At 55.6% G+C, this 55234-nt stretch carries 60 protein-coding genes and 1 tRNA gene (1 of these 61 cut by a window edge); 24 read left to right on the forward strand and 37 right to left on the reverse strand.

Annotation, left to right across the window (positions count from 1 at the left end; all coding sequences use genetic code 11):
• Positions 1-66: 66 nt before the first annotated feature.
• Positions 67-1296: an acyl-CoA dehydrogenase gene (locus tag ACR0B7_RS15845; protein ID WP_170389309.1), complete on the forward strand. Its 1230-nt coding sequence runs from the start codon at positions 67-69 to the stop codon at positions 1294-1296.
• 118 nt (positions 1297-1414) lie between these two features.
• Positions 1415-2182, forward strand: a complete 768-nt coding sequence (locus ACR0B7_RS15850) for an SDR family oxidoreductase (RefSeq protein ID WP_170576875.1) — start codon at positions 1415-1417, stop codon at positions 2180-2182.
• Here ACR0B7_RS15850 and ACR0B7_RS15855 read toward each other — a convergent pair.
• Both ACR0B7_RS15855 and ACR0B7_RS15860 read right to left on the reverse strand, forming a co-directional pair.
• Positions 2179-3048 carry an acyl-CoA thioesterase gene (locus ACR0B7_RS15855; RefSeq protein WP_170571061.1) on the reverse strand — a complete coding sequence of 290 codons (870 nt, stop codon included), beginning with the start codon at positions 3046-3048 and terminating at the stop codon, positions 2179-2181. The genes ACR0B7_RS15850 and ACR0B7_RS15855 overlap by 4 nt on opposite strands.
• A gap of 49 nt (positions 3049-3097) precedes the next feature.
• Positions 3098-4315, reverse strand: a complete 1218-nt coding sequence (locus ACR0B7_RS15860; protein WP_170485418.1) for a serine hydrolase domain-containing protein — start codon at positions 4313-4315, stop codon at positions 3098-3100.
• A gap of 197 nt (positions 4316-4512) precedes the next feature.
• On the opposite strand from ACR0B7_RS15860, the gene ACR0B7_RS15865 reads away from it, so the two are divergent.
• A complete protein-coding gene (locus tag ACR0B7_RS15865; RefSeq protein WP_170485421.1) occupies positions 4513-5118 on the forward strand; it encodes a 2-hydroxychromene-2-carboxylate isomerase in 606 nt (201 codons plus the stop codon).
• Here ACR0B7_RS15865 and ACR0B7_RS15870 read toward each other — a convergent pair whose 3' ends face one another.
• The gene (locus ACR0B7_RS15870; RefSeq protein ID WP_170485423.1) at positions 5119-6156 is read right to left on the reverse strand and encodes a phosphotransferase family protein; all 1038 of its coding nucleotides are present in this window, start codon (positions 6154-6156) and stop codon (positions 5119-5121) included.
• A gap of 24 nt (positions 6157-6180) precedes the next feature.
• The gene (locus tag ACR0B7_RS15875) at positions 6181-6999 is read right to left on the reverse strand and encodes an SDR family oxidoreductase (protein ID WP_170485426.1); all 819 of its coding nucleotides are present in this window, start codon (positions 6997-6999) and stop codon (positions 6181-6183) included.
• 156 nt (positions 7000-7155) lie between these two features.
• Between ACR0B7_RS15875 and ACR0B7_RS15880 the strand changes: the two genes are divergently transcribed.
• The 3 genes from ACR0B7_RS15880 to ACR0B7_RS15890 all read left to right on the forward strand — a co-directional run bounded on the left by ACR0B7_RS15880 (position 7156) and on the right by ACR0B7_RS15890 (position 9486).
• Entirely contained in the window at positions 7156-8160 is a 1005-nt protein-coding gene (locus tag ACR0B7_RS15880; RefSeq protein ID WP_170485428.1) for an NADPH:quinone oxidoreductase family protein, read from the forward strand.
• A gap of 124 nt (positions 8161-8284) precedes the next feature.
• Positions 8285-8734, forward strand: coding sequence for a type II 3-dehydroquinate dehydratase (gene aroQ, locus ACR0B7_RS15885; RefSeq protein ID WP_170485430.1), 450 nt, complete (start codon positions 8285-8287; stop codon positions 8732-8734).
• Positions 8731-9486 carry a LuxR family transcriptional regulator gene (locus ACR0B7_RS15890; protein ID WP_170388350.1) on the forward strand — a complete coding sequence of 252 codons (756 nt, stop codon included), beginning with the start codon at positions 8731-8733 and terminating at the stop codon, positions 9484-9486. Before aroQ ends, ACR0B7_RS15890 begins: the two co-directional genes overlap by 4 nt.
• A 375-nt stretch (positions 9487-9861) precedes the next feature.
• On the opposite strand, the gene tsf is transcribed toward ACR0B7_RS15890, so the two are convergent.
• The 5 genes from tsf to ACR0B7_RS15915 all read right to left on the reverse strand — a co-directional run bounded on the left by tsf (position 9862) and on the right by ACR0B7_RS15915 (position 13650).
• Positions 9862-10737, reverse strand: coding sequence for a translation elongation factor Ts (tsf, locus tag ACR0B7_RS15895; protein ID WP_170388352.1), 876 nt, complete (start codon positions 10735-10737; stop codon positions 9862-9864).
• A 77-nt stretch (positions 10738-10814) separates the two neighbouring features.
• A complete protein-coding gene (gene rpsB, locus ACR0B7_RS15900) occupies positions 10815-11606 on the reverse strand; it encodes a 30S ribosomal protein S2 (RefSeq protein WP_170576876.1) in 792 nt (263 codons plus the stop codon).
• A gap of 166 nt (positions 11607-11772) precedes the next feature.
• Positions 11773-12609, reverse strand: a complete 837-nt coding sequence (gene olsA, locus ACR0B7_RS15905) for a lyso-ornithine lipid O-acyltransferase (RefSeq protein ID WP_170576877.1) — start codon at positions 12607-12609, stop codon at positions 11773-11775.
• Positions 12610-12613: 4 nt separating this feature from the next.
• On the reverse strand, positions 12614-13369 hold the full coding sequence (olsB, locus tag ACR0B7_RS15910; protein ID WP_170485432.1) for an L-ornithine N(alpha)-acyltransferase: 756 nt from the start codon (positions 13367-13369) through the stop codon (positions 12614-12616).
• A gap of 98 nt (positions 13370-13467) precedes the next feature.
• Positions 13468-13650: a DUF3553 domain-containing protein gene (locus tag ACR0B7_RS15915; protein ID WP_170388360.1), complete on the reverse strand. Its 183-nt coding sequence runs from the start codon at positions 13648-13650 to the stop codon at positions 13468-13470.
• Between the two features lie 43 nt (positions 13651-13693).
• Between ACR0B7_RS15915 and ACR0B7_RS15920 the strand changes: the two genes are divergently transcribed.
• On the forward strand, positions 13694-14290 hold the full coding sequence (locus ACR0B7_RS15920; protein ID WP_170485433.1) for a histidine phosphotransferase family protein: 597 nt from the start codon (positions 13694-13696) through the stop codon (positions 14288-14290).
• Here ACR0B7_RS15920 and ACR0B7_RS15925 read toward each other — a convergent pair.
• From ACR0B7_RS15925 to ACR0B7_RS15960, 8 genes are all read right to left on the reverse strand, one after another.
• Entirely contained in the window at positions 14287-15549 is a 1263-nt protein-coding gene (locus ACR0B7_RS15925; RefSeq protein ID WP_170576878.1) for a glutamate-5-semialdehyde dehydrogenase, read from the reverse strand. The two genes, ACR0B7_RS15920 and ACR0B7_RS15925, sit on opposite strands and share 4 nt — an antisense overlap.
• Before the next feature lie 19 nt (positions 15550-15568).
• Entirely contained in the window at positions 15569-16675 is a 1107-nt protein-coding gene (gene proB, locus ACR0B7_RS15930; protein ID WP_170485435.1) for a glutamate 5-kinase, read from the reverse strand.
• Complete coding sequence (obgE, locus tag ACR0B7_RS15935) at positions 16663-17697, reverse strand: GTPase ObgE (RefSeq protein WP_170388368.1); 1035 nt, start codon at positions 17695-17697, stop codon at positions 16663-16665. Before obgE ends, proB begins: the two co-directional genes overlap by 13 nt.
• 37 nt (positions 17698-17734) lie before the next feature.
• Positions 17735-18271 carry a GNAT family N-acetyltransferase gene (locus tag ACR0B7_RS15940; protein ID WP_170388370.1) on the reverse strand — a complete coding sequence of 179 codons (537 nt, stop codon included), beginning with the start codon at positions 18269-18271 and terminating at the stop codon, positions 17735-17737.
• 248 nt (positions 18272-18519) lie between these two features.
• Entirely contained in the window at positions 18520-18789 is a 270-nt protein-coding gene (rpmA, locus tag ACR0B7_RS15945) for a 50S ribosomal protein L27 (protein ID WP_010440093.1), read from the reverse strand.
• An 11-nt stretch (positions 18790-18800) separates the two neighbouring features.
• Entirely contained in the window at positions 18801-19418 is a 618-nt protein-coding gene (locus ACR0B7_RS15950) for a 50S ribosomal protein L21 (protein ID WP_170388373.1), read from the reverse strand.
• A 208-nt stretch (positions 19419-19626) separates the two neighbouring features.
• Positions 19627-20427, reverse strand: a complete 801-nt coding sequence (locus ACR0B7_RS15955; RefSeq protein ID WP_480681973.1) for a DUF2059 domain-containing protein — start codon at positions 20425-20427, stop codon at positions 19627-19629.
• On the reverse strand, positions 20427-21269 hold the full coding sequence (locus ACR0B7_RS15960; RefSeq protein ID WP_170576879.1) for a DUF2059 domain-containing protein: 843 nt from the start codon (positions 21267-21269) through the stop codon (positions 20427-20429). Before ACR0B7_RS15960 ends, ACR0B7_RS15955 begins: the two co-directional genes overlap by 1 nt.
• 124 nt (positions 21270-21393) lie before the next feature.
• On the opposite strand from ACR0B7_RS15960, the gene ACR0B7_RS15965 reads away from it, so the two are divergent.
• The 9 genes from ACR0B7_RS15965 to ACR0B7_RS16005 all read left to right on the forward strand — a co-directional run bounded on the left by ACR0B7_RS15965 (position 21394) and on the right by ACR0B7_RS16005 (position 30017).
• Positions 21394-21483: transfer RNA gene (locus ACR0B7_RS15965), tRNA-Ser, on the forward strand.
• A gap of 176 nt (positions 21484-21659) precedes the next feature.
• Positions 21660-22118 carry a hypothetical protein gene (locus tag ACR0B7_RS15970; RefSeq protein WP_170416613.1) on the forward strand — a complete coding sequence of 153 codons (459 nt, stop codon included), beginning with the start codon at positions 21660-21662 and terminating at the stop codon, positions 22116-22118.
• Positions 22119-22322: 204 nt separating this feature from the next.
• The gene (locus tag ACR0B7_RS15975; protein WP_170485439.1) at positions 22323-23351 is read left to right on the forward strand and encodes a zinc-binding dehydrogenase; all 1029 of its coding nucleotides are present in this window, start codon (positions 22323-22325) and stop codon (positions 23349-23351) included.
• A 75-nt stretch (positions 23352-23426) separates the two neighbouring features.
• Positions 23427-24302, forward strand: coding sequence for a branched-chain amino acid ABC transporter permease (locus tag ACR0B7_RS15980; RefSeq protein ID WP_170388382.1), 876 nt, complete (start codon positions 23427-23429; stop codon positions 24300-24302).
• 4 nt (positions 24303-24306) lie between these two features.
• A complete protein-coding gene (locus tag ACR0B7_RS15985; RefSeq protein ID WP_170485441.1) occupies positions 24307-25404 on the forward strand; it encodes a branched-chain amino acid ABC transporter permease in 1098 nt (365 codons plus the stop codon).
• Positions 25401-26165 (forward strand): ABC transporter ATP-binding protein, encoded by a 765-nt coding sequence (locus ACR0B7_RS15990; RefSeq protein ID WP_170388386.1) that lies wholly within the window; start codon positions 25401-25403, stop codon positions 26163-26165. Before ACR0B7_RS15985 ends, ACR0B7_RS15990 begins: the two co-directional genes overlap by 4 nt.
• Positions 26162-26935 carry an ABC transporter ATP-binding protein gene (locus ACR0B7_RS15995; RefSeq protein WP_170388388.1) on the forward strand — a complete coding sequence of 258 codons (774 nt, stop codon included), beginning with the start codon at positions 26162-26164 and terminating at the stop codon, positions 26933-26935. Before ACR0B7_RS15990 ends, ACR0B7_RS15995 begins: the two co-directional genes overlap by 4 nt.
• A 5-nt stretch (positions 26936-26940) precedes the next feature.
• Positions 26941-28827, forward strand: coding sequence for an AMP-dependent synthetase/ligase (locus tag ACR0B7_RS16000; protein ID WP_170485445.1), 1887 nt, complete (start codon positions 26941-26943; stop codon positions 28825-28827).
• Between the two features lie 29 nt (positions 28828-28856).
• Positions 28857-30017 carry an ABC transporter substrate-binding protein gene (locus tag ACR0B7_RS16005; protein ID WP_170485447.1) on the forward strand — a complete coding sequence of 387 codons (1161 nt, stop codon included), beginning with the start codon at positions 28857-28859 and terminating at the stop codon, positions 30015-30017.
• A gap of 61 nt (positions 30018-30078) precedes the next feature.
• Here ACR0B7_RS16005 and rpsI read toward each other — a convergent pair whose 3' ends face one another.
• From rpsI to ACR0B7_RS16020, 3 genes are all read right to left on the reverse strand, one after another.
• A complete protein-coding gene (rpsI, locus tag ACR0B7_RS16010) occupies positions 30079-30564 on the reverse strand; it encodes a 30S ribosomal protein S9 (RefSeq protein ID WP_170388395.1) in 486 nt (161 codons plus the stop codon).
• A gap of 6 nt (positions 30565-30570) precedes the next feature.
• A complete protein-coding gene (gene rplM, locus ACR0B7_RS16015; RefSeq protein WP_039536983.1) occupies positions 30571-31029 on the reverse strand; it encodes a 50S ribosomal protein L13 in 459 nt (152 codons plus the stop codon).
• A gap of 163 nt (positions 31030-31192) precedes the next feature.
• On the reverse strand, positions 31193-32596 hold the full coding sequence (locus tag ACR0B7_RS16020; protein ID WP_170485449.1) for an aminotransferase-like domain-containing protein: 1404 nt from the start codon (positions 32594-32596) through the stop codon (positions 31193-31195).
• A 99-nt stretch (positions 32597-32695) separates the two neighbouring features.
• On the opposite strand from ACR0B7_RS16020, the gene ACR0B7_RS16025 reads away from it, so the two are divergent.
• A complete protein-coding gene (locus ACR0B7_RS16025; RefSeq protein WP_170485451.1) occupies positions 32696-32923 on the forward strand; it encodes a YjiS-like domain-containing protein in 228 nt (75 codons plus the stop codon).
• A gap of 56 nt (positions 32924-32979) precedes the next feature.
• Here ACR0B7_RS16025 and ACR0B7_RS16030 read toward each other — a convergent pair whose 3' ends face one another.
• Positions 32980-33423 (reverse strand): PaaI family thioesterase, encoded by a 444-nt coding sequence (locus ACR0B7_RS16030; protein WP_170485452.1) that lies wholly within the window; start codon positions 33421-33423, stop codon positions 32980-32982.
• A gap of 58 nt (positions 33424-33481) precedes the next feature.
• Between ACR0B7_RS16030 and ACR0B7_RS16035 the strand changes: the two genes are divergently transcribed.
• The 4 genes from ACR0B7_RS16035 (at position 33482) to gluQRS (ending at position 37416) form a co-directional block, all read left to right on the forward strand.
• The gene (locus ACR0B7_RS16035) at positions 33482-34267 is read left to right on the forward strand and encodes an enoyl-CoA hydratase (protein ID WP_170576880.1); all 786 of its coding nucleotides are present in this window, start codon (positions 33482-33484) and stop codon (positions 34265-34267) included.
• 254 nt (positions 34268-34521) lie between these two features.
• A complete protein-coding gene (trmFO, locus tag ACR0B7_RS16040; RefSeq protein ID WP_170485454.1) occupies positions 34522-35862 on the forward strand; it encodes a methylenetetrahydrofolate--tRNA-(uracil(54)-C(5))-methyltransferase (FADH(2)-oxidizing) TrmFO in 1341 nt (446 codons plus the stop codon).
• 37 nt (positions 35863-35899) lie between these two features.
• Positions 35900-36514, forward strand: coding sequence for a methyltransferase domain-containing protein (locus tag ACR0B7_RS16045; RefSeq protein ID WP_170485455.1), 615 nt, complete (start codon positions 35900-35902; stop codon positions 36512-36514).
• Positions 36511-37416 (forward strand): tRNA glutamyl-Q(34) synthetase GluQRS, encoded by a 906-nt coding sequence (gene gluQRS, locus ACR0B7_RS16050; RefSeq protein ID WP_170485456.1) that lies wholly within the window; start codon positions 36511-36513, stop codon positions 37414-37416. Before ACR0B7_RS16045 ends, gluQRS begins: the two co-directional genes overlap by 4 nt.
• On the opposite strand, the gene hisI is transcribed toward gluQRS, so the two are convergent.
• Positions 37402-37791, reverse strand: coding sequence for a phosphoribosyl-AMP cyclohydrolase (hisI, locus tag ACR0B7_RS16055; protein WP_170576882.1), 390 nt, complete (start codon positions 37789-37791; stop codon positions 37402-37404). The genes gluQRS and hisI overlap by 15 nt on opposite strands.
• 48 nt (positions 37792-37839) lie before the next feature.
• Here hisI and ACR0B7_RS16060 point away from each other — a divergent pair, with 48 nt between their 5' ends.
• Positions 37840-38292 carry an iron-sulfur cluster assembly scaffold protein gene (locus tag ACR0B7_RS16060; protein WP_170485458.1) on the forward strand — a complete coding sequence of 151 codons (453 nt, stop codon included), beginning with the start codon at positions 37840-37842 and terminating at the stop codon, positions 38290-38292.
• A gap of 59 nt (positions 38293-38351) precedes the next feature.
• Positions 38352-38990 (forward strand): MarC family protein, encoded by a 639-nt coding sequence (locus ACR0B7_RS16065; RefSeq protein ID WP_170485459.1) that lies wholly within the window; start codon positions 38352-38354, stop codon positions 38988-38990.
• Positions 38991-39176: 186 nt separating this feature from the next.
• On the opposite strand, the gene ACR0B7_RS16070 is transcribed toward ACR0B7_RS16065, so the two are convergent.
• The 5 genes from ACR0B7_RS16070 to sciP all read right to left on the reverse strand — a co-directional run bounded on the left by ACR0B7_RS16070 (position 39177) and on the right by sciP (position 44828).
• On the reverse strand, positions 39177-39299 hold the full coding sequence (locus tag ACR0B7_RS16070; protein ID WP_480681982.1) for a hypothetical protein: 123 nt from the start codon (positions 39297-39299) through the stop codon (positions 39177-39179).
• A 101-nt stretch (positions 39300-39400) separates the two neighbouring features.
• Positions 39401-41491, reverse strand: coding sequence for an ATP-dependent DNA helicase RecG (gene recG / locus ACR0B7_RS16075; protein WP_170571080.1), 2091 nt, complete (start codon positions 41489-41491; stop codon positions 39401-39403).
• The gene (gene ligA, locus ACR0B7_RS16080; protein WP_170571083.1) at positions 41488-43614 is read right to left on the reverse strand and encodes an NAD-dependent DNA ligase LigA; all 2127 of its coding nucleotides are present in this window, start codon (positions 43612-43614) and stop codon (positions 41488-41490) included. Before ligA ends, recG begins: the two co-directional genes overlap by 4 nt.
• A gap of 122 nt (positions 43615-43736) precedes the next feature.
• A complete protein-coding gene (gene ctrA, locus ACR0B7_RS16085) occupies positions 43737-44453 on the reverse strand; it encodes a response regulator transcription factor CtrA (RefSeq protein WP_170485462.1) in 717 nt (238 codons plus the stop codon).
• 81 nt (positions 44454-44534) lie between these two features.
• Complete coding sequence (sciP, locus tag ACR0B7_RS16090; RefSeq protein ID WP_170485463.1) at positions 44535-44828, reverse strand: CtrA inhibitor SciP; 294 nt, start codon at positions 44826-44828, stop codon at positions 44535-44537.
• Positions 44829-44957: 129 nt separating this feature from the next.
• Here sciP and mnmA point away from each other — a divergent pair, with 129 nt between their 5' ends.
• Positions 44958-46103 carry a tRNA 2-thiouridine(34) synthase MnmA gene (mnmA, locus tag ACR0B7_RS16095; RefSeq protein WP_170485464.1) on the forward strand — a complete coding sequence of 382 codons (1146 nt, stop codon included), beginning with the start codon at positions 44958-44960 and terminating at the stop codon, positions 46101-46103.
• 10 nt (positions 46104-46113) lie between these two features.
• Here mnmA and ACR0B7_RS16100 read toward each other — a convergent pair whose 3' ends face one another.
• The 10 genes from ACR0B7_RS16100 to dxr all read right to left on the reverse strand — a co-directional run.
• A complete protein-coding gene (locus tag ACR0B7_RS16100) occupies positions 46114-46689 on the reverse strand; it encodes a hypothetical protein (protein ID WP_170485465.1) in 576 nt (191 codons plus the stop codon).
• Positions 46686-47849, reverse strand: coding sequence for a lipid-A-disaccharide synthase (gene lpxB / locus ACR0B7_RS16105; RefSeq protein ID WP_170571089.1), 1164 nt, complete (start codon positions 47847-47849; stop codon positions 46686-46688). Before lpxB ends, ACR0B7_RS16100 begins: the two co-directional genes overlap by 4 nt.
• Positions 47849-48643 (reverse strand): UDP-2,3-diacylglucosamine diphosphatase LpxI domain-containing protein, encoded by a 795-nt coding sequence (locus tag ACR0B7_RS16110; RefSeq protein ID WP_170485467.1) that lies wholly within the window; start codon positions 48641-48643, stop codon positions 47849-47851. The genes lpxB and ACR0B7_RS16110 overlap by 1 nt, the downstream gene beginning before the upstream one ends.
• A 4-nt stretch (positions 48644-48647) precedes the next feature.
• Positions 48648-49433 carry an acyl-ACP--UDP-N-acetylglucosamine O-acyltransferase gene (gene lpxA, locus ACR0B7_RS16115; protein ID WP_170485468.1) on the reverse strand — a complete coding sequence of 262 codons (786 nt, stop codon included), beginning with the start codon at positions 49431-49433 and terminating at the stop codon, positions 48648-48650.
• On the reverse strand, positions 49430-49903 hold the full coding sequence (fabZ, locus tag ACR0B7_RS16120) for a 3-hydroxyacyl-ACP dehydratase FabZ (protein WP_170388431.1): 474 nt from the start codon (positions 49901-49903) through the stop codon (positions 49430-49432). Before fabZ ends, lpxA begins: the two co-directional genes overlap by 4 nt.
• Before the next feature lie 72 nt (positions 49904-49975).
• Positions 49976-50545: an OmpH/Skp family outer membrane protein gene (locus ACR0B7_RS16125; protein WP_480681986.1), complete on the reverse strand. Its 570-nt coding sequence runs from the start codon at positions 50543-50545 to the stop codon at positions 49976-49978.
• A 22-nt stretch (positions 50546-50567) separates the two neighbouring features.
• Entirely contained in the window at positions 50568-52928 is a 2361-nt protein-coding gene (bamA, locus tag ACR0B7_RS16130) for an outer membrane protein assembly factor BamA (RefSeq protein ID WP_170485470.1), read from the reverse strand.
• 127 nt (positions 52929-53055) lie between these two features.
• Positions 53056-53184 carry a hypothetical protein gene (locus tag ACR0B7_RS16135; protein ID WP_480681988.1) on the reverse strand — a complete coding sequence of 43 codons (129 nt, stop codon included), beginning with the start codon at positions 53182-53184 and terminating at the stop codon, positions 53056-53058.
• Positions 53185-53273: 89 nt separating this feature from the next.
• Entirely contained in the window at positions 53274-54626 is a 1353-nt protein-coding gene (rseP, locus tag ACR0B7_RS16140; protein ID WP_170485471.1) for an RIP metalloprotease RseP, read from the reverse strand.
• Positions 54627-54630: 4 nt separating this feature from the next.
• Positions 54631-55234 carry the 3' portion of a 1-deoxy-D-xylulose-5-phosphate reductoisomerase gene (gene dxr / locus ACR0B7_RS16145; RefSeq protein ID WP_170576883.1) on the reverse strand. It continues 569 nt past the right edge of the window, so only the last 604 of its 1173 coding nucleotides appear in the window; its start codon lies off the right edge, out of view — the gene reads right to left on this strand; the stop codon is at positions 54631-54633.

Below are 55234 nucleotides of genomic sequence, written 5' to 3' on the forward strand. Positions count from 1 at the left end.
CTCTTACTGTCATTTCAGCGACCGACAGGTTAGTTTGCGCCCAAGAAAATTGAGCGGAGACAGACCATGAACGCCCCTGATACAAAGCCGACCCTGCGTGCCAAAGATGCTCCGGACTTGGGTCAATTCGCTTGGGACGATCCGTTCCGCCTATCTGATCAGTTGACAGAAGACGAGCGTATGATCGCGGCAAGTGCACAGGCATACGCACAAGAAAAGCTTCAACCAAGGGTTACAGACGCGTTTCAAAACGAAGAAACCGATCCTGAAATCTTTCGGGAAATGGGTGAAATGGGTCTTTTGGGAACCACTATCCCCGAAGAATACGGTGGATTGGGCGGCGGATACGTGTCGTATGGTTTGGTCGCCCGCGAGGTCGAGCGCGTGGATTCCGGTTATCGGTCGATGATGTCGGTCCAAAGCTCGTTGGTCATGTACCCGATCTATGCATATGGCAGCGAAGAACAGCGCCGGAAATATCTGCCCAAGCTTGCCAGCGGAGAATGGATTGGTTGTTTCGGGTTGACCGAACCGGACGCTGGTTCTGATCCGGCGGGCATGAAAACCCGAGCCGAGAAGATTGACGGCGGCTATCGGCTGACTGGCAGCAAAATGTGGATCTCGAACTCTCCGATTGCGGATGTCTTCGTGATCTGGGCCAAGTCCGATGCGCACGATGGTAAAATTCGTGGGTTCGTTCTGGACAAAGGTCTCAAGGGACTGAGCGCTCCGAAAATCCAAAACAAGATGAGTTTGCGTGCGTCGATCACTGGCGAGATCGTTTTGGATGGTGTCGAGGTGGGCGAGGGCGCGTTGCTCCCTCATGTTCAAGGTTTGAAAGGCCCGTTTGGGTGTCTGAACCGCGCTCGGTACGGGATTAGCTGGGGTGCCATGGGCGCGGCCGAAGCGTGCTGGCACGGAGCACGTCAATACGGGCTGGATCGGAAACAGTTCAACAAGCCTTTGGCGCAAACTCAACTGTTCCAGCGCAAGCTGGCTGATATGCAGACCGAGATTGCTTTGGGCTTGCAAGGAAGTTTGCGCGTTGGCCGTCTGATGGATCAGGCCGAAGCCGCGCCCGAGATGATCTCGATTGTCAAACGCAACAATTGCGGCAAGGCGCTTGAAATCGCGCGCATGGCCCGAGACATGCACGGCGGCAACGGTATCTCGCTGGAATTCCAAGTGATCCGGCACATGGTCAATCTTGAAACTGTGAACACCTATGAAGGCACGCATGACGTGCATGCGTTGATCCTGGGGCGGGCTCAGACAGGATTACAGGCGTTTTACTGATCCCATCAATAAGTCGTGTAACCGGTATTATGGTAAAAAACGTGATTGGCTAACTTTAGCTTTTCACGTTTGACCAGTGCTTTAGGATTACTTCCTGAACACAATGCCGAGGTGAAAAATGGAACTGCGCGGAAAAACGATAGTTGTCACTGGCGCCGCTGGAGGCATCGGCAAAAGTCTTGCAGAACGCTTTGCTCGTGAAAACGCGACTGTAGTTTGCGCGGACATTGATCAAGCCGGTGCAGACGCCATAGCCCAATCAATCGGCGGATACTCGTTTCGTTGCGATGTTTCGCTTGAAGACGATGTGAAGAACCTGATCGAAGACGTTGAAAAGAATATCGGTTCTATTGATTTGTTCTGCGCGAATGCCGGCATCCTTACGCTTGGCGGTCTGGATGTGCCTGACGAAGAATGGGACCGGATCTGGAAAATAAATGTCATGTCCCATGTTTGGGCGGCGCGTCATCTTGTGCCTCGCATGATTGCGCGCGGTGGCGGTTATTTTCTGACAACGGCTTCGGCTGCGGGGTTATTAAATCAGCCGGGTGCCGCGCCCTATGGGGTGACTAAGCACGCGGCCGTTGGGTTCGCAGAGTGGCTTTCTTTGACGTACGGCCACAAGGGGCTGTGTGTATCCGTACTATGTCCGCAGGCAGTTCGCTCGGAAATGACGCGCGGACACGAAGAGTCCGTCGCTTCGATCGACGGAATGCTTGAACCGGAAGACGTCGCCGAAGCGTGCGTCAAAGCAATTCAAGCGGAACAGTTTTTGATCCTTCCGCATCCCGAAGTTCTGAACTACATGCAGGTCAAAGCTGGCGACTACGAGCGCTGGCTAGGTGGGATGCGTGTGTTAAATCAGAAGTTTATCGAAGGAACTTAACCGGATTTCTGCGTTTTCCGCATCAACCCTTCCTGGGCGACCGATGCGACCAGAGTTCCGTCTTCCGAGTATATCGAGCCACGGTTAAAGTTGCGCCCTCGTCCGGTCCAGGGTGCATCCATCGCGTACATATGCCATTTCTCAAAACGTACCGGAGCATGAAACCATAGCGCATGATCCAGGCTCGCGCCGTTGACATCCCCCGAGAACCAGCTCAGCCCGTGTGGACGCAAGCCAGAGCTTAGCAAGTACATGTCAGAGGCATATGTCAAAAGCAATTGTTGTGTGACTTCATCGACTTGTGATGCGGCATTCATGCGAAACCAGATTTGATTGCGGTCATCTGATTGTTCGGGTGTCAACGGGTGTAAATGACTGGCTTCGCGAACTTCTATTGGTCGTTCTCGTTTCAGTTCGCCGTGCAGTTTGGCTGGGACTTCGTCAAGATACCTGTCGCGCAGCTCGTCTCGCGAAGGATATTGCTCGGGCTTTTCGAGGCTTGGCATAGCGTGCTGATGATCCCAGCCTTCATCCATCACATGAAACGAAGCGGACATGTTCAGTATTTGTTTTCCATGCTGTATCGCGACAACACGCCGGGTCGTAAAGGAACCTCCATCCCGTGCTCTATCAACTTGATAAATAACGGGAATAGATGGATCGCCGGGTCGAATAAAATACGCGTGCAAAGAGTGGCACAACCTGACGTCAACGGTACGGTACGCAGCCGCAAGTGCCTGAGCGACCACCTGCCCGCCAAAAATTCTCGTGGGGGTTTCACCGCCTGAACCGACACCGCGATACAGGTCAACTTCAAGCCTTTCGACGTTCAAAAGGTCAAGAAGGATGCGTTCTGCCTCAGTCATGCGGTGTCTCCGGCTGTGTGTTGGAAGGGGCCTATCAGCACAGTCCGGGTCATTCAATCATTGCCCCATGAACAAGAGCCTTCAATTCGGAACGCGATGGGTAAGAACTGGAAGGTGTCAGTTGGGTGAAAAATACGACGGTCAGGTCGTTTACCCGATCAATCCAAAAGAAAGTCGAGGCCATACCACCCCAACTGAAATCTCCGATGGACCCCGGAGTGCGCGTCCTGCCGGGGTTCAACACGACCGCTCCACCAAGACCGAAACCCGTCCCTTCCATTGGTTGTTCGGCAAAACTCTGCGGTCCCATGGATGCAATGTCTCCGGGCAAGTGGTTTTGCATCATGTAATCGACGGTCTTTGGCCCCAGTAAGCGGTGACCGTTGCCCTGCCCTCGATTGCGAAGCATTTCGGCAAACTTGGCGTAGTCGTCGATCGTTCCCACCAGCCCTCCACCGCCTGAAAAGGTCGTTGCATGCTCGAAAGGAGATTTTCCGAGGTGATCCACCAAGCGCAGGGTTTGGGCACCCTTCTCGGCCGAGTTCAGCGCCATCGCGTCCCCGCTCAGCGGCGTGTAAAGGGACGCAAACCGTTCCTCTGCCCCGACAGACACCGAAAAGTCTGTTTCCTGAATCCCCAACGGTTCAAATATCTGTGTGCGGAAGAACTGGTCGAGTGTCTGGCCGGAAACGACTTCGATAACGCGGCCCAATACGTCAATTCCAACGGAGTATTCCCAGCGGGTTCCGGGTTGAAACGCCAGTGGCAACTTTGCAAGATCGATGACGCGGTCCTTCAAAAGCCCCTGCCTTGGTCCGAAGATCATGTCCTGATCATCCATAGCCGCAGGCAGCACTCCGGGATTGAAAGGATAGCTGAAGCCGCTTGTGTGGGTCAGGATTTGATGCAGCGTCGGAGGTGTAGATGCCTCAGTCTGATCTATCCGCGACGCGCCTTTGATCAGGGCGCGTGCATTTTTTAATTCAGGAATAAAATCAGATACCTGCGCGTCCAAGTGAAACAAGCCACGCTCGGCCAGCATCATAAGGGCGACTGATGTCACAGGTTTTGTCATCGAGTAGATGCGGGCGATCGTATCGCGTTCAAATGGCAGTTTGTTTTCAACACTTCTGAGGCCCGCCGAGTGGAAGAACACCTCAGATCCACGATGCAGAACCAACAATGAACTACCCGCGTATTTTTCTTCGTCGACATAGCGCTGCATCCAATCACGGATACGGTCCAGCCGCGTTTCATCAAATTTCATCTGACTGCCCATCGGTTCTTGAAAACTTTGAATGTATCGAAGTGATTTTGCGTTCCCTTGAGTCAAAATGACAGAGAAAACGGCGTTTTCTCCCATTGTCGTACTTTGATCGCGCCCGCCTGCTACAATGTTAGAGAAAGAGAATCGGTTCGTCGTGGCGAGTGTGTGGTTGAAAACTGCCATTTGGGGAGAAGAAGATGCCGCAAGCCGTAGATTTCTTTTATGATTTTTGCAGTCCCAACGCGTTTCTGGCGCACAAGGTCTTGCCTGACGTTGCCGCTCGGCACGGGGTCGAGATCAATTATGTACCGGTGCTATTGGCTACGGTTTTCAAGGCAACGCATAATCAGAACCCGTTTCAGGCGTTTTCAGAAATCCGTCAAAAGTCTGCTTATCTGACCCATGACCTTCATCGGTATGCCAGACGCCGTGGGCTTAGCTTCCATATGAGTCCGCACTATCCGGTCAATACCAAGTTTGCAATGCGCGGCGCTATATTCGCGCGTGGAAAGGCGTGGGAAAACAATTATGTAGATGCCATATTTGATGCAATCTGGGTTCACGGTCAGAAAGTTGATGAGATCAATGTTCTAGCAGATATCCTGCAAGAGAACGAATTGCCGGTTCGTAAACTCCGAGAAGCTATGACCGGAGTTGAGGTGAAGCAGCGGCTCAAGGATCAGACGAAAGCCGCTGTTAGAAAAGGCGTGTTTGGCGTGCCTACCTTTTTCGCAGGTTCCGAGATGTTCTTTGGCAAAAACAGCCTTGGGAACTTGGAGCTTGAGCTGCCAAGTTCATCCTGATCAATCGTTGTTGGCCGAGTCCAGAGCGGCCAGGCCGTGCTGAGCGAACATTGGGACGAATGCCCCTAGCCTTTGCGCGCGCTTCGGATCAGAAGCATTTCCATCCAGCGACCGTTTAAAAACTCCCTGTAGGATGGCGGCCATGCGGAAGAAGTTGAAGGCCAGGTAGAACCCGAAATTGTCGATCCCGGAAATACCCCTTCTTTGACAATACTTGTCGATAAACTCCTGATCTGACGGCAAACCCAAGGAAGCCCGATCAATGCCTGCCAGCCCTCGCCCCTCCTTTCCCGGTGGCATCTGCCATTGCATTATGACGGCTGCCAGATCGGCGTAAGGGTGGCCGATGGTCGACAATTCCCAATCCAGAACACCAACGCAGCGGGTTCCGTTTTGTTCAAACATCATGTTGTCGATCCGATAGTCACCGTGAACCAGAGTTCGCTGACCGTCATCTGCGGGGATCGCGCTTTCCAACTTTGTGATTAGCGTGTCCATATCCTCAATGGTTCTGGTTTCCGAGGCCCGGTATTGTTTTGTCCACCGTGCGACCTGACGCTCAAAATAGTTCCCTGGCGGTCCGAAGTCCGAAAGCCCGACCGCGTTAACGTCAACCATATGCAGCTCTGCCAGCACGCGGTTCATCTCATCAAACACGTCAGTTCGGGTCTGATTTGTCTCACCGTCCATGGTCGGCTCAAGGAAACTGCGCCCTTCGAGTCGTTCCATTATGTAAAATGCAGAGCCGATGACGCTGTCATCCTCGCACAGAAGATACATCTTCGGCACGGGCACGTTGCTTTCGGCAAGCGCGCTTTGAACGCGAAACTCGCGGTCAACCGCGTGGGCCGATTTCAGCAGAACCCCTGGTGGCTTGCGGCGCAGAACGTATGACTTCGCCGGTGTCCGCAGCTCGAACGTTGGGTTAGACTGTCCGACGTCGAACTTTGTTGCGTCCAGCGGCCCTTGATAGCCCTCAAGATGAGCGTTCAGGTAGCTGTCCACCGCTGTCAGGTCCAGATTTGCTTTGTCCGTCATTCCTGTTCCCATTGCAGCGCGTTCCTATTGTGCCCCGGCAAAAATATTTCCAGCCGTCACGACATTTATGCCGCCCGAAACCGGTATGACAGCGCCGGTAACATAGCTTCCGCCGCGGCCGCACAGAAACAGCATGCAACCTGCAATATCTTCATCACAACCAACGCGGCCCAGAGGGACGGTTTTGCCTACTTTTTTGCGCAGCGTCTCATCCCCTGTCGCAAACGCCGTCATACGAGAGACAAACGGACCCGGTGCCAGCGCGTTTACGGTGATATTATAGGGAGACAGCTCTTTCGCCATGATTTTTGTCAGGTGCAGCACAGCCGCCTTTGAGGCCGCGTAACTGTAGGCGCCGTCACCCATCGGGACCTCACCCATCACAGACCCGACATTGACAACGCGCGCCGGATCGTCTGCGGAACCTGACTTCATAAGTATGGGCAAAAGTTTCTGAGTTAGATCGAAAATTCCGGCAACGTTGACGGACATCACCTTGTCCCAGGCTTCGTATGGAAACTGGCCCATCGGCGCGCCCCAGGATACACCAGCATTGTTCATCAGAATATCAAGGCGATCTGTCCGGTTATTAATCTCGGAAACCATGGCCTCTACGCCTTCTTTGGTTCCAACGTCCCCTCCGAAACCTTCGGCGCTGCCAGGAGCATCCAGTGCGTTCAACTCGTCGGCCACTGCTTCGCAGGCTTCGCTTTTACGAGAGGCAATCAGAACATGCGCGCCTGCCCTTACCAGAGCTTCAGCGGCCATTCGCCCTATTCCTGTTGCACCGCCAGTGACGAGTGCGGTTTTACCCTGCAGCGAAAATAACGTTTCGGGGGTCATGGTTTTTACCTCGGTGTTTTCAGTATGGCGCGCATAAGTCGAGATCCCCCCCCAGCCTTGCACCCTTCACTAAAGTGCGCGGAGTTGGTTTCTTGACAACAGTTTCTGCAGCGCCAAAGTTCCTCCTGACCGAATAACAGGGATAACGGAACCAACATGCAAGCATTACTCAGCGTCGCTCCTGGGGGACCAGAAACTTTGGAACTGACCACCCTGCCTGACCCGGAACCCAAGAAGGGTGAATTGCTGGTTGGGATTCGGGCCGCAGGCGTGAATTTTCCTGATACCCTGATGATCCGGGACCTGTATCAGATCAAACCACCCAGACCATTTGCACCGGGCGGAGAGATCGCGGGCGAAGTGCTGGCGGTCGGCGAAGGTGTTACCGGATTCGACGTTGGTGATCGTGTTTTGGCGCTGACTGGCCACGGAGGGTTTGCAACTCGTCTGCGGATCAAAGCTGCCACTGCGGTCAAATTCCCTGCGTCGATGCCTTTTGAGGACGCGGCGTGTTTCATTTTTACCTACGGCACGTCTTACCACGCGCTTAAGGACCGCGCGAACGTTCAGGCGGATGAAACCGTCCTGATACTGGGTGCTGCCGGTGGCGTCGGAACTGCCGCCATCGAATTGAGCAAGGCTATGGGTGCCAGGGTGATCGCCGCAGTTTCATCTGACGAAAAAGCAGAGTTCTGCCGCCAGATCGGAGCGGATGAAACCATCGTGTATTCGCACACGATGGACCGGGATGCGCAAAAGGCATTGTCTTCTGAAATCAAGACTTTGGCCGGACCTAACGGAGTCGATGTTGTCTACGACGCTGTGGGTGGAGACTATGCCGAACCTGCACTGCGCAGTATGGCGTGGAATGGCCGGTATCTGGTTGTTGGGTTCCCGGCAGGTATTCCCAAGATTCCGCTTAATCTGCCACTGCTCAAAGGCTGTCAGATTGTTGGCGTTTTCTGGGGCGCTTCGGTTTTTCGTGACCCGTCAGGGCACGCAGAAAATGTCAAAGAATTGTTCGACTTATACGGCAAAGGCGCGATCAGACCGCAGATCAGCGCAAAGTTTCCACTGGACCGTGCCGCCGAAGCGCTGACGATGTTGGCGGATCGAACAGCCCTGGGCAAAGTGGTGATTTCAATGCCGGAAAACTCGTGAGATCGAAATCTGAGCTGAACAAAGACGGCGTGCGGGGTGTTTCTCGTGCGCTTGAAATTTGCGCCGGTGGTAGACATCCCCACCTTTTCGCGTTTATGAACCTGTAAACGGGAACAGTGAGAAAATGCACAAAGCTCTGATTTTAAACGGCCCGAACCTCAATCTTCTGGGTACTCGGCAGCCAGAGGTTTACGGCAGCACGACACTGGAGATGGTCGAGCATTTGTGCGTGAAACACGGCAAATCTGTTGGTCTGGACGTGTCTCATTTTCAATCAAACCACGAAGGTCAGTTGATTGATGCAATTCACGTGGCCAAGGACACTCAACACGGGATCGTCCTGAACGCCGGGGCTTACACGCATACGTCTATCGCACTGATGGACGCCATTGCGTCGGTGGAGTTGCCCGTGGTGGAAGTACACTTGTCCAACATCCACGCGCGTGAGAGCTTTCGACACACCTCGTATATTGCGCGCGTGGCGATCGGGCAAATTTGCGGTTTCGGGGCGCAAAGCTATGTGTTGGCTCTGGATGCGTTGTCCGCTCACTTGAACGCAAGGGCTTCTGCATGAAGTTGCATGAGTATCTCCATTTCCTCAGTTACACCAAAACGCTCGAGGAACTTTGGGATGCTCATTGCAGGCAAATGGCCGAGTATGGTTTTCACCGGCTGCTCTACGGTTTCACACGCTTTAGAACTGAAACGTCGCTGGGCGATCCAGAGGACTTCGTAATTCTAACCAACCACGGCAAGGACTACTTGGATGGGTTCCTGCGGGACGGCCTGTATTTCAACGCTCCGATGTTGAAATGGGCGCTGCAGAACGAAGGTGCCGCTAGTTGGAAAATTACACAGGACATGATGGTGGACGGAACCCTTACGGAACACGAACGCAAAGTTGTCGAGTTCAATCGTTCCAAGGGTGTTGTGGCTGGGTATACCGTCAGTTTCAATTCGGTCTCTATGCGCTCGAAGGGCGCGATTTCACTGTCTGGCTGCGGTTCGCGCACTCAGGAAGAAGTTGACGAGGTGTGGGCCGAGCATGGCGAAGACATCCTGCTGATGAACAACGTCGCGCATCTCAAGATTTTGACCCTGCCCTACAATGCCCCTAACCGCGCACTGACCAAGCGGCAGCGCGAGGCGCTGGAATGGGTCGGCGACGGGAAGACGACACAGGACATTGCCCTGCTGATGGGGCTAACTGCAGCGACGGTTGAAAAACATCTGAGGCTCGCGCGAGAGTCGTTGGCGGTGGAAACGACGGCCCAGGCTGTGCTCAAGGCGTCATTGCAGAACCAGATGTTCATCATGGAAGCGTAACGCGCCAATTTTTGACGCTGCTCTGCGTCAATTTACCTTAGGTAAGGAAAACATGACTTCCCGAATCTGAGCATTTGGTTGCACAGTGTTAATGTTCCGTGAGTGGTGGCTTTAGCCTGGGAACGTTTGGTCGGATCTTTGCAATAACAAAGCTCTCTGATCGCTCTGGCACAGGGGCGTCTATTCGTCCACGTACCTATGTCGGAAATCATGGGGGGCCTCGACCATCCCCATCATGCGGGGCCCCTCATTCTATCCAATGAGCATTGGACACTTTGGTGTCCTTTTTTATTTGCGCAAACAAAAGGCCGGCTACGCAGTGCGTGGCCGGCCTTTGTGATGAACTCAGAACCCAAACGGGATCTGAGATCGAATTTAGCCCTGAGCGGCTTTGGCGACTTCGGCTGCGAAGTCTTCTTTTTCGACAACGATGCCTTCGCCAACTTCCAGACGGATAAAGCCGGTGATGGTTGCGCCTGCTTCCTTCGCGGCCGCTTCAACGGTCAGATCAGGGTTCACAACGAACTGCTGGTTCAGCAGGGTCGATTCCGCCACGAATTTCTTCATGCGGCCTTCGATCATCTTCTCGATCACCTGCTCCGGCTTGCCGGATTCGCGGGCGATGTCCATCTGAACCTGCTTTTCCTTTTCGACAACAGCCGAGTCCATGTCCGCCTCGGACAGAGCTGCCGGGTTCACAGCCGCGATATGCATCGCAATCTGCTTACCGATCGCTTCGTCACCACCGGTCAGAGCAACCAGAACGCCGATTTTACCCATGCCGTTGGTTGCAGCATTGTGGACGTAGGACACAACTGTGTCGCCCGACAGCTTGGCCATACGACGTACCGACATGTTTTCGCCGATGGTTGCGATCTTGTCGGTCAGAGTGTCCGCGACGTTCTTGCCGCCCAGATCAGCAGCCAGCAGAGCTTCGACATTGTCGACGCCTTCGGCTGCGTATGCGATCTTGCCGACCATTTCCTGGAATTCGGCGTTTTTCGCGACGAAATCAGTTTCCGAGTTTACTTCGACTGCAACACCGTTGCCGCCATCGACGTGGACTGCAACCAGACCTTCGGCTGCGGTACGACCCGATTTCTTGGCTGCTTTTGCAAGACCCTTGGTGCGCAGCCAGTCAACGGCTTCTTCCATGTTGCCGCCGGTTTCGGTCAGCGCTTTTTTCGCGTCCATCATGCCTGCGCCGGTCGAGTCGCGCAGTTCTTTTACCATTGCTGCTGTGATTGCCATCTGTTGGCTCTCCTCAATTCAAACGGAATTGGGGCAGGTCATACCCTGCCCCATATGTCATTTACGTGACGGGCAGCTTACGCTTCGGCAGGAGTTTCTGCGTCGGCGGGCGCTTCTTCTGCAACGGCTTCTTCAACCGGAGCTTCTTCAAACTCACCCAAGTCAACACCTGCGGCACCCAGCTGCGCGGTCATACCGTCCAGAGCGGCACGAGCGGCTAGGTCGCAGTACAGCGAGATCGCGCGGGCTGCGTCGTCGTTGCCGGGGATGATGTAGTCCACACCATCGGGCGAGCAGTTGGTGTCGACAATAGCCACAACCGGGATACCCAGCTTGTTGGCTTCGGCGATGGCCAGTGCTTCTTTTTTGACGTCGATGACGAACAGCAGGTCAGGAACGCCGCCCATCTCGCGGATACCGCCCAGCGACGCTTGCAGCTTTTGCTGGTCACGCTCCATGCCCAGACGCTCTTTCTTGGTCAGGCCTTCTGCGCCGGATTCCATGGCTTCGTCGATCTGGTTCAGACGGTTGATCGACTGGGAAACGGTTTTCCAGTTGGTCAGAGTGCCGCCCAGCCAGCGGTGGTTCATGTAGTACTGAGCCGACTTTTCAGCCGCTTCAGCGATCGGGCCAGCGGCCTGACGCTTGGTACCAACGAACAGAACGCGGCCACCCTTTGCGACGGTGTCACGAACGGCCTGCAGAGCCTGTTCCAGCATCGGAACAGTCTGGGTCAGGTCCATGATGTGGATGCCATTGCGCGAGCCGTAGATGAACGGGCCCATGCGGGGATTCCAACGCTGTGTCTGGTGACCAAAGTGAACGCCAGCTTCCAGCAGCTGACGCATGGTGAACTCGGGAAGAGCCATGCTATTTTCCTTTTCCGGTTTACGCCTGGGCGGGGGTGAAAGAAGCGGATGCTCCAACCGGCGGTCTTGATGAGGATGTCTCCCTCAAAAAGGCCAAACCCCGCCTGCGGGTTTTAATGGCGCGCGTATACGGCAGGTTTAGAAGCAGCGCAAGAGGCTTTTGCCCTTATTTTTCAAGCTGCGCCAGACTATGCGCATGACGGACCGCTGCTTCGCAATGAGCAGCCAGTTCCTTGCGGTTGGCAAAATCGCTGACCTTTGCCGGAGCGTGATAGATCAGCTCGATCGACCCCTGTCGCCGTGCCCCGAGTGTTTTCAGCAGATGCGGTCCAAAATCCATGTCGCCCCACCATCCGTAAAACCTGTTCGGCTCGCCTTGAGGTGCATGATAGACAACTGAAACCGGCTGCACGTACATGAAATCACGCAGTTCATTAGTGAAGAACGCGGCAAAGAGCGTTGTTTTGAAAGGCAAAACGCGCAGACCATCCGTCGAGGTTCCTTCCGGAAAGAACAGCAACTTGTGACCGGCGGTCAAACGTTCTTGAAACAGAAGGGTCTGTTCGCGCGCTTTCTTGCGATCCCGTTCTATGAAAACCGTACCGGTTGCGCGGGCGAGCCATCCGATACCGGGCCATTTTGCGACCTCTGCTTTCGACACGAAATACACTCTTTTGCGCGCATTCAGCGAAAAGATGTCCAACCAGGATGAGTGATTTGCCACAACCGCCCCGCGTTGCGTCATCAACTCACCTGATGTTTCAAAGCCAATGCCAAGAATACGCAGTGCATTTCGGCAGACGAACTGCGTGATGAACGGAGTCACCGGGCGGCGCAGTCCAAAGAAGGGAATTTCAATCAGACGAATGACAAGCAGGATGGTTAAACCACCAAGCAGCAACACGACCAAAGGTACACCACGCAGGATCGCAAGTGCCCAGCCTGAAATGCCGAGCTCGATTGGATCTGGGGCATCTTCGCTGTGCCAGGACGAGTCACTCAACGCTTTAAGCTCCGCTATAAATACGCCGTTGGCGTTCGTTCATGCGCGCCGTATCGAGGATCAGGCACACATCTGTAGTGTTAAAGGCGTGGTCAATGAACGCCCCCTCGCCCACGAACCCGCCCAGCCGCAGATATGCTTTGATCAAGGCGGGCACCTGAACCATAGCCGCGCGGCGGTCCAGCGCGTCCGGGGCGACCAGATCCATCGACTCAAACACTTCGGGCTGTGCCCGGACCCTTAAGTCTGGCGGGGCGAGATGGTTGTGATGCAGCATGGACAGAGGCTGCGCCAGAGCCTGCACATCGGTGCCGTGAAAACTGGCAACGCCGAACAGCACCTCGATCTGGCGTTCTGCCACATAGGTCGCCAGACCATTCCACAGATGATACATCGCCGTACCGCCGCGATAGTCGGGATGAAGGCAGGACCGCCCCAGTTCCAACAGCTTGCGCCCGCTTTGCTTTAGTACAGACAGGTCGTATTCGTCTTCGGAATAAAATTGCCCCAATTCTGCGGCACGTTCGCCCGGTAACAGCCTGTAAACGCCTACAGTTTCGCCTGTCTGGTCGTCGATCGCCAGCATGTGGTCGAAATAGGGGTCGAACTTGTCCCGCTCCAGCCCGGCCTCATGATCCACCATCTCTCCGCCGCCGCCCAGCTCGCGCACGAAAACGTCATAGCGAAGCCGTTGCGCTGCGTGCAGTTCGGCGTCGGTCTCGGCGAGTTTGACGGTGAAGGATGGGCCTGCGTCCGGCATCTGAGGTTCCGTGTTGTTTCAGGGCTGATACCGCAGGTGCCGGGGGGATGGCAACATAAGGCGCGAGCGACCGCGCGTTAACCTTTCCTAAACCAGTTTCACGGATCAAAGACAGGCATCAGGGCGATGCGCGATCCGTCAATCACCACTTTCCCCTGCTCGCGAAAGTTTACGGTGATCTTGCCGCCGATATTGGACTGCACCTGTCCAATGCCCCAATCGGGGAAATCAGGGTGGCGGACATACATGCCCGGTGCAAGAATAGCATTGAGGTCTGACATGACTGGGCTCCGGGTCCGGCGGCAGATACAGCAGGAGGTACGCATGAGCGCTACAGACGTCAACCTGGCCGAACTGATCGGCTCGCGCATCTGTCACGATCTTATCAGCCCAATCGGGGCGATCACCAACGGTCTGGAACTGCTTGAGATGGTTGGCGGCACCCAAGGTCCCGAGATGGAGCTGATTGCGGGCAGTGTCGGCAGCGCCGGAGCGCGGATACGCTTTTTTCGAGTGGCCTTCGGGTCCGCAGGTGAACAACCCCTTGGACGGGCTGAAGTGGCAGAGCTGCTGAAGGACGTGGAAAAAGCAGGCCGGGTGCGAGTCAACTGGAACCTGACCGAGGCAGTGCCACGAAATCAGGTCAAATTGGCGTTTTTGGCCTTGATGTGTTGTGAAAGCGCAATGCCATTTGGTGGAGACGTGACCATCTTGGGTGATGGCCGCAACTGGTCGGTAACTGGCATCGGCGACAAGTTGAACCTAGACAGCGATCTTTGGAAAAACCTGCCAACGGGTCGTTTCTCAAACAAAGTAACCCCGGCGCATGTGCAGTTCGCCCTTCTACCGGACGCAGCGGTCGCTTTGGGGCGGCGGGTTGCTGTGGATACCACCTCAACCCGCATCGTGATCCGGTTCTAGTCGCGGACAGTCCCGTTCCCGCGGACCAGATATTTGAAACTGGTTAGCTGAGCCGCTCCAACCGGACCACGTGCATGCATTTTGCCTGTGGCAATCCCGATTTCGGCGCCCATTCCGAACTCCCCACCATCGGCGAATTGGGTCGAGGCGTTGTGCATCAGGATTGCGCTGTCGAGACGTTCAAAGAACCGATCTGCAGCGGCCTGATCTTCGGTGATGATGCAATCCGTATGGTTCGAGCCGAATTCACGGATGTGAGCGATTGCAGCATCGATGCTCTGCACGGGTTTGGCGGCAATGATGCTGTCCAGGAACTCTTTGCCCCAATCCTCAGCGGTTGCGTCAATAGTGCCCGGGGTAGCCAGAGAACCCTCTGCGTGAACCTCGACACCTGCCGTCAGTAGTGCTTGGATAACGCTTTGACCCAGTGTCTTGGCGATATCTTCATGAACGAGCAGGCATTCTGCAGCACCGCAAATTCCAGTCCGTCGCGTCTTGGCGTTCAGGACAACATCCAGTGTTTTCTGCAAATCAGCAGCTTTGTCGACATAGATGTGCACGATCCCTTCGAGATGCGCAAAGACCGGTACGCGGGCTTCCCGTTGCACCAATCCCACCAGACCTTTACCGCCGCGCGGGACAATCACGTCGACATAGTCGGTCATCCGCAATAATTCCTGCACAGCCGCCCTATCCCTTGTGGGCACCAACTGAATGGCGTCTTCGGGCAGGTTTGCGGCCTTCAGCCCTTCGACCAGACAGGCATGGATTGCGCTCGAAGAGTGAAAGCTCTCGGACCCACCGCGCAGGATCACGGCATTCCCTGATTTCAGACACAGCGCACCGGCATCTGCCGTCACGTTCGGGCGGCTTTCATAGATCACTCCGATAACGCCAAGCGGTGTGCGCACGCGTTGAATGTTGAGGCCGGACGCCATGTCCCATTCGGAAAGAACCTCACCAACCGGATCAGTCTGATCAGCCACTGTGCGCAGCCCATCGACCATGCCCTGTACGCGGGCTTCGTCCAGCATCAGACGGTCCATCATGGCCGGGCTCAAACCCTTTTCGCGCCCGAACTCTAGGTCTTTTTTGTTGGCCTCGATGATGTCCGCACGACGCGACCATACCGCATCAGCCGCAGCGATCAGGGCGGCGTGTTTACGCTCGGCACTCGCAAAGGCCAGTTCGGACGACGCGGCTTTTGCCCGCGCACCGAGATCAGCCATCAGGGCGGGAATGCTGTCAAAATCCTTCATCTTTCGTGCCTTTCTTTTCTTACAGCGCCAGATCGTCCCGGTGGATCAGAACGGCGCGGCCCGGATAGCCTAGCGTCGCCTCGATCTCGGAAGACTTGCGCCCCTTGATTGCATCCGCCTCTTGCGCGGTATAGCGGCTGAGCCCTTGCGCCAAGCGTCGCGCCTGTGGGTCGATGATCGCCACTGGATCGCCGCGTCCAAAATCGCCGGTCACTTCGACAATACCCGCTGGCAGCAGGCTTTTGCCATTGCCAAGAGCCCGAGCCGCGCCCGCATCCACCACGATCTCACCGCGCGGTTTCATCGCCGAGATCCAGCGTTTGCGCGCCGCGTGCGGGTCAACCGTGGCCGTGAACCACGTGCAATTCGCCCCGCTTTCCAGCGTTTTCAACGGGTTCAAAGGTGATCCTTCGGTGATCGCCATATCACACCCCGCCGCCGTCGCCATCTTAGCGGCCAGCAGTTTGGTCTTCATACCACCTTTCGACAGTCCCGAGCCTGCATCACCCGCCATCTCCTCAATCTCAGGAGTGATTTCCTCGATCACGTCATAGCGCGTGGCCGAGGCATCCTGAACCGGGTTGCCGGTGTAGAACCCGTCAACGTCCGACAGCAGGATCAGTTGATCCGCACCGACCGTGACGGCGATCTGGGCGGCAAGGCGATCATTGTCTCCATACCGGATCTCATCCGTGGCGACTGTATCGTTTTCGTTGACAATCGGTACGACGCCCAGCCCCAGTAGGGTTTCAAGCGTGGCGCGAGAGTTCAGATAGCGGCGTCGATCTGCACTGTCCTCAAGGGTAACCAGAACCTGTGCAGTTGTAATCTTGTGCGGCGTCAGCGCCTCTTCATACGCGCGGGCAAGTCGAATTTGCCCTACCGCAGCGGCTGCCTGAGATTGCTCAAGCGGCAACGTATCCATCGGCAGGTCCAATACACCCCGACCTAAAGCGATGGACCCAGAGGACACCAAGATAACATCCGTCCCCTGCCCTTTGAGCCACGCAACATCCTGCGCCAGTGAGTGAAGCCAATCTGACCGCAGCAAACCAGTGGTGCGGTCCACCAGCAAAGCAGACCCGATTTTCACAACAAGACGTTTGGCGGCGCTTAGGGTTGCCAAGGCTGCGCCTCCTCAGCGGGTTTCTGGCGCACCCGATTGTCGTCAATCTGCGCACGCAACGCGCGGAGCACTTCGGTCACGCCCAGATGTGCGACACCCGACATGGTCATGACAGGACCACCGACAGCTTCTTCCAGCGCGGCCTTGGCCAACGCGCGTTCCTCATCATCCAGCGCGTCGACCTTGTTCAACACCGTGATCCGAGGTTTCTCGGCCAGTTCACCGCCGTATGCCTCAAGTTCATGAATGATGGTGCGGTAATCTTCGGCCACGGTTTCCGAGGTGCCGTCGACCAGATGCAGCAACACGGCGCAACGTTCGACATGGCCCAGAAAACGGTCGCCAATGCCGCGCCCTTCATGCGCACCTTCGATCAGGCCGGGGATATCAGCGACAACAAATTCGACGTTATCAACGCCCACAACGCCCAGATTGGGGTGCAGTGTGGTAAACGGGTAATCCGCAATCTTGGGGCGCGCGTTCGAGGTGGCCGCCAGAAAGGTTGACTTGCCCGCATTGGGCATCCCCAGCAGACCCACATCAGCGATCAGCTTCAGCCGCAGCCAGATGGTGCGGTCGATCCCCGCCTGCCCCGGATTGGCGCGGCGCGGTGCCTGGTTGGTGGCCGATTTGAAATGCAGGTTACCGAACCCGCCATTGCCGCCCTTGGCCAGCAACACGCGCTGCCCAACCTCGGTCAGGTCGCAGATGACGGTCTCTTCGTCCTCATCCAGAATCTCGGTGCCGACGGGCACGCGCAGGACGATGTCATCGCCATCTTTGCCCGTGCGCTGTTGACCACGACCCGGCTGACCGTTCTTGGCAAAGAAGTGCTGCTGATAGCGGAAGTCGATCAGGGTGTTCAGCCCATCCACAACCTCGGCCCAGACCGAGCCCCCTTTGCCGCCGTCCCCGCCATCGGGTCCGCCGTATTCAATGTACTTTTCACGCCGAAAGCTGACGCAGCCGCCACCTCCGGCCCCGGACCGGATGTAGACCTTTGCAAGATCGAGAAATTTCATGACTGTCCCCTAATGCAAAGGCCCCATCGACCACAAGTCAGAGTTTTTTACTGTACGTCCAGGTGGGCACGTTCGCATCACGCGCCACCGAATAGCTTTCTGCATCGCCAAGGTATTCAAACCCGCAATGCGTCAGTACCCGAGCCGACGCCGGGTTGTCCTGAAACACGCTTGCGAACATTGATGTGTTCTCCAACGGGTTGGCGTCGACCAGAGCTTCAACTGCAAGGGACGCGATTCCGGTGTTCCAGTAAATTGGTGCGACCCAATACCCGACTTCGGACTGGTTTCGATCCAAACGTTTTAGCGAGATCAGGCCGATCAGTTCAGGGCCGTCATCCTTGATGGCGTCCATGACCCAGACATCTTCCTCCCGATCGTCTGCCATGGAACGCGTCACAAACGCCTCGACCGAGCCGGGCGCCAGCGGGTGTGCGATACTGGTTGTCATCCGCGCCACGCGCTCATCACCTGCATAGTGTTCAATGAGACCCATATCCGACCGGCGCAGTGGGCGCAGGTCGAACCGCTCGGTTTCAATGACCGGCTGATTTATAATTGTCTCAAGCTTCATAAGTGCGTTCCTCCTCCGAACAACACGTAAACCACGGACGCGACAGCAAAACCGACGAACGTCCACTTCAGATATTTTCTGCCCAGACCAAGTTCAACCGCATGGGCAATCCGGCCTTGAGCAAGGCTTGGAATATTGCTTGTCGAGTTGGTCATCCGGGTCACTGGTCAAAACTTCGTTAAAACGAGAAAGGGGACCGGCATTTTCTGCCGGTCCCCCATTTATTTCTAAACCTTTAGGGTTTCGGCTTACTCTGCGGCCTCCGCCACTGGCAGGACCGAAATAAAGGTGCGGTTCTTGAGTCCCTTGTGGAACTTCACGGCGCCATCAACAGTTGCAAAGATGGTGTGATCTTTGCCCATGCCTACGCCTTCGCCCGGCCAGAACTTGGTGCCGCGCTGACGCACGATGATGTTGCCTGCGATGGCTGCTTGGCCACCATAGAGTTTCACGCCAAGGCGGCGACCCGCTGAGTCGCGACCGTTACGGGAGGAACCGCCAGCTTTTTTATGTGCCATTCTCTCTCTCCTTAGCCTTGAGCCAGCTCTTTGGCTTGCTCAACCCATTCGGGCTTCACTTTGATGGTGTCGATAGCAGCAATCTGCTCGTCCGACAAGGCGGCCAGAGCTGCAAAGCTCTCGATACCTGCGTCGTTCAGCTTTTTGGCAGCGGCGGGGCCGACACCGTTCAGCTTGGTCAGATCGTCAGCGGCAGCAGCAGCGGCGGGTGCCTCTGCTTTGGCTTCAGCTTTCTTGGCAGGCTTTTTCGCTGCAGGTGCAGCTTCGCCAGCCGGTGCCGAACCGGTTGCAGCTTTGATGCCCGACTTGTCAGCGCCCGACGACAGGATGTCGGTGATTTTGACCAGAGTCAGTTTCTGACGGTGGCCAACAGTACGCTTCGAGCTGTGCTTACGACGGCGCTTGACGAACTTGATGACCTTGTCACCTTTGATCTGTTCGATAACTTCGGCCTGTACGCCTGCGCCTTCAACGAAAGGTGCACCAACAACCGGAGCGTCGCCGCCCAGCATCAGAACATCGTTGAATTGGACTTTTTCACCTGCGTCGGCAGCCAGCTTTTCAACGCGGAGGATATCACCCGCCTGAACCTTGTACTGCTTGCCGCCAGTCTTGAGGACCGCAAACATTGCGTCTTTCCTTTGTCTAACCGCGTTCTGTGGTCCCCTTGCGGGTGTTTTGGCTTTCGCCACCTCGAACAGCGCGCCCTTTTCGGGCTGTGTGACGACCCTTGGGATCAGTCCCTTGGGTCAATAATAACGAGACCCGGCGCGGAAAATCCGGCCGGGATGCGCGCTTATCCATAGAATAGCTGTCAAAGTCAACATCAAATACGCATCAGAGGTCTGATCCGTTCAGAACCTGAAACGCAGCGCGACCAAGGCGATAATAAATCTCATCGTACATACGGTCAAAGCCAACAAAAAACGCTTCGTTCACGGCTCGGCCTGTTTCAGTTCTCGAGAACGCAATATTCTCACGCATCTGCGTTTCGGTAAGCGGCTGATAGGCCATGAGCAGGAAGGAATACAGCCAAGTCTCAGTTTCTCGACGCACGTTATCCTTCTCAGTCAAAAGTTGCGCCAAGAATTCGCCGTCATCCAGGCCGGTGTCTTCGCCAAGGCCGCGGAAAAAGTTGTAATCGGCGCTGAGTGTGCTTTGAACGTTCTTTGCGATCAGGTCATTAACCTCAATATACTCGTCTATCAGTCGATAAGATTGAGATGTCTTATCATCTGAGGAATAGCTGTCCTGCGCCATCTCTTTGATTGTTTCGTCCTGAAACGCCAACCGTGCCGAGTTTTCCAGAGCGACTATGGTTTGACCCAACTCACTCTCGAAAAACAAAATCGCGCGGTCAAGCTGGCTGTCTGTCAGGCTTTCTTTGAATGCCCCCGTTATTTGGTTTCGCATCCAGTCGGGATCGTAGATTTCGTCCAGCCGGGTTTCAAAATAGTCGCCTCCAGCACCGCCCAGGAACGTTTCGTTCAGCTCTCGTGCCTGCCCCCTACCTTCTTGCTGTAAAATTTCGACAACCTCAGTCAGCCGCAGCGCGTCCATCAGGCGATCTATCTTTTCGGCAGCGCATAGAGGAGCGGACCAAAACAACAAAGACAGACAAGCGGCAAGAAAACGCATCAGATATCCTGCGCAGGATGGAGGTCCGACATGCGTGCAGCCAGAATTTCAAATTTCATGGCCATTATTTCATATTGAATTGCGTTGAGCAGTTCATACACCTCTTGCATCAGAGGTTGCTCAAGCGCCTCGGCATAGGCGACGATTTCTGCGTCAGAAAACCCCTGGTATGTGTAAGCTGCGCCAGCCAATGCTGACAATTGCAGCGCCTGCCGCATGCCGGTTTCGTTCTGCTGCAGCATTAGCCTCAATTCATCGGCGTTTAGCTGCAAGTCGATGATGCCAGACGCGCTGGCCGCCAACAGAAACCTTAGTTGAATTTCCTGAAGCGCACGCAACGCTGTCCCGCTGGCGTCAATCGCTTTGTTCATGCGTTTGATGCTCTCAACCCGAGTCGACCCCTCCTGTATCAGACCGGCCACGATTTCCTGACCTTCAAGCTGTTTGGCGTCGTCATCGTCATTCATATGAGACGCGTTTTCCGCCTCGACCAGGCGTTGTCCAAGGTCAGAAGCGTAAAACTCGACAGCATGGTTCAGCGCGTCTTCGCTGAGCGTTTGTTCCAGTATCGAAACAGCGGTTTCATGCATGTCCTCGGTGTCGAACACTTCATCGGTTAGGCGCGTCCAGTCTGAGCCGAAACCGTCGGGGTCGATTCCCAGCATCTCGGGCGCAGAGGCCGAGGCCAATGCAATGCTTTCCAGCGCAACGTCAAAGCCGGTTGTGGTCAGAAAAGCCTCAATCCGGTCACGATCCGCGGCGGCTGCGGGTAAGGTCAGAGCGGACAGCGTCAGTAGCACTGCGGACACAGGCAGAATAAGAGAGCGAGCGATGTGTAACATGGTATCAGAGCCTAGGTGATTTACGCCGTCAGGCAATGGAAAATCCAGTCTTGGTGAATTTTGGGAATTTTCCGCTTGCACCCCCGGTCGTTCCTCACTAAATCCCCCCCTCACAGACCCCCGCGGAGAGGTGCCGGAGTGGTCGAACGGGGCGGTCTCGAAAACCGTTGTGGGTGCAAGCCCACCCAGGGTTCGAATCCCTGTCTCTCCGCCACTATCCTTCGGATTCAGTGATCTTGGACGTTGCGGTGGCGTGATGTCGCCGCCGGTTCAGTGCGGATAGGCGCAGCGCGGCTCAATCCGGCTTATTGCAGAGAACGCGCAGGATTTCCCCTTGGAAAATCAGTAGGGTTAGGCCATCTCGGTCCCACGTATTTAAAGGAGATTCCCATGTCGCGTACGATCTTGTTAGGTGCAGCTATCGCCGCTATTGGCGCAGGTGTTTATTTTTATCTAAACCAACCCGAACCTACGCCCGCAGAGCAGTTGCAGTCCGCCGCCAAGGACGCGGGCGATGCCGTCAGCGATGCCGTGCAGTCGGTTGCGGAACAGGCATCCGACGCGACTGAGCAAGCTGGCCAAGCCGCGGCGGACCTTGCCAATCAAGCTGGTGAAGAAGTGGCCGCCCTGGCCACTCAGGGGCAGGATTTGCTGAATTCCTGGATCGAAGAAGGCACTCTGACGGTTCAGAATTTCGACTATGACGCAATGGTCGCGTCAATCGAGGAAAGCGCGCTGGCTCAAGACTTGCAAACACAGGCAATCGCCATTCTGGACGAGATCAAGGCATCGCCTGACCTCATCGCGGAAAAACTTCAAGAGTTGCGGGCACTTTTGACCGCACAGTAAACCCATTAGGGCCGCCGATTTTTCTGCGGCCCTATTCTTTTGGCCCGGCAAGCTCTCGCCACGTCAGGTCACTGTCAAGTTGACGTTGGGCTAACCATTTGTTTGGCTAGCAAAAACCCAACTACGTTGCAGCGTTTTTCAGTGCGAAACAGGCTTATACCTGCCATTTCTCGCGCTGGCGCCAACCAACTGATAGGAAGACTTATGACCTCTCTGCCCTCTAGCATGTTCGCCGTTATTCAAACGCAGGACGGCTATTCTGATGCTGCGACGGGTCCATTTATCAACAACGCTGCCGATTGGCTTGCCGAAGCAGAGATCCCTGTGCCATCGCCCGGTCCGGGACAGGTGTTGATCAAATTGCGCGCGTCTTCGGTGAACCCGTCGGATATCCATTTTATCAAGGGTGAGTACGGTCAGCCTCGGGTCAAGGGTGCGCCTGCGGGGTTCGAGGGCTGCGGTGACGTTGTGGCTGCCGGGAAAGGTGCCGAAGCGCTGCAGGGCCAGCGTGTCGCCTTTGTCGCTGCTGGTTCCGGGGCTTGGGCCGAATATGTCGTGACGCAGGCGCTAATGTGTATTCCGCTGCGCCCAGAGATCACGGACGAGGATGGGTCAGCCCAGATCGTTAACCCGATGACTGCGATGGCGATGGTTGATATCGCCAGAAACGCAGGCGATGCCTTTATCGTTTCTGCAGCAACAAGCCAGCTTGGAAAGCTGATGTGCAGTTTGGGACGCGATCTTGGTCTTATGCCGATCGCGCTGGTGCGTCGCGCCGATGCCGTCGAGAATTTGAAAGAATTGGGTGCGCATGAGGTTTTGGTGACGTCAGATCCCGATTTCATGCAGAAGTTCTCGGCGCTCAGTGCCTCGTTGAAACCGCGAGTTTTCCTTGACGCAGTGGCCGATCAGGTTTCGGAGCAGGTATTTTGTGCAATGCCCAACGGCGCGCGTTGGGTGTGCTACGGTAAGCTCAGCCCCGAGCTGCCCAAGCTGACACAAACGGGTCAATTGATCTTTATGGACAAAAAGATCGAAGGGTTCTGGCTGACGAAATGGATGACGTCGACCCCGCCCGCCGACCAGATGCGCGTTGTTGGTGAGGTCCAAGCCCGGTTCGCCGACGGTCGCTGGAAAACCGACGTTTCCGCAAGGCTTGCGTTGAAGAACGTAGTATCAGGTTTGGCCGGAGCACTGAAAAAGAGTGACGGAAAGGTGATAATCACGCCATAGTAGAACCAAGCCCCGAACAAAGGAGGAGGTTCGGGGCGTTAAAAACGCCGGGCAAACCGGCAATGGGAGGTGAACTTGGATAACGCTCAGCTGTTAATCAGCGGGCTGGCGAATGGCTGTGTTTACGGCCTGATCGCGCTTGGCTTTGTTCTGATCTACAAGGCGACCGAAGCAGTGAATTTCGCCCAAGGTGATTTCATGATGCTTGGCGCGTTTGTGACCATCGGGCTTACGAACACCGAGTATATGGGGCTGCCGTTTTGGATGGCTCTGCCGATCTCATTGGGGATCATGGGTGTTTTGGGGTATCTGCTGGACCGTCTGATCATCCGCCGCCTGTTCGGAGAAAGCCAGACTGCCGTTGTCATCCTGACTATTGCTTTGGGCTTCGTGATCCGTTTTGTGGCTGGATTGATCTGGGGTCATGAGCCGCAAACCCTGCAAAACCCTCTTGCCGGTAAAGAAGTCCGCTTTGGCGGGCTTGTGTTGGGGATGGAAGACGTGGCCGTCATTGTCGTTACCGTTCTGCTGACCTGGGGGATGTACGTATTTTTCAGTCGCACCAAGCTGGGATTGGCGATGCAGGGTGCATCCCAGAACCAGTTGGCGGCATATTACATGGGTATCCCGGTGAAGCGCGTGCAGGGCTTTATCTGGGGGCTTGCAGGCGTAGTTGCCGGGATCGCTGGAATCTTGTTCGCGGCCAAGGGGTCGGTCGATCCAACGACCGGGCTTATGGGGATCAAGGCATTTGCGGCAGCAGTTATCGGAGGATTTGGTAGCCTTCCAGGCGCATTGGCCGGAGGATTGATCGTTGGTGTGATCGAGCCTTTCGCCAGTCGCTATATCGCTGCAGGTTACAGCCAGATCGCGCCCTATGCTCTGTTGCTGGCCGTGCTGATCTTTCGCCCGAACGGGCTATTCAGTCAGGTTCGGATCAAAAAGGTCTAAGCATATGAGGATCATCTTCAAAACTGACTACATGCAGGATATCCGCCCCTGGAAGGATAGCTATCAGCTTGGTCTCTATCTCGTTTTGCTAGCCGTTGTAGCCACGTCTCCTTGGTGGTTGGACGATTTCTATCTGGGTGAGCTGACGAACGTCCTGATCTGGGCCATCGCCGGTTTGGGTCTGATGATCCTGACGGGGCACACCGGGCAGGTCAGTCTGGGACACGCTGCGTTTCTGGCCTTTGGGTGCTATGCCAATGTCACGCTGATCGAAGCCGGAGTTCCATTTCTGATCGCATTTCCTCTGGCCGGCGTTCTGACCGGAATTGCCGGGGTCACGGTCGCTGTCCCTGCCCTTCGTCTACACGGCATCTATCTGGCAATCTTCACAATGGCGCTTTCGATCCTGATGGACGACCTCATTGTTCTGGCCGAACCGATCACCGGTGGCGTTGCTGGCAAGTATCTGGGTGGGGTCGAGATTTTCGGCGTGTTGGTAGACCGCTGGGGTACGCCGGTTCAGTTCTTCTGGCTGGTTTTGGCCGTGGCCGTGTTGGTGACGCTGGGCTATATCAATCTGCTGCGTGCACCGCTTGGGCGCAGCTTTATTGCGGTACGAGACTCCGAGGTTTCGGCGCAGGCGATGGGTGTTGATATTGCGCGCACCAAGATGATTTCGTTTGCCTTGTCCTGTGCTGTCACGGGATGGGCCGGTGCGTTGATGGGGATGTATTCGGGCGCGTTCAACAATGAAACATTCAGCGTTGTAATCTCCATCCAACTGCTGATGATGATCGTCATCGGCGGACTGGGCTCGATCCACGGTGCTTTCCTGGGCGCTATTATCATCGGCTTCCTTCCGCAATTCCTGTCGATCTCAAAGGAATATGTCGGCGCATTGTTCGGCGGCAGCACCGTCGCCATACCGGGGCTGGAATTTGGCATCTTCGGGATGATCCTGATCGCCTTCATCCTGTTCGAGCCGATGGGCATGTATGGCCGCTGGCTGAAAATCCGTACGTGGTTCGAGCTGTTTCCGTTCTACCGCAAGGACATGTTCAAACGTCAGAAGTCCTACCTCAAGACGGAGCGCCTGAGATGAGCTTGCTTGAGTTCCAGAATGTCACCCTGAAGTTCGGCGGCCTGACGGCGGTGAATGACCTGTCCTTTTCGGTCGAAGAGGGCGAGGTCTTTGCCATCGTTGGCCCCAATGGTGCGGGTAAATCGACCGTGTTCAACCTCATCTCGCGGTTTTACGACCCTTTTGCCGGGTCGATCCGCTTTGACGGCCACGATCTGCTGCAAGTCAAACCCTCGGGCGTGGCCGCCTATGGGGTGGCGCGGACGTTTCAGAATATTGAACTGTTTGAACACGCCACCGTGTTGCAGAACCTGCTGGTCGGACGGCATCGCCACCGCAAGACAAACGTGCTGTCCGAGGTGCTGTTTCTGCCCTCGGCTCGGCGGCAGGAAATCGAAAACCGCGAGAAGGTCGAGGAAATTATCGACTTCCTTGACCTGCAAGCCTATCGCGACAAGATGATATCGGGCCTGCCCTATGGTGTGCGCAAAGTGGTCGAGGTCGCCCGCGCACTGGCCACAGACCCCAAACTGCTGTTGCTGGACGAACCGGCCTCGGGCCTGTCGGTCGAGGAAACGACCGACATGCGCTGGTGGATCGACGACATCCGGCGACAGATGGGAATTACCGTCTTGATGGTCGAGCATGACATGGGGCTGGTCTCGGGGGTGTCCGATCGGGTTCTGGCAATGGCAGACGGAGCAATGCTGGCGCTTGGGACGCCCTCGCAGGTGCAATCCCATCCGGCTGTTGTCGAAGCGTATCTGGGGAAAGCCTCATGAGTGCGCCCATCCTGACCATCCGCAATGTCGAAAGTTTCTATGGCCCGATCATGGCTATCCGGGGTGTTTCGCTGGACGTGCATCCGGGGCAGATCGTTTCAATCCTCGGGGCTAACGGAGCGGGAAAGACTACGCTGATGAAGACGGTCTCAGGTGTGATGGACCCGGAAAAGGGCAAAATCACGTTTGAGGACGAAGAGATCCAAGGCTCTGAGCCGCACAAAGTGGTTCAAAAAGGTATCGTTCATGTTCCCGAAGGGCGTGAAGTGTTCCCTCTGCTGACGGTTGATGAAAACCTCACCCTCGGTGCCTACACCTCGACCGACAAGGGGCAGATCGATCATGACCGCGACCTTGTATTCTCGTACTTTCCGATCCTGAAAGAGCGTCGCAGCCAAGAGGCCGGGACCCTGTCCGGCGGGCAGCAACAGATGCTGGCCATCGGGCGCGGGTTGATGGCGAACCCAAAGATCATGCTGCTGGACGAGCCTTCATTGGGCCTGTCGCCTTTGCTGGTACAAGAGATTTTCGGAATCCTGAAACGCCTGAACGACGAGCAGGACATGACCATGATGCTGGTCGAACAAAACGCCAATGCTGCGCTGGAACTGGCCCATCATGGCTATGTGATGGAGGTCGGGCGCATCGTCATGGATGGGGACGCGGACGAGTTGATGAAGTCCGAAGACATCCAGAATTTCTATCTGGGCGTTCAGGAGGAAGGCGCGCGGGAAAACCGCCGCTGGAAACGCAGAAAGACGTGGAGGTGAGTCAGATGAACATCAGCACCCTGCCCCCTCAGACCAAGATCAACGGCATTCAGTTCAACGCGACCCCCGGACAACGGCCCGTTTTGGTGGATGAGTGCGTGACAATCAGCCAGCTTTTTCAGAAACGTTGCGCGGCTTTGGGTGATCGTACTGCGCATCGCGAGAAGGATTTCGGAATCTGGAAGTCGTATTCCTGGACCGATTACTGGCAGCACGCGAAATGGATCGGCCTCGCCCTGCGCAAGCTGGGTCTTCAACGCGGCGAGGTCGTCTCGATCCTGTCCGAAGACCGCAAGGAATGGGCCTGGTTCGATATGGGCATCCAATGTGTCGGAGGAATTGCTTCGGGCGTCTATACCACTGATTCAGCCAGTCAACTGAAGTACTTGGTCAATGACAGCGATAGCCGCTTTCTGGTGGTCGAGAACGAAGAACAACTGGACAAGTTTTTTGAGATCGAGGACGAAATACCCAGTGTTCTGAATGTCATCATCCTTGAAGACGAAGGTCTGCACGACCTTGATCATGCGAGATGCATGATGATCGACGACCTTTACGCGATCGGCCAGCAGGCGGAAAAGGATGCGCCTGACAGTTTCGAGGACGAGATTGCGTTGTCTTCCCCGCAAGACACGGCGCTGCTGGTTTACACCTCGGGCACGACTGGGATGCCAAAGGGTGCGATGCTGAGCCACGAAAACATTCTGGCCGCCATCGAATGTGGCGCACATTCCCTGCCGACACTGGAAACTGACGAACAACTATGCTTCCTGCCCCTCTGCCATATCCTCGAACGCGATGTGTCGGTCTACTTCCCACTGGCTGCGAAATGCGTTGTTAACTTTGCGGAAAGTCCTGAAACTGTTTTTGCAAACCTGCAGGAAGTCTCACCCACTACTTTTACCGCTGTGCCGCGCGTGTGGGAGAAGATTTATTCGCAGGTTTTGATCATGGCTCAGGACGCAACCCCGGTTGGCCGCGCCGCTTTCGGATTGGCGTTGAAAGCCGGACTTTCGCGGGCAGAATACATTCTTGCGGGTAAACCTGTGCCCGCCGGAGTAGCTGCCAATTTCTGGTTATGGGATCGCCTGGTGCTGCGGAATTTGCGGCGGATGCTGGGGATGGACAAAATGCGCCGGGGCGGAAGCGGCGCTGCTCCGATTTCGACCGAACTGCTCAAGTGGTATTGGGCTATTGGCGTGCCTTTGGTCGAAGGTTTCGGAATGACCGAGACCTCTGGTTTGGCAACGCTGAACACGCTCCAGAACAACAAGGTGGGTACGATCGGAAAGGCCGTCCCAAGCAATGACGTTCGTATCGCGGATGATGGTGAAATTCAGATCAAGGGTCTGAACATCTTTCAGGGATATTGGCGCAATAACGCAAAAACGGCCGAGACGTTCACAGCGGATGGTTGGTTGCGGACCGGTGACATGGGACGGATCGACGACGAAGGTTATGTCACCATCACCGGACGCCTGAAGGACATCATCATTACCGCGGGCGGCAAGAACATTACTCCGGCGGAAATCGAAAGCAGATTGAAGTTCAGCCACTATATCTCGGACGCGGTCGTGATCGGGGACAAAAGGAAATACCTGACGGCCCTGATTATGATAGATCAGGAAAACGTTGAGAAATTCGCGCAGGATCGAAAAATTCCTTTTTCCAATTTCGCGTCCCTGTGTGCTGCGACCGAGGTTAAGGATCAGATCGCGTCCGAAGTCGCGGCCGTGAACAAAGAGTTCGCGCGCGTCGAGCAAATCAAGGACTTCCGTCTGATCGACGTCTTGCTCACTGCTGATGACGATGAGCTTACCGCGACCATGAAACTTAAGCGCAGCTTTGTCGAAAAGAAACACGGACATCTTATTGAAGACATGTACAAATAGATAAGGGATGACCCAAAGGGAGGAGAAATATGAGGAAACTGATCAAACGGCTGGCCACAGCCACCGCTTTGACGGCTTCGGCGACACTTGCCAGCGCCCAGACGCAGGGTGTCACGGAAGATGAGATCGTCATAGGCTCGGTCAACGACCTGAGTGGAATCTTCGCCGCCGTCGGAGTTCCTGCCACTAAGGGAGCAAATGTCGTGTTCGACCGCGTGAATGCGGAAGGCGGCGTGCACGGTCGAACGATCCGCTTTGTGGTTGAGGATAACGGCTATCAGATGCCGAGGGCGATGCAGGGCTATAACAAGCTACTTAACCGCGACAAGGTTTTTGCAATGCTGCAGTCGCTGGGAACCCCGATGAACCTGGCGGGCTTCAAGCTGCTGGACCCAAAGGGTATTCCCAATGTCGCCCCCCTGACCGCCGCGCGGCAAATGCTGCAGGAACCGATGAGGAACAAGTTTACGTCCTTTTCGACCTATTTCGACCAAAGCCGCATCGGGGTGAAGTACCTTGCAGAGCAGTTCGGCTCGCAAAAGGTGTGCACGATGTATCTGCCGACGGATTTCGGTGAGGAGATCTTGGAAGGCAGTAAGGCGGGTGCCGAAGAAGCTGGGATCGCGTTCGCAGCCGAAACGACCCATAAACCTGATGAAACCGATTTTGTTGGCTCGCTCAGCAAGCTGAAAGAGGAAGGCTGCGACATTGTCACGATGGCTCTTGGTGTGCGTCAGGCGATCACGGTCGTCGGAACAGCCAAGAAAATGGGCCTTGAGGATATGAAGTTCCTCGGAACCTCGGCCAGTTTCCTGACCGTGGTCGCTCAGGTGCCGGGCGGCGTGACTGATGGGTTTTATGCCGCGGCTTCGTGGCAGGATCTTTGGGCTCGTGCGGATGATCCCGTTCCCGCCGCATTCATCGAAGAATATAAAGCGGCAACCGGCGAAGACCCTGTGGGCTTTTCTATGCTTGGATATGCTGCGGCCGATATGATGGTCAAAGCGCTTGAGGCAGCCGGTCCCGATCTAACGCATGACAGCTTTATCGCAGCGATGGAGTCTTTGAACTACACCGATGAACTGGTGGGGAATGAGATAACCTATGGTCCTGATGACCATCAGGGCGCGGATACCGTCTACGTCAGCGTTGTTGAAAATGGGGCGTGGAAAAAAGTCCACGAAGAATAACCCGAACAACAAAAAAGGGCTCGCAGATGCGAGCCCTTTCCAATTTCGGTGCCCGTAGCGATTAACGCTTCGAGAACTGGAACGAACGACGCGCTTTGCGCTTACCGTATTTCTTACGTTCCACAACGCGGCTGTCGCGGGTCAGGAAGCCAGCGGCTTTCAGAGCGCCACGCAGCGACGGATCATAGAGTTGCAGCGCTTTCGAGATGCCGTGCTTGACCGCACCGGCCTGACCGGTCAGGCCACCGCCTTTGACGGTTGCAACAACGTCGAACTCACCTTCTACACCGGCAACCTGGAACGGCTGGCGCAGGATCAGCTGCAGAACGGGACGTGCAAAATACTTGTCCTGATCCTTGCCGTTCACGGTGACCTTGCCGGAACCCGGCTTGATCCAAACGCGGGCAACAGCGTCTTTACGCTTGCCGGTGGCATAGGAGCGACCCAGCTCGTCGCGCACGGGTTCACGTGCGATGACTTCTTCAGCCACGGTTTCAACGCCTGCAACGGCGCTCAGCTCTTCGAGAGTATTGATCTGATCAGCCATCGGTCATTAGCTCCGGGTGTTTTTCTTGTTCATGGACTTTACGTCCAGAACTTCGGGCGCTTGCGCCTCGTGAGGATGCTCGGCACCGGCGTAAACGCGCAGGTTGGTCATCTGCTGACGTGCCAGACGGTTGCCCGGCAGCATGCGCTTGACCGCTTGGGTCACGACGCGCTCGGGGTGTGCACCCTCGAGGATCTGCTGCTTGGTGCGCGACTTGATGCCGCCCGGGTGACCCGTGTGCCAGTAGAAGTTTTCTTCACGCTTCTTGCCGGTCATCTGGATTTTGTCAGCGTTGATCACGATGACATTGTCGCCCATGTCCATGTTCGGGGTGAACGACGCTTTGTGCTTGCCACGCAGACGCATGGCGACGATCGAGGCAAGACGGCCCAGAACAACGCCCTCGGCGTCGATCAGGATCCATTTCTTGTCGATGTCTGCAGGTGTTGCAGAAAAGGTTTTCATGGCAGGATAGTCCTGTTTGATGTGAAAGACCGCCCCAAGACAGAGCGGCCCGAATTCGATGGAGCGTATTTAGATTGGGTGCGCGCGCAGGTCAACAACGCTTTGGTCTTTTTTATATTTCAAAAACAATGGGTTAATAAATAGGTATTATTTTACCCCACACCTAGACGCTTATTTGCTCGGGCGGATTGTCTAGTAGCCGTCTTAATTGGTGCATGGCATCTTCAAACCGTTCCAGTGAAACATGTCCGTTCATGGCAATGCGCACGGCGTTGGGTGCTCTGCCATCACGCAAGGCAAACTCATCGGCCGATCGCAGTTGTATGCCCTCTCTTTCTGCGGCCCTGCTAAACGCGGCCGCGCGCCAGCCGGATGGAAGGTTCAGCCAGACGAAAGGAACGTCCGGTGCCCAGTTCAGGTCAAACCCACCAAGGGCATTCACCGCAATTCGGACATAGTCCCCCATGCGAACGCGGACATCTCTGGCAATCTGGCGGGTTCGTGGGTCAGACAACATCAGCCGGGTTAATTCCGCCAGAGGTTGGGCCAGTCCGAAATACCCGTATTCGGCGGATCGCCGTAAATCCACGCTACGCTCGCGTGGTGCAATGGCAAATCCGACACGCAACGCCGGGGTCAAGACCTTTGAGATCGACGACACGTGCCATCCTCTTTCCGGCGCAAGGGCGCGATAGCTGGGCTCTCGCGCGTCTCCCATCCGATAGCAGTCGTCTTCAATGATCTGAACGTCAAAGCGCCGCGCAATTTCGACAATTTCTTTGCGTCTTTCCAACGGAGTGTGCGATCCGGTCGGGTTTTGAACTTCCGGAGACACGCAAACTGCCTGGGCTGGAGTGTGCCGCAATACCTGCTCCATCGAGTTCGGCTCGATCCCCCATTTATCCATTTTCACGCCTATGACCTCGGCCCGCATGAGTTCCCCTGCCCGACGGAAACCGGCATAAGACAGGTCTTCGACCAGAACGGCTGGTTTTGGTCCGCGTAGGATTGTTTGAAAGACCAGGCATAATCCATTCTGACCGCCATGAGTCAGCACGATGTCCTCTTGTGACAATGCGCCAAGCGGCAGGTCTGAAAGCCATTCTACAACGGCTTGTCTGGTCGGCAGATACGCGTCGCGGGTTGGGTAGTTCATGAACAGGCCAGGATCAGACTGCGCTACTTTTTGCATGCACTCTCGGATCAATGCCACCTGCCCCACGTCCGCCAGTCTCGGGCTGAACAGGCTGACATTGGCGTTGTATTTGTCGTCCCGCAAATGTAGTTGCCGCGCCCAAACATCGTCCAGCAAGGGGGACTTGGGGGCGGCAACGAATGTACCACGCCCCACTTCGGCCTGTAGCAACCCTTCATCGGTCAGAATCGTATAGGCTCGGGCTACTGTACCCGGCGTGATTTGCAGCCTGTACGCAAGCTCCCGTACCGGAGGAAGCTTTGCGCCAACTTCCAGCATTTTGTTATCAATGGCTTTTCTGATTGTGTCGGCCACCAGAGTGTATTTTGGCCCCTTTGATTTGGGCAGAGCCTCTGGCCAAATTGTATCCATTACAATTCTTCCTTTGATTTTGACACAATGTGGAATGTATCAATCAATCGTACCGAACATGTTACGTTTGTGTCAATACAATTTGAAAGGATACCCAAGATGACACGCGCAATGCACACCCCCGCCCTCATACTGCTGAACGACAGCCCCCGGCTGCCGCTGATCGCTGTGCTGGCCCTGCGGTTTGCGGCGACTGTCACCAAATGGGAGCGTCAACGCCGCAGCAGGGTCAATTTGTCAAAGCTGGACGACCGCATGCTGCGCGATGTCGGGCTGACCCGGCATCAGGCCAACCGCGAAGCGAACCGTCCCTTCTGGCACGGATAAGATTTCCCCAGTCCCAATCGGGACATCTTCCTTGGCCGGGTTCTCCCGGCCATTTTTTAACCGAATTTCGCAGCCGCTGATCCCTCGGGCGGCAAGGAATAGGTCATCGTCGCCCGCGCGACGGCTTCATCCTTTCCCTCCGAGTACATCAAGACATCGCCAACCGCCAACGTCTTGCCGAGTTTCAGCAACCGGCAATGGGCAATCACGTCCTTGTTGCCATCTGGCTTACGCATGAAATCCATCGAGCAGCCTGTCGTTACAGCAAGGGAAAGACGCCCCTTCCGCGCCAGTATGAGCGCATAAACGCATACATCTGCCAGCCCAAACATCGAAGGACCCGCGACAGTTCCGCCCGGCCTAAGGTGCCTGTCCTCAACAACCAGACGCATAACGATCGTATCTTCTGTCACGCTTTCAACGACAAAGTCTTCGTGAACCTGAGGGAACACCATCCCCAAGTACTCTGTCAGTTCTTCGCGGTTCAAAACCAACGACATACTTCCCCTCCTCGAATTGCCGACCTAGAGTTGGCCTCACATCGGAACGGAGGGCAAGATGGGAATTCTGGAACGTAGCGACACCGGCGCAGTTGCCAAAATCAAAATGAATGCGCCGGACCGCCTGAACGCCCTCAGCGACGAGATGCTGGCCGCGCTTCAGGCGGAACTTGACGCGCTACGCGACGACAAAAAAATTCGCGCTGTGATCCTATCTGGTGCGGGAAAAGGGTTTTGCGCCGGCCATGATCTCAAGCAGATGACCGCCTGCCGCCAGAGCGAGGATGGCGGCAAGGCATATTTTCAGGATTTGTTCGCCAGATGCACCAAGATGATGCTGTCCATCCAGTCGTTGCCACAGCCTGTGATTGCTCAGGTCCACGGCATCGCGACTGCGGCGGGGTGTCAGTTGGTGGCTACGTGTGACCTTGCCGTCGCGGCCGAGGGGACGCGGTTCGGGGTTAACGGGGTGAACATAGGATTGTTCTGCTCGACGCCGATGGTTGCACTTAGTCGGAATGTCCCCCGAAAGCGCGCGTTTGAAATGTTGACCACTGGCGATTTTATCTCGGCAGAACGGGCGGCCGAGTTGGGGTTGGTCAATCGGGTCGTGCCCGAGATGTTATTGGACCATGAAACGCAGGCGCTGGCGGATCAACTGGCGACCAAACTCAGCTCGGCCGTGAAGATCGGCAAGCAGGCGTTCTATCGGCAACTGGATATGCCGATTGAGGAAGCCTATGCCTTTACAGGAGAAGTTATGGCCCAGAACATGCTGCATCGCGACACCGAAGAAGGTATCAGCGCCTTTATCGAAAAAAGACCACCCAACTGGGAACAATAACGTATTTGTATTGGCTTTTTTGCCAATGTTCGCATTTTTGGACTTTTCAAAAGGGCGACACTGTGTCAAAGCTGAGACAAGGCCGCGGCCTTGGATACACTTTTGGGTCGCTGTAGGCGGAAGGTCCCTCCAAGCTGGTTTCTCTCACCGGCGTTGACATTCCCGCAGCGGCGACCCCAAAACTCCCCCTCTAAAGTGAAGTTTTAGCCAACAGTCGTTTGCGTTGCTGCGCACTCTGCCCTATGTGGCAGCGCATGACACAGAAATTGCATATCATAGGCGGCGGCATGGCCGGGTCCGAAGCGGCCTGGCAAGCAGCGGAAATGGGCGTTGAAGTGGTGATCCACGAAATGAGGCCCAAAGTTGGCACATTTGCGCACCAAACAGGAAATCTGGCCGAGATGGTGTGCTCTAATTCGTTTCGTTCTGACGATGATGAACAGAACGCAGTTGGACTGCTGCATTGGGAAATGCGCGCGGCTGATGGCCTGATCATGAGCACCGCCGACGCCCATCGCCTTCCCGCCGGAGGCGCGCTGGCCGTTGACCGAGACCCGTTTGCCGAAGCCGTTACGGCGAAGCTACACGCCCATCCCCGCGTTGAGGTCACAGCAGAAGAGGTCACCACCCTGCCCGATGACGGCAAATGGATCGTTGCAACCGGTCCTTTGACCTCGACCTCTCTCGGGGCTTCCATCGGTGCTGAAACTGGCGCCGAGTCACTCGCTTTCTTTGACGCGATTGCCCCCATTGTTTATGCCGACAGCATAGACATGAGCAAAGCATGGATGCAGTCGCGGTATGACAAAGGCGAAACCGAGGAAGAACGCACCGCCTATCTGAACTGTCCGATGGATCGTGATCAGTACGAGGCGTTCATTGATGCGTTGCTGGCTGCGGACAAGACCGAGTTTCACGAGGGTGAAACCGCAGGCTATTTTGACGGCTGCCTGCCGATCGAAGTGATGTCAGAGCGTGGGCGCGAAACTCTGCGACATGGCCCGATGAAGCCCGTGGGGCTGACCAATCCGCACCAGCCGGATGTAAAACCCTATGCTGTTGTTCAGTTGCGGCGAGACAATGCGCTTGGAACGCTTTTCAACATCGTGGGATTTCAGACCAAGATGAAATACGGCGCGCAAACAGAAGTGTTTCGCATGATCCCGGGCTTGGAAAACGCCAGTTTCGCGCGACTGGGGGGGATACACCGGAACACATTCATTAACTCTCCTACGTTGCTGGATTCGCAGATGCGGTTGAAGTCCAAGCCGAATATCCGCTTTGCCGGTCAAATCACCGGTGTCGAGGGGTACGTTGAAAGCGCAGCAATGGGCTTGCTTGCCGGGCGCTTGGCTGCAGCAGAAATCCTTGGGCGGGTTCTTCCAGACGTACCGCAAGACAGCGCTATGGGCGCATTGATACATCACATTACCGGCGGTGCAGAGGCAAAGACCTTCCAGCCCATGAACGTGAATTTCGGTTTGTTTCGCCCGGTTGAAGGGCTGAAAGGTGGCCGTCGCGGACGAAAAGACCGCTACAAAGCCTATACGGATCGGGCCAAGGCCGAGTGGACGAACTGGCTTGCGCATTGCTGACTGGACGACCAGCGCATCGTCAGCCTAACATGCGCTCATGAGCGACAAGTACCTCAAGGACGCTTACGGGTTGGACACACCTGAAGCCACACGCGCGCACTATCAGAAATGGGCGGGTACGTATGATGCCGAGGTCGCAGCTCATGGCTATGCTACGCCCGGGCGCGTGGCCCAGGCGCTCTGGTCAAAAATGCCAGAGCCGAAGACTCCGGTGTTGGACTATGGGTGCGGAACAGGCTTGTCCGGGGAATCCCTGCACGCAGCGGGATTTCGCATTCTGGACGGAATCGACCCTTCACCCAAAATGCTTGAGGGGGCCGCGGCCAAGGGCGTCTACAGGCACCTGTCGACTTTTGATTTGGCCGATCCAAACCCACTTGAACAGGGCGCATACAAAGCGATTGCGGCGATCGGAGTCATCAGTGTTGGTGCCGCGCCACCCGAGACTTTCGATCTGCTGATGAATGCACTGCCAAAGGGTGGATTGCTGGCGTTTTCCTTCAATGACCATACACTGGAGGAACAGGCATATACCTGTAGGTTGAACGATTGGCTGGATATGGGGGCTGCGCGCCTATTGTTCCGCGAATATGGCCCTCATCTGCCCGGTATGGACTTGAAGTCAGACGTTTATATTGTTGAAAAAACGTGACATTTATTACTAGGTTTGCGCCCTCTCCGACGGGCCCACTTCATCTGGGACATGCGTATTCCGCACTATTGGCAAGCGACATGGCGCGGGCAGAGGATGGCGTGTTCCTTCTTCGGATTGAGGACATTGACCAAGCGCGCTCACGACCGCATTGGGAAGAACAGATTTTCGACGATCTGCGTTGGCTTGGGCTGGATTGGCCCACCCCGGTATTGCGACAATCGTCGCGGCTTTCTGAGTATACGCAAGCGCTTGAAACGTTGTGGTCACAAGGTTTGCTGTATCCCTGTTCCTGCAATCGTCGGGATATCGCCGCAGCCGCCAGCGCACCACAGGAAGGCGCACCACTGCATGGACCGGACGGCATTATCTATCCGGGCACATGCCGGAATTCCTCAAGCAGAACGGGGCCAATGCCAAGGGACATTCCCTTGAGGTTGGATATCGAACTTGCCGCAAACTCTGCAACAAGTCTGTTTCAGAGTGCAGATGCGAAAGGCGATAAATCCGCAATATTTCAAGAGGATGGAGAAGGTTCCTGCGGTCAGTCCGGCCTGATCGAATTCACTGTGTCAGAGTTGGTCGATACGATTGGGGATGTGGTTTTGTCCCGGCGCGATATGGGTACGTCCTATCACCTGTCCGTCGTTCTGGATGATGCTGAACAAGGTGTGACCCATGTTGTACGCGGTCAGGATCTATTTGAAGCGACCCGAATCCACGTTCTTCTTCAATCTCTACTTGGTTTGCATACGCCAGTTTATCATCACCATCGATTGATCCGGGATGATACCGGGAAAAGGTTGGCCAAGCGTGATGATGCGAGGGCGATTTCTAAGTATCGCGCCGACGGCCTCAGCCCAGATGACATCAGGGCTTTGGTCGGGTTAAGTCATAGGTGACATCAGCTCGGTCTCCTGCCCGTCCCGGACGGCGGTATAAAAACAGCTACGCCGGTTCGTGTGACAGGCTGGGCCGGTCTGCCGGACCAGAACCAGCAAACAATCGCGGTCGCAATCAACGCGTAAATCCACCAACTCTTGAATATGCCCAGAGCTTTCACCCTTGACCCAGAAGGACTGGCGCGAGCGAGACCAATATGTGACGCGTCCAGTTTTAAGCGTTCTTTCAACGGCTTCGATATTCATCCAAGCCATCATCAGAACCTCTCCGGAAGTGGCGTCCTGAGCGATGGCCGGGATCAGACCGGCGTCGTTGAACTGCAAGGTCGAGGGGTCGAATGTGGCGTCAGCTGACATGATAAAAACCTTTTGCATCCCGGTGGATGCCCACTATGTATGGGGAACAGTCAACGAGGGAAAGCCATGTCTGGTGAGAATGACTTGATCAAGCTATATTCCGGCCGGATTCTGGCGCTGGCGGCTGATATCCCTCATTTGGATCGGCTCGAAAATCCCGACGCGACCGTGAAAAAGCGCTCGCCGTTATGTGGATCTACCGTGACCGTCGACGTGAAAATTCGCGATGGCAGGGTCTCGGAATTCGGTCAGGACGTGAAAGCCTGTGCGTTGGGCCAGGCTTCGGCGGCTGTTGTTGGGGCTGCCGTCATTGGTGCGACCCGCGCGCAGATTGAAACAGCGCGCGACCAGTTATCCCTGATGCTCAAGAAAGATGGCCCTGCCCCCGACGCCCCTTTTGACGGGCTTGAGGTTCTGATGCCTGCTCGAGATTACAAGAACCGGCACGCGTCGATTCTGTTGGCCCTGGACGCGACTGCCGAGGCGATGGAGCAAGCTGAGCAGGCAAACTGCGCCTGACCATAGTTTTTTCTGACGATCCGGTCTAACCTCCTGCGAATTAAGGGGGAGCCGTTATTTTGAACAACCTATTGGAACATTTCGTAACGCTGTGGGTTGTTATTGACCCCATTGGAACCATCCCGGTTTTCATAGCTGTGACCGCTGGTCTAGAAGCGGCCGCGCGTCGAAAGATGGCACTGTTGGCCGCCATCATTAGTGCCGGCATATTGCTGTTTTTCCTCGTTTTTGGACAACTTTTGATCGAGGCGCTGGATATCGGTCTCAATTCCTTTCAGGTCGCGGGCGGGATCATCCTGTTCCTTTTCGCGCTGACAATGATCTTTGGCGAAAGCAAGCAGGACATAGAGCAACGTGAGGCCGAGGAAGACATCAAGGACACGATGCACCAGCACAACCCGGCCATTTTTCCTCTTGCGGTGCCGTCGCTTGCCTCGCCCGGCGCGATGCTGGCTATTGTGATTTTGACGGATAACAACCGATACAGCGTCATTGATCAGGGAATAACGGCTTTGGTTATGATCTCAGTCGTCGCGATTGCATTCGTGCTGATGTTGCTGGCAGAACCCATTATTCGCCTCATCGGTCACTCGGGCGCCGCCATCATAAGCCGTGTGATGGGGATGATCCTCGCTTCGGTCGCGGTTAATTCCGTGCTTTCTGCGATGCTGGAAATCATGAAAACCGGCCAATTGTAAAAAAACCGCCGCTCCTTTCGGGCGGAAAGGGCGGCGGCAGGCATTGCGTTTCTCACGTGGGGTCCGGATATCCGCGCGGGGCCGAGGCATGGCCCCTTCAAGGGAATTAGGACAGGCAGGTCACCCTTGACTGAGATGGGGATGACAGCGCGGTTTGATCGGCGCGAGATCGCAGGCAGAAAAGGGTCAGAACGTTCCGGGCAGGTGCAGGGCAACCATCAGCATGACCGCCAAGGAAACTGCACCAATCGCGTCCTGCAACAGGGTCGATTGCGAGCGAGCGATGGCGGTCTTTATCTGGGTCAGCATTTGTCACCTCCGGTCAGGGATTTAATCCTTTGTTGACCTTTTGTTCTCATATTTTTCCGAGTCGGTAAAGAACTTTTTGAGAACATTAGTGAACATAATTCCTAACCAACTGATATTAAACGGATTGCCTGATCCTGTTTCATCAGCCAGAGTAGAACACGAACTGCTTGTCCTCTTTCCGAGCTAAGTTGGGGGTCTTTAGCAAGCAGAGCCCTCGCGTCGGTTTGCGCCGTTGCCATCAATCCGGCCTGTGTTTCCATATCTGCGATCCGAAATTTCGGTAGCCCTGATTGAGCAGTCCCGATCAAGTCGCCGGCCCCACGCATTTGCAGGTCTGTTTCGGAAATTTTGAATCCATCTTCGGTCTCACGCAGAACTTCCAACCTTTTCCGCCCGTTTTCGCTCAGCGGTGGCTGATACATCAGCAGACAGGTAGAGTCAGCTTCGCCGCGCCCTACTCGTCCGCGCAATTGATGCAGTTGTGCAAGTCCGAATATTTCGGCCCGCTCGATCACCATAATCGTTGCGTTGGGGACGTTCACCCCGACTTCAATGACAGTGGTCGCAACCAGTACCTTGGTTTGCCCTTTTTGAAATGCCTCCATTGCTGCGTCTTTGTCTGACGGCGGCATTTGCCCATGCACAAGGCCAACCACGCCCTCACCCAACACTGCGCGCAGACGTTTGAATCGTTCCTCTGCGGCGGTGAGGTCCGAAACCTCGGATTCGTCTACCAGAGGGCACACCCAATAACACTGACGACCGTCCGCGATAGCGCGGCGTAGGTGAGTAAAAACCTCGTCCATACGCTCGGTACTGACGACCGCGGTTTTGATTGGCTTGCGACCGGGCGGTTTTTCATCCAGAACCGACACGTCCATATCGCCGTATTGCGCAAGCGCCAAACTTCGCGGGATCGGGGTCGCGGTCATGACAAGAACGTCGGCGCCCTGCCCTTTTTCCGAAAGCTCCAACCGTTGCTTGACGCCGAACCGATGCTGTTCATCGACTATGACCAGCCGCAAATCATTGAATTCAACATCGCTTTGAAACACTGCATGGGTGCCTACCAGAATGTGAATGTCGCCATTTCTCAAGGCTTGCAACTTGCTGCGACGCTCGGCCCCTTTGTCGCGGCCTGTCAGAATTTCCAGAACGATTCCAGCATCTTCAGCCAGTGGCCGCAGACCTTCCAAATGTTGCCGCGCAAGTATTTCGGTCGGAGCCATCATGACACCCTGACCGCCAGCCTCAACCGCGACCAGCAATGACATGAAGGCCACCAGTGTCTTTCCAGCCCCAACATCCCCTTGCAACAAACGGTTCATCCGAGCATCTGACGCCATATCCGCAGCGATTTGATCAATCGCTCGCATCTGTGCCTTGGTCGGTTTGTACGGCAAGCTGGCCAATACTTTGGATTGCAGCACTCCCGAGGCCACGCTGACCACGCCCCTCGCCTTGCGTTCGCGTTGACGTGCAAGGGCAAGCGTCACCTGATGAGCAAAGAACTCATCATATGCAAGGCGTTCGCGTGCGGGTGCATGGCTTGCGACGTCGTCCGCCCCGCGAGGCATGTGGGATGAGGTGATCGCCGTCGCCCAGTCAGCCCAGTTCTGTTTGGCGACCTGAGCGGGGTCGATCCATTCGGCCAGATCGGGTGCACGGGCCAGTGCGCTCCGGGCCGCTTTGAACGCAGTCTTTTGCGTAAGACCTTGGGTCAAATGATAAACGGGCTCGAACTCTGGGATTTCCCGCGCGCTTTCAACCGGCAGGATGTGATCCGGGTGAACCATCTGAGCCATTCCGTCGAACAGCTCTAATTTGCCGGAAATGACTCTGCGCGAACCTTCAGGAAGGACTTTCTTAAGGTAGTCACCGCGCGCATGAAAAAAGACCAGTTGGAAGTCTGCCTGAGAATCCTCGACATGAACCCTGTAAGCTCCTCCCTTGTTGCGGGGTGCGCGATGCACGCCCACCGTCACCTCAACAGTCAACGTTGTCGGCAAATCTGCGCCTTGGATGGTGTCGCGTCGGCGGCGGTCAATGACCGCGTAGGGTAAGCCAAACAGAACGTCGCGTGGGGTTTCGATCCCGGCCTGCACCAAGGCTTGAGCAGTCTTGGGCCCAACGCCGTCGAGTGTTTCAAGACGGGCGAACAGCGGAAAAAGTATTTCAGGCCGCCCTGTCATAACGTGCCGATCAGGGCCAGCCAGCCGTCTTCGTCCAACGTCTCGATACCGAGTTCAGCGGCTTTTTTAGCTTTGGAGCCAGCTCCGGGACCGGCGACCAAGAGGTCTGTTTTCTTGCTGACCGACCCGGACACCTTTGCCCCCAGCGTCTCGGCCCGCGCCTTGGCCTCAGCCCTGGTCATTTTCTCTAGTGTGCCAGTAAATACGACGGTCTTGCCTGCCACCGGGCTGCTGGAGGTGTCGGGCCGAATTGCGTCCTGAATGTCCAACTGCGCCACCAGCGCGTCGATGCTGTCGCGTTCCGCATCCTGGGCAAAAGCGGAAACCAGTGCGCGCGCCATGATTTCACCTATGCCATCTATGGCCAACAGGTCTTCCCATCCGGCCCCTTCAAACTGAGCAGAAGCAGTTACGGCGCGTTCAAATTCCTCCCACGAGCCATAATGGTTCGCAATCAGGTTAGACGCGGCTTCCCCCATGTGACGGATACCCAGCGCAAAAAGAAGGCGACCCAGAGGAATTGCGCGTTTCTCGTCGATCGCGGCCCAAAGGTTCCCGGCACTTTGCGCCCCCCAGCCTTTTCGGTTGGCGAGCTTGTTCAAATTTGCCGCGTCGCGAGCCTGCAAGGTGAAGATATCGACCGGGGTTCTAACGGGAAGGTCAGGGTCATCGTAGAACATTTCGATCTGTTTTGCGCCAAGCCCTTCAATGTCGAACGCCTTGCGAGACACAAAATGTTTCAGCCTTTCAATCGCCTGAGCCGGGCAGATAATCCCGCCGGTACAGCGTCTGACGGCATCACCTTCCTCTCGTACCGCGTCGCTATGACATTCGGGGCACAGGGTTGGAAACTCATATGGTTGCGCTTCGGTCGGGCGTTTCGAGATGTCGACATCCGCCAGCTTCGGGATCACATCACCGGCGCGGTATACCTGAACCCAATCCCCGATCCGAAAATCCTTTCCGTCGCGGATGGTTCCACCCTTAGCATCACGCCCGGCGATATAGTCTTCGTTGTGAAGCGTCGCGTTCGAGACGACAACCCCGCCAACGGTCACCGGATGAAGCCGCGCGACGGGGCTCAACGCTCCGGTGCGACCAACCTGGATATCTATCGCCTCAAGCCGGGTCCACGCGAGTTCGGCCGGGAATTTATGAGCGATTGCCCATCGGGGCGTTGTGGACCTGAACCCAAGACGGGCTTGCAGGGATAGGTCGTTTACTTTGTAGACTACCCCGTCAATGTCATAGCCAAGTGTTGCGCGCTGCGCCTCAATACTCTGGTAGTGCTCCAATATCTGGTCAGTGGTGCGGCACACGGCGGTCAGCGGGTTGGTCACAAACCCATACGCAGCCAAACGATCGATTGCGCCCATTTGCGTGTCCGCCAATGGCTCTGTTAACTCACCCCAGGCATAGGCAAAAAACCTGAGCGGTCTTGAGCGGGTTATCGATGAATCCAGTTGCCTCAAGGATCCGGCTGCAGCGTTGCGCGGATTGGCAAACGGTTTGTCACCCTGTTGTTCCTGGCGCGCGTTCAACCGTTCAAAGTCTTCATGCGACATATAGACTTCGCCCCTGACTTCTAGAATTTCAGGCGCGTTCTGTATGACGTGTGGGATATCCGAAATAGTGCGCGCGTTGGCAGTCACGTTTTCACCGACTTCACCGTCCCCTCTGGTTGCGGCCTGCACAAGCGTTCCGTTTTCGTATCTGAGAGAAAGCGAAAGGCCGTCTATCTTTGGTTCGGCCGTAAACGACAATTCCGAACTTTCGGAAAGACCAAGATACTTTCGGATGGAGCGTTCAAAATCAGCTACGTCCTCGTCACTGAATGCATTGCCCAATGACATCATACGAACAGCGTGGGTAACCTTGGAAAATCCGTCCGCAGGTTGGGCACCAACTCGGTTAGATGGGCTGTCAGGTCTTTTGAGGTGCGGAAAAAGGCGCTCGATTTCCGTATTGCGACGCTTTAGCTCATCGTATTCTGCGTCAGAAATTTCCGGAGAGTCTTCTGCATGATACTGCGTGTTGGCACGCAGAATCAGATCAGCCAGCCGCGCCAGTTCTCTTTGGGCTTCTTCTTCTGTCAGGTCTGATACCGGTATTGAATTGCTCATGCCTCGCCCCGTCACATATTCTTGCGTTTCAGTGATAGGGCGAGGTCAATCGTAGGTCCAGATGTGCTGTTCATAGAGTGAGGGAGTCGCCCTGAACCCGCGGCAACATCCAATTGGTCGTTCTATGCGCCGACAGCGATGCGCCTTTCATCAACACTGTTGCTTTGCGGGTCACGCAGAACGTACCCCCTGCCCCAAACTGTCTCGATATAGTTTTCGCCACCGGTCGCGTTGCTAAGCTTCTTCCGCAGTTTGCAGATGAAAACGTCGATGATTTTCAGTTCCGGCTCATCCATGCCGCCGTAAAGGTGGTTCAGGAACATTTCCTTGGTCAGAGTCGTGCCTTTTCGCAAGCTAAGCAACTCCAGCATTTGATATTCCTTGCCGGTCAGGTGCACCGCTTTGCCTTCGACCTCTACCGTCTTGGCATCCAGGTTCACGGCGACGCGTCCTGTGTGGATGATAGACTGAGAATGTCCCTTTGATCGACGAATGATCGCGTGGATACGGGCCACCAGTTCCTCTCGGTGGAAAGGTTTGGTCATATAGTCATCAGCACCGAACCCGAAACCCTTGATTTTGCTTTCTGTATCGTCAGCGCCGGACAGGATCAGGATTGGCGTTTCTACCCGGGCAATGCGCAACTGCCGTAGAACTTCATGGCCGTTCATGTCCGGCAGGTTCAAGTCCAGAAGGATCAGGTCATAGTCATATAATTTCGCAAGATCGATACCTTCTTCGCCGAGGTCTGTCGCATAGACATTGAGATTGGCGTGGGTCAACATCAACTCGATGCTTTTCGACGTGGTTGGATCATCCTCAACAAGAAGTATACGCATTTACTGCTCCAATTCGGTTCAATTTTGCAATTAAATCGAGCCTGCTTAAAAATGGTTAATCTGACGTTACCGTTGAATCATTTATTCCGCCTCATCTTTAGGTTGTCTATATTTTTTTAATGCCGTTGCCTTCAGCGCGTCCATTCCATGTTCAGCAACCGCTGAAACCCATGAATTGAACTCTTCATCGCTTAGGCCGTACCGAGATTTTGCATCTGACAGGGAAATAAGCCCGTACAATACCCCCCGCACCACAATGGCCTTTCGCGAGGCGACCCATCTTTTTGTATTCTCCGGGGGCAGGTCGGCCCGCGATAAAATCGTTCCATCAGGCAGGGTTACTGACCTTGGCCCCTCAACTTTGTGCAAATACATCTTTCATACCTTTTCCTGCTGCGACAAAGCTGACACCAGCCTACTTAATGAGCGGTGAAACCACCCCTTGAGAGTGTCTAGAATTTTCCTATATTCTGCCGGTCTTTCTTAACCCGCACTGGAATCGTCATGGCCCTCGATACCGAGACCCCGCTGAACTCGCTTGGCTTTGCCAAACCCCCGTCCGAAACACGGGTCGTCGTGGCGATGTCCGGGGGCGTGGACAGTTCCGTCGTGGCAGCGCATTTGGCGGATCAGGGTTATGACGTGGTTGGTGTAACCTTGCAGCTTTACGACCACGGTGCTGCGCTGGCCAAGAAAGGTGCTTGTTGCGCCGGGATCGACATCCACGACGCGCGCCGTGTAGCTGAAGAGCGCGGGTTCCCGCATTATGTCCTGGACTACGAAAATATCTTCAAGGACGCCGTAATCGACGAATTCGCCGACAGCTATCTTGCCGGTGCGACGCCGGTTCCGTGCATCCGTTGCAACGAGCGCGTGAAATTCAAGGACTTACTTGAAACGGCCAAGGATCTTGAAGCCGATTGCATGGCGACTGGCCACTACATTCAGCGCAAGATGGGCCGAAATGGGCCAGAGCTACACAGCGCGGAAGATGCGAACCGCGATCAGTCCTACTTCTTGTTCTCGACCACGCCTGAGCAGCTTGAGTTTCTACGCTTTCCTCTGGGGCATCTGCCTTCAAAGGATGCGACGCGGGAAATGGCCGCGCAATATGGGCTTGCCGTGGCGGACAAACCCGACAGCCAAGACATCTGTTTCGTGCCAAATGGCAACTACGCCAGTGTGATTGAAAAATTGCGTCCCGGCGCGGCCGAGCCCGGAGAAATTGTGCATGCAGACGGGCGCGCGCTGGCGCAGCATGAAGGTGTGATTCATTACACGATTGGTCAGCGCCGCGGCCTAGGCATCGGGGGTCTTAGCGAACCGCTGTATGTTGTAAAGCTGGACGTGGACAAAAAGCAGGTTGTGGTCGGCCCAAAAGAGATGCTGGCCACCCGCACGATACCCGTGCGCGAGATCAACTGGCTGGGCGATGAGCCATTCACGTCCCGAGACGAATGGCATGTCTCGGTCAAGGTCCGCTCGACCCGCCCCCCGCGTGAGGCGATCGTCCGGCCCCTGACTGAAACCACTGCCGAAGTTGAATTGCTGACACCAGAAGAAGGCGTTTCACCGGGCCAAGCCTGTGTGTTTTACGCAAGCGAAGGCAGCCGCATTTTTGGCGGTGGCTGGATCTGGCGCGGCTATTGATGCGCGGAGTTCAAACCATGTCCGTCGGGCTGTTGACTAGAATGTAGAGACCTACGGACACCATTATATAGGGCGCGATCCGGTCCAGACGTGCGATACGGGGTCCAAGGCTTTGCGCACGAGGCGCGCCCCAACTTGCCAGTGTTGTCAGACCCGCAAGAGCGCACACGGCTCCGACCAGCGCTGCAACCCGAAATGCGGGCGTCGAATCCGCCAATAGCGGCGTCATGGCGGCGAGGGTATCAATGGACAGGCTCAGGAACAAAACAACCACCGACGTGACTGCCCCTCGGTCTGGTATTTTCCGTTCCTCCGAGCCGGAAAGCTGATGCCAGATACCGCGAAGCCCCAATGTTAGGGGGACAATGCCAAGATAGCCGACCCAATTCAAAAAGCCGGTTTGGTCAAGGCCGCTGGCGATCACAAGCGAGAGTGACAGGATCAACGCCTGAGCAACGGCAAACCCTATTACGGCGCGCCTTGTCTGCATCACCATCACCAGACCAAACAGGACGACAAGATTGTCGAGATTGGTCGAGATCGTCACAATCCCGGCAGAAATGGCGAAAATGATGTGCTCGGTCATGATGCTGTGGGAAGTCTGTCCAACACGGCTTTCGCCGCCCGAAGTCCCGGAGCCTCTCCTCCTCGACCCAGTCGATTCATCGTCAGATCCATGGCCCCTTGCTGCGCCGCAGGATCACGAACAACCTCTGCCAAAGCCTCAGCTATTTGATCCGGTGTACAATCATCCAACAAACGCTCGGGTACTGCGCGCGTGTCAGAAACAAGGTTTACCAGCGTAACGGTTTCCAGCTTGACCATCCGCTCGGCTATTTTCTGGGTCAACCAGCTTAGCTTGTAGGCAATTACCATCGGAGTATTTTGCGCGGCGAGTTCCAGCGAAACCGTTCCCGAAGCCGCAAGAGCCACTTCAGCGGCCGAAAACGCAGCCCGTTTCTGTGCGACCGCCTGTGCCGCAGGCAAGTTCCGCGGGTCTACAACCACGGGGTCGCCCGGCCAGTCTTTGACGTGTTCGCGGACCGTATCGACCATATGCGCAACTGTGGGCACGACCACGCGCATGTCCGGTCGATCCTGAAGAAAAAGCGACAATGCTTGCCCGAAAACAGGTGCAAGCCGCTCAACTTCGCCCCGGCGCGAACCAGGTAAAGCCAGCAAAACCGGAGCGTCCCCCAAGCCATGAGATGCCCGGAAATCTTCGACCTCTTGTAAAGTCGCCTGCGATTCACTGGCAACCGGATGGCCGACGAAGTCGCACTCCATTCCTGCGCGCTCCATGTATGGCGGCTCGAACGGTAGCAATGCCAGTACGTGGTCAATGACTTTGGCCATCTTGTCCGCACGTCCGGGCCGCCATGCCCAGACACTGGGTGCCACATAGTGAACGGTTCGGGTATCGCTTTGCGCCTTTACCAGCTTGGCGACGCGCAAGGAAAAATCGGGACTGTCGATGGTAATCAGAACGTCGGGCTTTGTGTCCAAAACGGCTTGCGCTGTTTCAGAGATACGACGTTTCAGGTGGAAAAACTTGGGGAGGACTTCCACCAGCCCCATCACCGAAAGCTCGGACATGGGAAAGCGGCTTTGCAAACCTTGCGCCTGCATCAAAGGCCCGCCAACGCCGTCAAATACCACATCGGGCACCAAAGTTCGCAAGCCTTCCATCAGGGCACCGCCCAATCGGTCTCCCGATGGTTCACCGGCGACCAGAAACACGCGCATCAGTTCGTCCGCTCGCGTACGTACAAGAACAGGCCAAGGCGGTCGCAATCGGAAATGACCCGTTCCTTTTGCAGAACAAGCACCCCGCCCTTTTCGATCACAATACCGGATAGACCCGCGGCGACTGCGCTGGCGACGGTATCGGGACCGATCACAGGTAGGTCAGCACGGCGATCCTGATCTGGTTTTGGCGCTTTAATGAGCACCCCGCCACCAGCGTCCGGCCGCTGAGTCAGCGATTGCAGCATCCACGCGGTTCCGAATATGCCCTCTAAGGCCAACGCCTGACCTTTAGACACGACACAGGCTTGACCAATGTCGGCAGCGCCCATCGCCCTCAGAATTCCGGCCCCCCGGTTCGCGTCGGACAAATCGGAGTCGGAAGGTTCGGCTTTGGTCAAACAGCCCAAATTTGGCAAGAGATTTGGTGCTATTTCATGCGCGGCGCGCACAGCAAAGCCAGCGTTTTCAAAAATACCTATGACCGCCCGCAGCGCACCGTCATCCCCAGCCATGATCGCCTGTTGCAGAATAGGGACCAATGGCATGGTTGCTGCGTCAATGCGGGACGGGTCGACAGCAGGTCGTTGCACCGCACCAGCCATGCACACTTCTGTGACGCCCCGCGCCTTCAAATCGTTGATAAATGTCCCAAGCTGTTCAAGCGGGAACACGATATCCGCGACCAATGGCGTCGGGTCAAATCCTTCCATCGCGCAGATTATCGGGCGGTCCGACAGTTGTTCGACTACTTCACCCGGTAAAGAGCCTGTACCCGCAATCAGCGCCAACATGGTGTTACTTCCCCGGAGTCAGGAACGAGCGATCGGAATGGCCAGTGACGAATTCGACGATTTGCCTTACGTACTCGCTCTCGTGATCGTCACCCAAACGGTGGGCGCGCTCCATAAAGGTGCCCTCGCCTGCCGAAAGCTCACGGAACGCTGCACGCAGCGCCGAGATATCAGCTCTGGAAACACCACGCCGCTTGAGCCCAACAAGGTTCAAACCGTCAAGCTCACCGCGGGGCGCTTGAACGAGGCCATAGGGGATCACGTCGTTTGCCACCATTGTCAACGCGCCGATGATTGCACCGCGACCGACACGCACCCATTGATGCAGGCCAGATATGCCACCGACGATCACGTCGTCCTCAATGATGCAATGTCCGGCCGCACCTGCGTGGTTGACCATGATAACTCGGTCGCCGATCTGGACATCATGTGCGACATGTACACCTGCCATCAGCAGGCAATCGTCGCCAATTCGGGTCACGCCGCCGCCGCCCTCGGTCCCGGTATTCACGGTGACATGTTCGCGAATACGGTTGCGTTTGCCGATCTCCAGACGCGTATCTTCCCCCCCGAATTTCAAATCCTGCGGGATTTCACCAATGACCGAAAAATTGAAAACGACGGTATCCTCATCAATCGAGGTATCGCCCGTGACAACGACATGAGACTTAAGTTCGACACGGTCGCTCAATTTCACCTTGGACCCGACATAGCAGAACGGGCCGATGATACAGCCTTCGCCGATCTGCGCGCCGTCTTCGATTATTGCGCTTGGGTGGACGCCGCTCATGTCGTTTTTTCCATGTCCCAGTCAACGTAGGCCGAAAATTCGGCTTCGGCGGCGACTTCACCTTCGACCGTTGCGCGACCGCTGAACTTGAAGATCTTGCCACCCTTTTTGCCGCGAACGGTTTCAACATGCATCTCAAGCACGTCGCCGGGCACGACTTTTCGGCGGAATTTGCACTTGTCGATGTTCATGAAGTAGATCAGCAGCTCGCTGTCGATCACGTCCATGCCCACTCCCAGCATTACCCCTGCGGTCTGCGCCATCGCCTCGACAATGGTGACGCCCGGCATGATCGGCGTTCCGGGGAAATGGCCTTGAAAGTGCGGCTCGTTCATCGTGACGTTCTTGATGCCGACGGCGGATTGATAGCCCGAGATGTCAACGACCTTGTCCACCAATAGAAACGGATAGCGATGTGGCAATATCCGCTGGATCAGCTGAATGTCTGCACTCTGGGTTTCCGTGGTCATGATGAAGGTGTCCCGTTCTGGATTTCTCTTTGCCGAGTGGTTAGCAACACCGCGACCCAAGGGCAAGCAAACCTATTCGTCGGAACCGTTTTCGATGGTACTTCCATCGCCGATTACGGCGTCTATTCGCGCAATCGCAGCCTCGGTAACATCGGTACGATCAGAACTTAGAAAAACGCTGGAACGTTCAATAATGACCGTAGCCCCGGATTCGCGAAGCAAGTCGATCAAAACGGGCTGTATCAACTCATAGAATGTCTGCTGAGCATCCTCACTTTTTCGCGCCAGCGCGTCCAACTTGGCGCGCTGTCCGTCCCGATGTGACTGAACTTTCATGTCGAACGCTTCGGCCAGTGGTCGAAACTCGTCAGGCTGAAGGTCGGCGCGTTGATCAGTCAGGTCTTTTTCTTCCCTGCTAAGCTCGGCGACGATCCGTTCGTTTTCCTCGGCCAGCAGGGTGCCTTCGGCTTCGATCTCGCGCAGGACACGCTGGCCAAATTGAGAATCTGCGAACAGACGCTCGCTTGAGATCGTTAGAACTGCCGTTTGTGGAACACCCAACTGCTGGGCGTGAACCGGAGCGGCAAAAGCGACTGTCAGAAAAACACACAGGGCCCGGAGAGGGCCCTGCAGTTTTGGCATGAAAAAGCTCATCATCTCTTTGTCAGAACTGCGCCTGAATGGTCAGGTCGAAATTCTGCTCCTGGTCGAAATCTTCTTTCTTCAGGGCTTTCGAGAAGTTGAAGCGCAAGGGACCGAACGGTGTTTCCCAAAGTACGGATACCCCGACAACATGACGAATAGAGCCGTCCGCGCCAACGATGTCCGCTCCGGCAGTGTTTACATTGTCAATGTTATAGAGGTTGCCAACGTCATAGAACACACCGCCGCGCAAACCCAGTTCTTCGGGCAGACCCAGCGGGAAGTCCGACTCGAACCGAGCGACCCAGTAGTAGTTGCCGCCGATCGCGTCATCCTGACCATTGGAAAGGTCGCGTGGGCCTAGACCTGCAGGTTCAAATCCCCGGAACGTATTGGGGCCAAGAACGAAACGGTCGAGTGTCCGGCTGAAATCGTCCCCTCTCCAATGCAGGGCACCCATTTCCAGCGTGGCGCGCAGAACGACTTCTTCGCTGAGCACCCGAGTCTGAGCGATCGCCCTGGCGGTCGACTTATAGAACTCGTTGTCGCCGCCCAGCCCTGCGGCATCAAGGCCAACTTCAAACAGAACACCAGCATTTGGGTTCAGACCACCCAGTCGGCTGTCATACACATAAGATACGCCCAACGAGCTGGTTGTCCGTTTACCCTGGTCAATTTCCGAGGAAATAACCGCACCGTTGACTTCATTGTCCTGCTGCGTCATCTCGCTGCGGTCCCAGCCGTAGCGTAGTCTCAGGGCCGACAATTCACCGATCGAGTAGCTAAGTTGCGGGTTGAAGAACACTCGCTCGGTATCATAGCTGGCAAAGCTTGAGTTCGTGGACGCAAGTCCAAGACCCAGATCAAAACGCAGCCTGCGCCCCAGCAGATAAGGTTCAGAGAAGCTCAGAGTATATTGCTCTGCATCCTGGGCGGTCGAGAGCGTGATGCCAAGGTTCTGCCCGCGGCCAAGGAAGTTCGACTCGTTCAGACCAATTGCAATCCCGAAACCATCTGAAACCGAGTAGCTACCGCCAAGGCTCAACGATCCGGTGGGCTGTTCTTCCACGTCCACGTCCACGATCACCTGACTCGGCGATGAACCTTCGCGTGGCTCGACATCCGCAACCGCAAAGAACCCAAGCGCGCGAATACGCTCGGCCGCTTGTCGGATTTCACGAGGGTTGAACGGGTCGCCTTCAACGGTATCGAATTGGCGGCGGATCACTCGGTCAAGCGTCGTTGTGTTGCCTTCAATGTCGATCCGTTCAACGAAAATCCGCGGTCCCTTGGTCAGGACGAACTGCACATCCAGTGTCAGGTCTCGTGCGTTTCGCGTAACCCGAGGTTCGACCCGCAAGAAGTCCACGCCCTGCTTGATGCCAAGACGTTCCTGACGCGCGATAGAGTTTTCGATCAAGGAAGGAGAGTACGTGACCCCGGGCTTGATTTTCAGTGCGTTTTGATAATCGGCGGCGTTGACGCCGGGTATCTCGCTGACTGTCGAGATTTTTCCGAACGAGAATTTCTGACCTTCTGTGATATTCATCACAAGGAAGAACGCATCACGCTCGCGGGTGAATTCGACGTTTGCACTGTTGACGCGGAAATCGACATAGCCACGGGACAGGTAGAAATCCCGGATGACCTGTTTGTCGAACTCGATCCGATCAGCGATGAAAGTGTCACTGCGCAGGAACGTCCGTAGGAAGTTGGCCTGCTTTGTCTCAAGCACCCGACGCAGACGGCGGTCCGAGAAGGCGCGGTTTCCGACAAAGCTGACACGCTCGACCTCGATCGTGGTGCCCTCGGCAATTTCAAACACCAGATCTACGCGGTTGTCGCTGCGGCGAATGATGCGAGGGATAACGGTGGCGGATACCCTGCCCTGCGCCGAATAAATCTCGGCGATCAGATCGGCATCTGCCTCTGCAACCTGTGGGGTGAAAACGCGGCGCGGCTGAGATGAGATCGCTTCGATCAGAACATCATCTTTTACGCGGCGGTTTCCCTCGATGCTGATCTGGTTGATCGTCGGATATTCCTGAACTTCGATCTGCAGAGTCGTTCCGCGTGGCGTAAGTTCGACTGTCTCAAAAACACCACTGTCAAGCAAACGCTGAAAGGCATCGTTCAATTCACCGGCAGTTACTGTCTGGCCCGGCTGGATGCCAGTGCGGGCGATAATCGTAGACGTTTCGATCCTACGGTTTCCGTCAACATCGAAGGAATTTATGGTGTAGCTTTGCGCCTGCGCGACCTGCGGGACAGACACTAAACTCACTAAAAAAATAAGGGAAAAAATGGATAGCGTTCGCCACAAAATATTGTTTGTTAGCTTCTGCCCTCCGCAGGATGTGCCTGCGCCTCGCCTATCAGTCATATTTTTCTCTACCCAAAATTTCAGGACTTTAAGTTTGAGTAGCGGGATTAGGAAACCTTGTCAAAAGCCCAAAAAGCAAAGCGACCCAGAAGGTCGCTCACTGTAGTATTTTTATGGAAAGCAAGAATCACATATTGATCAGATATGCGCAGCCTAGCATTGCCAAAGCGGTCGCCATGAAGAACAGGATCGTGTCCCAGTTCAACAGGAAAAGAAAGCTGAAGCTCTTGTACGACTTTTGCAGCGCCCGTGTCATAGCACCCTCTGATGCAATTAAATTACATCACAGATCATATGCTAAAAATACGGCGCAATTGCGGCCTTTCCGCGCCACCTTCACCACAATCAGCAGAACAGGTCGTTGGTCACCGAAAACAGCATCAACCCAAGGATTGCGGTAACGCCGACCCCCATCAGAACCCGAAGCACGGCGTCACTTGGTGGTTTGCCTGCGACGGCTTCGTAGGCGTAGAAAACCAAGTGCCCCCCATCAAGTGCGGGAATGGGAAAGAGGTTGAGCAAACCCACGGCCGTGGACAGAACAGCTATGAAGAATATGAAGTTCTGCGCCCCTTGGCTTGCCATTGCGCCTGATGTTTCGGCAATTCCGATTGGGCCCGACATGTTGCAGGTGCTGATTGCTCCTGTAACCATATGCCAGATTCCTGACAATGACCCCTCGATCACGCGCAACGTCTGCCTTACTCCGCCGGAAAGGGAATCCAAGACGCCCGCTGGTTCGGTCGCAGGGTCAAGCATCATGCCCCCAACGATTCCTATACGCCAGTGTGTGACGTAGCCGCCGTCGGGTTGAGGTTCGTCCGTTCGGCGCGGCGCCAGGGCAAATTCAAGCTCGGCCCCATCACGCCAGACATCCAGCATCAGTACTTTGCCGTCAGAGCTTTCCACGTGTTCCTTCAGTTGCTCGAACGCGAAGATCGGGTCGCCGTCAACGGCGGTTATGACATCACCCTTCTTCAAATCAATGTCCATCGCAGCGCTACGAGGGGCAACCTGCTGGATCAGTGGCGGCATCAACCAAGGAGCGGACACATCAAGGGTCTGGCCGTCCCTGAGAACCGTGTAATTCAAAGTCGGCTCAACGGGTAAGGAGTCGGTAAATTCTCCCCAAGACCCTTCCTGATCGAAATCGGGCAGTTTGACGCCCGCGATCGCGATGATTTCGTCCCCTTCGCGAAGCTCTTGAATTGTGCCCGGCAATGGCGAGAGAGTACCGACGGTCAGCGGCTCCTTGGTAACGCCCTGAGACAGGAAAATAAGGCCAAACACCACGATAGACATGGCGAAGTTGAAAACCGGTCCGGCGGCGACTGTTGCAGTGCGCGCCCAAAGCGGGGCGCCGTGCATGGTTCTTCTCAGATCTTCTGGGCTTTGCTCGGAGATTTCCGACATGGCGCCCTCGTCCTTGCCGGACGCCGCGTTCGCGTCACCCATAAATCTAACGTAACCGCCAAAGGGTAAGGCCGCGATTTGCCAACGCGTCCCGCGCTTGTCCACGCGGCTCCACAGAACGGGGCCGAAGCCGATCGAGAAAACTTCGGCATGAATCCCTGACCAACGCCCGACAATGTAGTGCCCGTATTCATGCACCGCTACGATCACCGAAAGCGCAATCACAAAAGCGATGATGGTATACAACAAGTTACCGAACTGGGGGATCAGCGAAAGTAAGTCCAAAATTCTATCCTGCGCGTTGGGCTACGGTTTCATCTACCCACTTACGTGCCAAATGGTCCGTATGCAGTACGTTATCAAGTGTTAAAGGGGCATCAATAAGGCCACTTTCGGCTTCGGATTTGTTCAATACAGCTTCAACGATATCCGCCATAGCCAAGAATCCGATCTTTCTGTCAATGAAGTGGTCCAGTGCGCGCTCTTTGGCGGCGTTGAATACCGCACCTGAGAGCCCTCCTCGTTCCATCACGCCGCGCGCCAGGTCCAAAGCTGGATACCGCGCGGTGTCCGGCTCGTGAAACCTTAGCTGACCCAGCTTGGCCAGGTTCAATCGGTCGACCGGCAGATTTCGGCGATTCGGCCAGTGCAATGCGTAGCCAATCGCATGGCGCATGTCCGGTGCGCCCATGTGAGCCATGACAGCCCCGTCATTGAACCCCACAAGTGCATGAACAATGGATTCCGGGTGAACCAGAACTTCGATCTGATCCGGTGACACGCCGAAGAACTCTTTTGTTTCAATAAGCTCAAGCGCTTTGTTGAACATAGAGGCGCTGTCGATTGTGATCCGTTGGCCCATGTTCCAGTTAGGATGGCTAGACGCTTGCTCG

This window comes from Ruegeria sp. BB6 (assembly GCF_056539385.1).

Coding starts and splice junctions, on each gene's coding strand:
- ctrA (WP_170485462.1), bottom strand. CDS start 44,453: ATGCGTATACTTCTTGTTGAGGATGATCCAACCACGTCGAAAAGCATC.
- ACR0B7_RS15995 (WP_170388388.1), top strand. CDS start 26,162: ATGAGTGCGCCCATCCTGACCATCCGCAATGTCGAAAGTTTCTATGGC.
- ACR0B7_RS15870 (WP_170485423.1), bottom strand. CDS start 6,156: ATGACGGACAAAGCAAATCTGGACCTGACAGCGGTGGACAGCTACCTG.
- rpsI (WP_170388395.1), bottom strand. CDS start 30,564: ATGGCTGATCAGATCAATACTCTCGAAGAGCTGAGCGCCGTTGCAGGC.
- ACR0B7_RS15960 (WP_170576879.1), bottom strand. CDS start 21,269: ATGTTACACATCGCTCGCTCTCTTATTCTGCCTGTGTCCGCAGTGCTA.
- ACR0B7_RS15855 (WP_170571061.1), bottom strand. CDS start 3,048: ATGACTGAGGCAGAACGCATCCTTCTTGACCTTTTGAACGTCGAAAGG.
- obgE (WP_170388368.1), bottom strand. CDS start 17,697: ATGAAATTTCTCGATCTTGCAAAGGTCTACATCCGGTCCGGGGCCGGA.
- ACR0B7_RS16110 (WP_170485467.1), bottom strand. CDS start 48,643: ATGTTGGCGCTGATTGCGGGTACAGGCTCTTTACCGGGTGAAGTAGTC.
- trmFO (WP_170485454.1), top strand. CDS start 34,522: ATGACACAGAAATTGCATATCATAGGCGGCGGCATGGCCGGGTCCGAA.
- bamA (WP_170485470.1), bottom strand. CDS start 52,928: ATGACTGATAGGCGAGGCGCAGGCACATCCTGCGGAGGGCAGAAGCTA.
- ACR0B7_RS16020 (WP_170485449.1), bottom strand. CDS start 32,596: ATGGATACAATTTGGCCAGAGGCTCTGCCCAAATCAAAGGGGCCAAAA.
- lpxB (WP_170571089.1), bottom strand. CDS start 47,849: ATGCGCGTGTTTCTGGTCGCCGGTGAACCATCGGGAGACCGATTGGGC.
- ACR0B7_RS15850 (WP_170576875.1), top strand. CDS start 1,415: ATGGAACTGCGCGGAAAAACGATAGTTGTCACTGGCGCCGCTGGAGGC.
- ACR0B7_RS15890 (WP_170388350.1), top strand. CDS start 8,731: ATGAAGTTGCATGAGTATCTCCATTTCCTCAGTTACACCAAAACGCTC.
- ACR0B7_RS15925 (WP_170576878.1), bottom strand. CDS start 15,549: ATGAAGGATTTTGACAGCATTCCCGCCCTGATGGCTGATCTCGGTGCG.
- ACR0B7_RS16135 (WP_480681988.1), bottom strand. CDS start 53,184: ATGACACGGGCGCTGCAAAAGTCGTACAAGAGCTTCAGCTTTCTTTTC.
- lpxA (WP_170485468.1), bottom strand. CDS start 49,433: ATGAGCGGCGTCCACCCAAGCGCAATAATCGAAGACGGCGCGCAGATC.
- ACR0B7_RS16005 (WP_170485447.1), top strand. CDS start 28,857: ATGAGGAAACTGATCAAACGGCTGGCCACAGCCACCGCTTTGACGGCT.
- olsB (WP_170485432.1), bottom strand. CDS start 13,369: ATGCCGGACGCAGGCCCATCCTTCACCGTCAAACTCGCCGAGACCGAC.
- ACR0B7_RS15975 (WP_170485439.1), top strand. CDS start 22,323: ATGACCTCTCTGCCCTCTAGCATGTTCGCCGTTATTCAAACGCAGGAC.
- mnmA (WP_170485464.1), top strand. CDS start 44,958: ATGGCCCTCGATACCGAGACCCCGCTGAACTCGCTTGGCTTTGCCAAA.
- ACR0B7_RS16100 (WP_170485465.1), bottom strand. CDS start 46,689: ATGACCGAGCACATCATTTTCGCCATTTCTGCCGGGATTGTGACGATC.
- ACR0B7_RS15985 (WP_170485441.1), top strand. CDS start 24,307: ATGAGGATCATCTTCAAAACTGACTACATGCAGGATATCCGCCCCTGG.
- ACR0B7_RS16035 (WP_170576880.1), top strand. CDS start 33,482: ATGGGAATTCTGGAACGTAGCGACACCGGCGCAGTTGCCAAAATCAAA.
- ACR0B7_RS15970 (WP_170416613.1), top strand. CDS start 21,660: ATGTCGCGTACGATCTTGTTAGGTGCAGCTATCGCCGCTATTGGCGCA.
- recG (WP_170571080.1), bottom strand. CDS start 41,491: ATGACAGGGCGGCCTGAAATACTTTTTCCGCTGTTCGCCCGTCTTGAA.
- rpmA (WP_010440093.1), bottom strand. CDS start 18,789: ATGGCACATAAAAAAGCTGGCGGTTCCTCCCGTAACGGTCGCGACTCA.
- ACR0B7_RS16045 (WP_170485455.1), top strand. CDS start 35,900: ATGAGCGACAAGTACCTCAAGGACGCTTACGGGTTGGACACACCTGAA.
- ACR0B7_RS16125 (WP_480681986.1), bottom strand. CDS start 50,545: ATGCCAAAACTGCAGGGCCCTCTCCGGGCCCTGTGTGTTTTTCTGACA.
- ACR0B7_RS15860 (WP_170485418.1), bottom strand. CDS start 4,315: ATGAAATTTGATGAAACGCGGCTGGACCGTATCCGTGATTGGATGCAG.
- ACR0B7_RS15955 (WP_480681973.1), bottom strand. CDS start 20,427: ATGCGTTTTCTTGCCGCTTGTCTGTCTTTGTTGTTTTGGTCCGCTCCT.
- ACR0B7_RS15845 (WP_170389309.1), top strand. CDS start 67: ATGAACGCCCCTGATACAAAGCCGACCCTGCGTGCCAAAGATGCTCCG.
- ACR0B7_RS16070 (WP_480681982.1), bottom strand. CDS start 39,299: ATGCTGACCCAGATAAAGACCGCCATCGCTCGCTCGCAATCGACCCTG.
- ACR0B7_RS16025 (WP_170485451.1), top strand. CDS start 32,696: ATGACACGCGCAATGCACACCCCCGCCCTCATACTGCTGAACGACAGC.
- ACR0B7_RS15865 (WP_170485421.1), top strand. CDS start 4,513: ATGCCGCAAGCCGTAGATTTCTTTTATGATTTTTGCAGTCCCAACGCG.
- rplM (WP_039536983.1), bottom strand. CDS start 31,029: ATGAAAACCTTTTCTGCAACACCTGCAGACATCGACAAGAAATGGATC.
- aroQ (WP_170485430.1), top strand. CDS start 8,285: ATGCACAAAGCTCTGATTTTAAACGGCCCGAACCTCAATCTTCTGGGT.
- ACR0B7_RS15940 (WP_170388370.1), bottom strand. CDS start 18,271: ATGAAGCTTGAGACAATTATAAATCAGCCGGTCATTGAAACCGAGCGG.
- ACR0B7_RS15990 (WP_170388386.1), top strand. CDS start 25,401: ATGAGCTTGCTTGAGTTCCAGAATGTCACCCTGAAGTTCGGCGGCCTG.
- sciP (WP_170485463.1), bottom strand. CDS start 44,828: ATGTATTTGCACAAAGTTGAGGGGCCAAGGTCAGTAACCCTGCCTGAT.
- ACR0B7_RS15920 (WP_170485433.1), top strand. CDS start 13,694: ATGAGCGCTACAGACGTCAACCTGGCCGAACTGATCGGCTCGCGCATC.
- hisI (WP_170576882.1), bottom strand. CDS start 37,791: ATGCAAAAGGTTTTTATCATGTCAGCTGACGCCACATTCGACCCCTCG.
- tsf (WP_170388352.1), bottom strand. CDS start 10,737: ATGGCAATCACAGCAGCAATGGTAAAAGAACTGCGCGACTCGACCGGC.
- ACR0B7_RS16060 (WP_170485458.1), top strand. CDS start 37,840: ATGTCTGGTGAGAATGACTTGATCAAGCTATATTCCGGCCGGATTCTG.
- ACR0B7_RS16030 (WP_170485452.1), bottom strand. CDS start 33,423: ATGTCGTTGGTTTTGAACCGCGAAGAACTGACAGAGTACTTGGGGATG.
- rpsB (WP_170576876.1), bottom strand. CDS start 11,606: ATGGCTCTTCCCGAGTTCACCATGCGTCAGCTGCTGGAAGCTGGCGTT.
- fabZ (WP_170388431.1), bottom strand. CDS start 49,903: ATGACCACGGAAACCCAGAGTGCAGACATTCAGCTGATCCAGCGGATA.
- ACR0B7_RS15875 (WP_170485426.1), bottom strand. CDS start 6,999: ATGACCCCCGAAACGTTATTTTCGCTGCAGGGTAAAACCGCACTCGTC.
- ACR0B7_RS15880 (WP_170485428.1), top strand. CDS start 7,156: ATGCAAGCATTACTCAGCGTCGCTCCTGGGGGACCAGAAACTTTGGAA.
- ligA (WP_170571083.1), bottom strand. CDS start 43,614: ATGAGCAATTCAATACCGGTATCAGACCTGACAGAAGAAGAAGCCCAA.
- ACR0B7_RS15950 (WP_170388373.1), bottom strand. CDS start 19,418: ATGTTTGCGGTCCTCAAGACTGGCGGCAAGCAGTACAAGGTTCAGGCG.
- ACR0B7_RS15915 (WP_170388360.1), bottom strand. CDS start 13,650: ATGTCAGACCTCAATGCTATTCTTGCACCGGGCATGTATGTCCGCCAC.
- ACR0B7_RS16000 (WP_170485445.1), top strand. CDS start 26,941: ATGAACATCAGCACCCTGCCCCCTCAGACCAAGATCAACGGCATTCAG.